Annotated in this window: 54 protein-coding genes and 1 tRNA gene (1 of these 55 running past the window's edge); 24 read left to right on the forward strand and 31 right to left on the reverse strand. The window is 69.3% G+C overall.

Annotated features, from left to right (window positions below):
• Window positions 1-2: 2 nt before the first annotated feature.
• The 4 genes from rplI to rpsF all read right to left on the reverse strand — a co-directional run bounded on the left by rplI (window position 3) and on the right by rpsF (window position 1,721).
• Complete coding sequence (gene rplI / locus AB0J39_RS00300) at window positions 3-449, reverse strand: 50S ribosomal protein L9 (protein WP_030508622.1); 447 nt, start codon at window positions 447-449, stop codon at window positions 3-5.
• 18 nt (window positions 450-467) lie between these two features.
• Window positions 468-704: a 30S ribosomal protein S18 gene (gene rpsR / locus AB0J39_RS00305; protein ID WP_030508621.1), complete on the reverse strand. Its 237-nt coding sequence runs from the start codon at window positions 702-704 to the stop codon at window positions 468-470.
• Between the two features lie 84 nt (window positions 705-788).
• Window positions 789-1,328, reverse strand: coding sequence for a single-stranded DNA-binding protein (locus tag AB0J39_RS00310; RefSeq protein ID WP_363460165.1), 540 nt, complete (start codon window positions 1,326-1,328; stop codon window positions 789-791).
• A gap of 102 nt (window positions 1,329-1,430) precedes the next feature.
• Window positions 1,431-1,721 (reverse strand): 30S ribosomal protein S6, encoded by a 291-nt coding sequence (gene rpsF / locus AB0J39_RS00315; RefSeq protein WP_142620127.1) that lies wholly within the window; start codon window positions 1,719-1,721, stop codon window positions 1,431-1,433.
• 268 nt (window positions 1,722-1,989) lie between these two features.
• Here rpsF and AB0J39_RS00320 point away from each other — a divergent pair, with 268 nt between their 5' ends.
• The gene (locus tag AB0J39_RS00320; RefSeq protein WP_363460168.1) at window positions 1,990-2,235 is read left to right on the forward strand and encodes a hypothetical protein; all 246 of its coding nucleotides are present in this window, start codon (window positions 1,990-1,992) and stop codon (window positions 2,233-2,235) included.
• 11 nt (window positions 2,236-2,246) lie between these two features.
• On the opposite strand, the gene AB0J39_RS00325 is transcribed toward AB0J39_RS00320, so the two are convergent.
• Entirely contained in the window at window positions 2,247-2,423 is a 177-nt protein-coding gene (locus AB0J39_RS00325; RefSeq protein WP_193203926.1) for a hypothetical protein, read from the reverse strand.
• Window positions 2,424-2,605: 182 nt separating this feature from the next.
• Between AB0J39_RS00325 and AB0J39_RS00330 the strand changes: the two genes are divergently transcribed.
• Entirely contained in the window at window positions 2,606-3,397 is a 792-nt protein-coding gene (locus tag AB0J39_RS00330; protein ID WP_363460170.1) for a deoxyribonuclease IV, read from the forward strand.
• A gap of 43 nt (window positions 3,398-3,440) precedes the next feature.
• Here AB0J39_RS00330 and AB0J39_RS00335 read toward each other — a convergent pair whose 3' ends face one another.
• The 4 genes from AB0J39_RS00335 to AB0J39_RS00350 all read right to left on the reverse strand — a co-directional run bounded on the left by AB0J39_RS00335 (window position 3,441) and on the right by AB0J39_RS00350 (window position 9,637).
• Window positions 3,441-4,691: a glycosyltransferase 87 family protein gene (locus AB0J39_RS00335; RefSeq protein ID WP_363460172.1), complete on the reverse strand. Its 1,251-nt coding sequence runs from the start codon at window positions 4,689-4,691 to the stop codon at window positions 3,441-3,443.
• 113 nt (window positions 4,692-4,804) lie between these two features.
• On the reverse strand, window positions 4,805-6,169 hold the full coding sequence (locus AB0J39_RS00340; protein ID WP_363460174.1) for a glycosyltransferase 87 family protein: 1,365 nt from the start codon (window positions 6,167-6,169) through the stop codon (window positions 4,805-4,807).
• A 102-nt stretch (window positions 6,170-6,271) separates the two neighbouring features.
• On the reverse strand, window positions 6,272-8,740 hold the full coding sequence (locus AB0J39_RS00345) for a transglycosylase domain-containing protein (RefSeq protein WP_363460176.1): 2,469 nt from the start codon (window positions 8,738-8,740) through the stop codon (window positions 6,272-6,274).
• Between the two features lie 513 nt (window positions 8,741-9,253).
• Entirely contained in the window at window positions 9,254-9,637 is a 384-nt protein-coding gene (locus tag AB0J39_RS00350) for a DUF5318 family protein (RefSeq protein ID WP_363460178.1), read from the reverse strand.
• A 125-nt stretch (window positions 9,638-9,762) separates the two neighbouring features.
• Between AB0J39_RS00350 and AB0J39_RS00355 the strand changes: the two genes are divergently transcribed.
• Together AB0J39_RS00355 and AB0J39_RS00360 are read left to right on the forward strand one after the other, a co-directional pair.
• Window positions 9,763-10,401 carry a PadR family transcriptional regulator gene (locus tag AB0J39_RS00355; protein WP_030508612.1) on the forward strand — a complete coding sequence of 213 codons (639 nt, stop codon included), beginning with the start codon at window positions 9,763-9,765 and terminating at the stop codon, window positions 10,399-10,401.
• 13 nt (window positions 10,402-10,414) lie between these two features.
• Window positions 10,415-11,494, forward strand: a complete 1,080-nt coding sequence (locus tag AB0J39_RS00360; protein ID WP_363460180.1) for an inositol-3-phosphate synthase — start codon at window positions 10,415-10,417, stop codon at window positions 11,492-11,494.
• 72 nt (window positions 11,495-11,566) lie between these two features.
• Here AB0J39_RS00360 and idi read toward each other — a convergent pair whose 3' ends face one another.
• A complete protein-coding gene (idi, locus tag AB0J39_RS00365) occupies window positions 11,567-12,166 on the reverse strand; it encodes an isopentenyl-diphosphate Delta-isomerase (protein WP_363460182.1) in 600 nt (199 codons plus the stop codon).
• Between the two features lie 101 nt (window positions 12,167-12,267).
• On the opposite strand from idi, the gene AB0J39_RS00370 reads away from it, so the two are divergent.
• Entirely contained in the window at window positions 12,268-13,566 is a 1,299-nt protein-coding gene (locus AB0J39_RS00370) for an MFS transporter (RefSeq protein ID WP_363460184.1), read from the forward strand.
• A gap of 4 nt (window positions 13,567-13,570) precedes the next feature.
• Here the strand turns inward: AB0J39_RS00370 and AB0J39_RS00375 are convergent, their stop codons facing one another.
• Window positions 13,571-15,007 carry a CCA tRNA nucleotidyltransferase gene (locus AB0J39_RS00375; RefSeq protein WP_363460186.1) on the reverse strand — a complete coding sequence of 479 codons (1,437 nt, stop codon included), beginning with the start codon at window positions 15,005-15,007 and terminating at the stop codon, window positions 13,571-13,573.
• Window positions 15,008-15,149: 142 nt separating this feature from the next.
• Here AB0J39_RS00375 and AB0J39_RS00380 point away from each other — a divergent pair, with 142 nt between their 5' ends.
• The 8 genes from AB0J39_RS00380 to trxA all read left to right on the forward strand — a co-directional run bounded on the left by AB0J39_RS00380 (window position 15,150) and on the right by trxA (window position 24,423).
• A complete protein-coding gene (locus AB0J39_RS00380) occupies window positions 15,150-15,686 on the forward strand; it encodes a YbaK/EbsC family protein (protein ID WP_363460188.1) in 537 nt (178 codons plus the stop codon).
• Between the two features lie 46 nt (window positions 15,687-15,732).
• The gene (locus tag AB0J39_RS00385; protein WP_363460190.1) at window positions 15,733-17,967 is read left to right on the forward strand and encodes a hypothetical protein; all 2,235 of its coding nucleotides are present in this window, start codon (window positions 15,733-15,735) and stop codon (window positions 17,965-17,967) included.
• Between the two features lie 35 nt (window positions 17,968-18,002).
• The gene (gene murJ / locus AB0J39_RS00390) at window positions 18,003-19,601 is read left to right on the forward strand and encodes a murein biosynthesis integral membrane protein MurJ (protein ID WP_363460192.1); all 1,599 of its coding nucleotides are present in this window, start codon (window positions 18,003-18,005) and stop codon (window positions 19,599-19,601) included.
• A 272-nt stretch (window positions 19,602-19,873) separates the two neighbouring features.
• Window positions 19,874-21,376, forward strand: coding sequence for a serine/threonine protein kinase (locus AB0J39_RS00395; RefSeq protein WP_363460194.1), 1,503 nt, complete (start codon window positions 19,874-19,876; stop codon window positions 21,374-21,376).
• A 60-nt stretch (window positions 21,377-21,436) separates the two neighbouring features.
• Window positions 21,437-22,027 (forward strand): RNA polymerase sigma factor SigM, encoded by a 591-nt coding sequence (sigM, locus tag AB0J39_RS00400; protein WP_346223722.1) that lies wholly within the window; start codon window positions 21,437-21,439, stop codon window positions 22,025-22,027.
• Window positions 22,017-22,940, forward strand: a complete 924-nt coding sequence (locus AB0J39_RS00405) for a zf-HC2 domain-containing protein (RefSeq protein WP_363460197.1) — start codon at window positions 22,017-22,019, stop codon at window positions 22,938-22,940. The genes sigM and AB0J39_RS00405 overlap by 11 nt, the downstream gene beginning before the upstream one ends.
• 151 nt (window positions 22,941-23,091) lie before the next feature.
• Window positions 23,092-24,021 (forward strand): thioredoxin-disulfide reductase, encoded by a 930-nt coding sequence (trxB, locus tag AB0J39_RS00410; RefSeq protein WP_363460199.1) that lies wholly within the window; start codon window positions 23,092-23,094, stop codon window positions 24,019-24,021.
• 78 nt (window positions 24,022-24,099) lie between these two features.
• Entirely contained in the window at window positions 24,100-24,423 is a 324-nt protein-coding gene (gene trxA / locus AB0J39_RS00415; protein ID WP_310741774.1) for a thioredoxin, read from the forward strand.
• 99 nt (window positions 24,424-24,522) lie between these two features.
• Here the strand turns inward: trxA and AB0J39_RS00420 are convergent, their stop codons facing one another.
• Window positions 24,523-25,143, reverse strand: a complete 621-nt coding sequence (locus AB0J39_RS00420; RefSeq protein WP_142573380.1) for a GNAT family N-acetyltransferase — start codon at window positions 25,141-25,143, stop codon at window positions 24,523-24,525.
• Window positions 25,144-25,496: 353 nt separating this feature from the next.
• Between AB0J39_RS00420 and AB0J39_RS00425 the strand changes: the two genes are divergently transcribed.
• Window positions 25,497-26,729 (forward strand): PLP-dependent aminotransferase family protein, encoded by a 1,233-nt coding sequence (locus tag AB0J39_RS00425; RefSeq protein WP_363460331.1) that lies wholly within the window; start codon window positions 25,497-25,499, stop codon window positions 26,727-26,729.
• 299 nt (window positions 26,730-27,028) lie between these two features.
• Entirely contained in the window at window positions 27,029-27,979 is a 951-nt protein-coding gene (locus tag AB0J39_RS00430; RefSeq protein WP_169983605.1) for a D-alanine--D-alanine ligase, read from the forward strand.
• 540 nt (window positions 27,980-28,519) lie between these two features.
• Here AB0J39_RS00430 and AB0J39_RS00435 read toward each other — a convergent pair.
• The 8 genes from AB0J39_RS00435 to rpmH form a co-directional block, all read right to left on the reverse strand.
• The gene (locus AB0J39_RS00435) at window positions 28,520-29,506 is read right to left on the reverse strand and encodes a ParB/RepB/Spo0J family partition protein (protein ID WP_363460202.1); all 987 of its coding nucleotides are present in this window, start codon (window positions 29,504-29,506) and stop codon (window positions 28,520-28,522) included.
• Window positions 29,507-29,973: 467 nt separating this feature from the next.
• On the reverse strand, window positions 29,974-30,747 hold the full coding sequence (locus AB0J39_RS00440) for a ParA family protein (RefSeq protein WP_363460204.1): 774 nt from the start codon (window positions 30,745-30,747) through the stop codon (window positions 29,974-29,976).
• A gap of 319 nt (window positions 30,748-31,066) precedes the next feature.
• Window positions 31,067-31,747 carry a 16S rRNA (guanine(527)-N(7))-methyltransferase RsmG gene (gene rsmG / locus AB0J39_RS00445; RefSeq protein ID WP_363460206.1) on the reverse strand — a complete coding sequence of 227 codons (681 nt, stop codon included), beginning with the start codon at window positions 31,745-31,747 and terminating at the stop codon, window positions 31,067-31,069.
• A gap of 199 nt (window positions 31,748-31,946) precedes the next feature.
• Window positions 31,947-32,441, reverse strand: a complete 495-nt coding sequence (locus AB0J39_RS00450) for a R3H domain-containing nucleic acid-binding protein (RefSeq protein WP_346223729.1) — start codon at window positions 32,439-32,441, stop codon at window positions 31,947-31,949.
• Window positions 32,442-32,459: 18 nt separating this feature from the next.
• Window positions 32,460-33,410 (reverse strand): membrane protein insertase YidC, encoded by a 951-nt coding sequence (yidC, locus tag AB0J39_RS00455; RefSeq protein ID WP_363460208.1) that lies wholly within the window; start codon window positions 33,408-33,410, stop codon window positions 32,460-32,462.
• A gap of 4 nt (window positions 33,411-33,414) precedes the next feature.
• Entirely contained in the window at window positions 33,415-33,729 is a 315-nt protein-coding gene (gene yidD / locus AB0J39_RS00460; protein WP_169983599.1) for a membrane protein insertion efficiency factor YidD, read from the reverse strand.
• Complete coding sequence (gene rnpA, locus AB0J39_RS00465) at window positions 33,726-34,103, reverse strand: ribonuclease P protein component (RefSeq protein WP_363460211.1); 378 nt, start codon at window positions 34,101-34,103, stop codon at window positions 33,726-33,728. The genes yidD and rnpA overlap by 4 nt, the downstream gene beginning before the upstream one ends.
• A 64-nt stretch (window positions 34,104-34,167) precedes the next feature.
• Entirely contained in the window at window positions 34,168-34,305 is a 138-nt protein-coding gene (gene rpmH / locus AB0J39_RS00470; RefSeq protein WP_015772801.1) for a 50S ribosomal protein L34, read from the reverse strand.
• Between the two features lie 434 nt (window positions 34,306-34,739).
• On the opposite strand from rpmH, the gene dnaA reads away from it, so the two are divergent.
• The 9 genes from dnaA to AB0J39_RS00515 all read left to right on the forward strand — a co-directional run bounded on the left by dnaA (window position 34,740) and on the right by AB0J39_RS00515 (window position 47,002).
• On the forward strand, window positions 34,740-36,395 hold the full coding sequence (gene dnaA, locus AB0J39_RS00475; RefSeq protein WP_363460213.1) for a chromosomal replication initiator protein DnaA: 1,656 nt from the start codon (window positions 34,740-34,742) through the stop codon (window positions 36,393-36,395).
• A 524-nt stretch (window positions 36,396-36,919) separates the two neighbouring features.
• Window positions 36,920-38,059 (forward strand): DNA polymerase III subunit beta, encoded by a 1,140-nt coding sequence (gene dnaN / locus AB0J39_RS00480; RefSeq protein ID WP_363460215.1) that lies wholly within the window; start codon window positions 36,920-36,922, stop codon window positions 38,057-38,059.
• A gap of 116 nt (window positions 38,060-38,175) precedes the next feature.
• Window positions 38,176-39,120, forward strand: a complete 945-nt coding sequence (gene gnd / locus AB0J39_RS00485; protein ID WP_363460333.1) for a phosphogluconate dehydrogenase (NAD(+)-dependent, decarboxylating) — start codon at window positions 38,176-38,178, stop codon at window positions 39,118-39,120.
• 112 nt (window positions 39,121-39,232) lie between these two features.
• On the forward strand, window positions 39,233-40,420 hold the full coding sequence (recF, locus tag AB0J39_RS00490) for a DNA replication/repair protein RecF (protein ID WP_363460217.1): 1,188 nt from the start codon (window positions 39,233-39,235) through the stop codon (window positions 40,418-40,420).
• Window positions 40,410-40,943: a DciA family protein gene (locus AB0J39_RS00495; RefSeq protein WP_363460219.1), complete on the forward strand. Its 534-nt coding sequence runs from the start codon at window positions 40,410-40,412 to the stop codon at window positions 40,941-40,943. Before recF ends, AB0J39_RS00495 begins: the two co-directional genes overlap by 11 nt.
• Window positions 40,944-41,363: 420 nt before the next feature.
• Window positions 41,364-43,310, forward strand: coding sequence for a DNA topoisomerase (ATP-hydrolyzing) subunit B (gyrB, locus tag AB0J39_RS00500; RefSeq protein WP_363460221.1), 1,947 nt, complete (start codon window positions 41,364-41,366; stop codon window positions 43,308-43,310).
• Between the two features lie 28 nt (window positions 43,311-43,338).
• Entirely contained in the window at window positions 43,339-45,840 is a 2,502-nt protein-coding gene (gyrA, locus tag AB0J39_RS00505) for a DNA gyrase subunit A (protein WP_363460223.1), read from the forward strand.
• 196 nt (window positions 45,841-46,036) lie between these two features.
• A complete protein-coding gene (locus AB0J39_RS00510) occupies window positions 46,037-46,759 on the forward strand; it encodes a DUF3566 domain-containing protein (protein WP_363460225.1) in 723 nt (240 codons plus the stop codon).
• A 169-nt stretch (window positions 46,760-46,928) separates the two neighbouring features.
• Window positions 46,929-47,002, forward strand: a tRNA-Ile gene (locus AB0J39_RS00515).
• Window positions 47,003-47,068: 66 nt separating this feature from the next.
• Here AB0J39_RS00515 and AB0J39_RS00520 read toward each other — a convergent pair.
• From AB0J39_RS00520 to AB0J39_RS00570, 11 genes are all read right to left on the reverse strand, one after another.
• Window positions 47,069-47,215, reverse strand: coding sequence for a hypothetical protein (locus AB0J39_RS00520; protein WP_363460227.1), 147 nt, complete (start codon window positions 47,213-47,215; stop codon window positions 47,069-47,071).
• Between the two features lie 314 nt (window positions 47,216-47,529).
• Window positions 47,530-47,688, reverse strand: coding sequence for a divalent cation tolerance protein CutA (gene cutA, locus AB0J39_RS00525; protein ID WP_363460229.1), 159 nt, complete (start codon window positions 47,686-47,688; stop codon window positions 47,530-47,532).
• A gap of 559 nt (window positions 47,689-48,247) precedes the next feature.
• Window positions 48,248-48,853, reverse strand: coding sequence for a superoxide dismutase (locus AB0J39_RS00530; protein ID WP_363460231.1), 606 nt, complete (start codon window positions 48,851-48,853; stop codon window positions 48,248-48,250).
• A gap of 718 nt (window positions 48,854-49,571) precedes the next feature.
• Window positions 49,572-50,930 (reverse strand): TrkH family potassium uptake protein, encoded by a 1,359-nt coding sequence (locus AB0J39_RS00535; protein WP_363460233.1) that lies wholly within the window; start codon window positions 50,928-50,930, stop codon window positions 49,572-49,574.
• A gap of 107 nt (window positions 50,931-51,037) precedes the next feature.
• Window positions 51,038-53,020, reverse strand: a complete 1,983-nt coding sequence (locus tag AB0J39_RS00540; protein ID WP_363460235.1) for an amino acid transporter — start codon at window positions 53,018-53,020, stop codon at window positions 51,038-51,040.
• Window positions 53,021-53,295: 275 nt separating this feature from the next.
• Window positions 53,296-54,504, reverse strand: coding sequence for a cytochrome P450 (locus tag AB0J39_RS00545; protein ID WP_363460237.1), 1,209 nt, complete (start codon window positions 54,502-54,504; stop codon window positions 53,296-53,298).
• Between the two features lie 295 nt (window positions 54,505-54,799).
• Window positions 54,800-55,561, reverse strand: a complete 762-nt coding sequence (locus AB0J39_RS00550) for an ABC transporter permease (RefSeq protein WP_363460239.1) — start codon at window positions 55,559-55,561, stop codon at window positions 54,800-54,802.
• A gap of 9 nt (window positions 55,562-55,570) precedes the next feature.
• Window positions 55,571-56,362, reverse strand: coding sequence for an ATP-binding cassette domain-containing protein (locus AB0J39_RS00555; protein ID WP_363460241.1), 792 nt, complete (start codon window positions 56,360-56,362; stop codon window positions 55,571-55,573).
• Window positions 56,362-56,775, reverse strand: coding sequence for a DUF1048 domain-containing protein (locus AB0J39_RS00560; protein ID WP_363460243.1), 414 nt, complete (start codon window positions 56,773-56,775; stop codon window positions 56,362-56,364). The genes AB0J39_RS00555 and AB0J39_RS00560 overlap by 1 nt, the downstream gene beginning before the upstream one ends.
• Before the next feature lie 2 nt (window positions 56,776-56,777).
• On the reverse strand, window positions 56,778-57,107 hold the full coding sequence (locus tag AB0J39_RS00565; RefSeq protein ID WP_363460245.1) for a PadR family transcriptional regulator: 330 nt from the start codon (window positions 57,105-57,107) through the stop codon (window positions 56,778-56,780).
• Window positions 57,108-57,607: 500 nt separating this feature from the next.
• Window positions 57,608-57,671 carry the 3' portion of a helix-turn-helix domain-containing protein gene (locus tag AB0J39_RS00570; RefSeq protein ID WP_363460247.1) on the reverse strand. Its footprint extends 146 nt past the window's final position, so only the last 64 of its 210 coding nucleotides appear in the window; its start codon lies off the right edge, out of view — the gene reads right to left on this strand; it ends in the stop codon at window positions 57,608-57,610.

The following is a 57,671-nucleotide window of genomic DNA, read 5'->3' on the forward strand; positions in this document are numbered from 1 at the left end:
TGTCAGCCCGCGACCACCTCGACATCGAGGGTGGCGGCGACCTCCGGGTGCAGCCGGACGCTCACCTTGTGGGTGCCGACGCTCTTGATCGCGTTACCGATCTCGATGCGACGGCGGTCGAGCTGCGGGCCACCGGCGGCCTTGACGGCATCGGCGATGTCGCCGGTCGTGATCGAGCCGAACAGCCGGCCCGACTCGCCCGCGCGGGTCTTGAGCCGCACCTTGAGGGCGCCGAGCTGGCCGGCGACCTCCTTGGCGGAGCCCAGGTCACGGATCTCGCGGGCGGCACGCGCCTTCTTCAGCGAGGCGACCTGCGACTCGGCGCCGCGGGTCCACCGGATGGCGAAGCCACGGGGAATGAGGTAGTTGCGGCCGTAGCCGTCCTTGACCTCGACGATGTCGCCGGGGGCACCGAGGCCGGAGACCTCAGTGGTGAGGATGAGCTTCATTGTCCTGAGTCTCCTTTCTCAGCGCGCGGTGCTCGTGTACGGCAGCAGGGCCATCTCACGGGCGTTCTTGATAGCGGTCGCCACGTCGCGCTGGTGCTGGGTGCAGTTGCCCGTCACCCGGCGGGCACGGATCTTGCCGCGGTCGGAGATGAACTTCCGCAGCAGCCCCGTGTCCTTGTAGTCGACGTAGGAGATCTTGTCGTGGCAGAAAAGGCAAACCTTCTTCTTGGGCTTGCGAATCGCCGGCTTCGCCATCGTGGTGCTCCTCTCAGAGCCCCGCATGAAGCGGGAATGGTCGCTCGGTTGTGTTTACAGTGGGTGGGACCGGAAGGGCCCGACCTAGAAGGGCGGCTCGTCGCTGAAGTCGCCGCCGAAGCCGCCACCGCCCTGCGGGCCGCCGCCGAAACCGCCGCCGCCACCGCCGCCGCCGAAGCCCCCCTGGGGAGCGGGCGCCGCGGTCGCCCACGGGTCGTTCGCCGGGCCGCCGAAGCCACCGCCGCCACCGCCCTGGCGCGTGGTCTTGTTGACCTTCGCCGTGGCGTTGCGCAGCGAGGGGCCGACCTCGTCGACCTCGACCTCGTAGACCGTGCGCTTCTCGCCTTCCTTGGTCTCGTACGACCGTTGGCGCAGCCGTCCCTGCACGATCACCCGCATGCCGCGCTGGAGGCTCTCGGCGACGTTCTCCGCCGCCTGCCGCCAGACGTTGCAGGTGAGGAACAGGCCCTCGCCGTCCTTCCACTCGTTGGTCTGCTTGTCGAGGAACCGCGGAGTGGACGCGATGCGGAACCGGGCCACGGCCTGCCCCGTAGGGGTGAAGCGCAGCTCCGGGTCGTCGACAAGGTTGCCGACGATGGTGATCTGTGTGTCGCCTGCTGCCATCGGTCGCTTTCGCCTTCCTATCCCGTCAGCTGAGCCGTCAAGGGCTCAGAGTACGGCCCGGGCCCGACAAACCGCCGGGCTTCGGGGTTGTGCCAGTTGAGCTCAGTGAAGCTCGGGGCGGATGACCTTGGTGCGGAGGATGCCCTCGTTCAGGTTGAGCTGGCGGTCCAGCTCCTTCACGGTGGCGGGCTCGGCGGTCAGGTCGACCACGGCGTAGATGCCCTCGGACTTCTTGGCGATGTCGTAGGACAGGCGGCGACGGCCCCAGACGTCGACCTTCTCCACGGTGCCGCCGTCGTTGCGGACGACACTGAGGAACTGGTCGAGCGACGGCTGCACGGTGCGCTCGTCGAGGGACGGGTCGAGAATGACCATCATCTCGTAGCGACGCATGAGTGATCCAACCTCCTCTGGACTCTTGCGGTCACGACGCCTTGCCGTGACAGGAGGACCCTGCGCTTCGGCCGGAGAGCGATGCCCCCGGCCCTTATCAGACGCAGTCGAATAAGGCTACCAGCCCCTTGGCCTTACCCGTTCCGAAGAGCGAAACTGGAGGTCGGAGAGGGGGTAGGCGATGCCAGACGCCGTCGGCCGGAAAAGAGGGCACCCCGTCCACCTCACGTTGAACACGGACGGCAGGCCGCACCCGGCGGAGAACGCGATGACGATCGCGACGCTGGTGTGCGGCCTGGTGGCGTTCGTCACGGGCTTCATCGTGACGGCCCACATGATCGCGTCATGGGTGGGCGCGATCGGGTTCTGGGGCGGCCTGTACGCCCAGTTCGTCTCGTCGACCACGAGACAGCGCGCGCTGATCATCGTGGGGGTCGTGGGATCGTTCGTCGGCGCCGCGCTGGGGATAGCGCACGGCGGCTTCTTCCCCCGCGGGTTCTCACTGCGCGGCTGAGAAGCGGTCGTTCAGCCGCCGATGTGCAGGTCGACGCCGAGCAGCACGAGGAACCACAGGAAGACCGCGATCAGGGCCTGGGCGACCTGCTTGAGGAGCGTGGGGGTGATGTAGTCGTGGAGCCAGGCCACGTAGAGCCCGACGAGGATGTAGATGAGAAGGATGAAGCTGCCTAAGCGATATCTCATGCTCGTCTCCTTGTGGACGAAGTAGTATCGCGCGCGAGTTCTGGGGGCGCGTGACACGCGACTGCCCTGATTCGCGCCTCTGAAACAGCGCGCCCTCTTGAAACGCTCTTGGAGAGCGCCTAGAGTTCGCCCTTCGCGTCGTCGGCCCCCTTCTTATCCAGGCAAGCAGTTGGAGGAACGGCATGGACAGCCACATCGGCGCCCGCCCGCGGATCGGAGCCCACGTCGACCAGGACGACCCGCTCGCGCACGCGGCCGCCCGCGACGCCGACGTGGTGCAGTTCTTCCTCGGCGACCCCCAGGGGTGGAAGAGCCCGGTGACGCCCGCCACCGCCGACGCCCTGCGCGCGTCGGACGTGGACGTCTACGTGCACGCGCCGTACGTCATCAATGTGGCCACCGCGAACAACCGCATCCGCATTCCGAGCCGCAAGCTGCTCGACGCGCACCTCAAGGCGGCGGCGGCCATCGGCGCCAAGGGCCTGATCGTCCACGGCGGGCACGTCAACGCCGGCGACGACCCCCAAACGGGCTACGACAACTGGCGCAAGGTCTTCGAGCGCACCGAGTGCCCGATCCCGGTGCTGATCGAGAACACGGCCGGCGGCGGCAACGCGATGGCGCGCAAGTTGGATCGCATCGCCCGGCTGTGGGACGCCGTGACGGCCGGCGCCCCCGATCCTTCGGTCGTCGGCTTCTGCCTGGACACCTGCCACTTCCACGCGGGCGGCGAGGAGCTGGCCGGGCTCGTGGAGCGGGTGAAGGCGATCACCGGCCGCATCGACCTCATCCACTGCAACGACTCGCGGGACGCCTTCGACTCCGGCGCCGACCGGCACGCCAATCTCGGCAGCGGGCAGATCGACCCCGAGTTGATCCTGGAGGTCTGCCGGACGGCCGGGGCGCCGATCGTGGTCGAGACGCCGTTCGACGGCCAGGCCGACGACATCGCGTACCTGCGCAAGCACCTGTAGACGACCGTCCACACCCTGTGGATAAATCTGCGGATTGAGAACCTCAGGCAGTGGGTACCGCTGCCTGAAGGCTCCACTCGCCCCGCACCCGGCCGGGCCCGCGCGTGGCGCGCCACAGCTGCACGTACGACGCGACCGCGGCGGCCAGGACGACGAGGTTGCGCACGACCAGCACGAGCGTCCCCGGCAGGGCGCCCGTCCAGCTGTAGTCCAGCTCCATCCAGGGGTACATGATCCCCGTCAGCAGGGCGGCGACCAGGACGAGCAGGGCGGCCGGCCGCTGCGTCGGGCCGGGCCGGTCGCGCCGCACCGACAGGATGACGGCGGCGACGCCGACCACCCACACGAGATACTGCGGCGACAGCACCCGGCTGGTGGCGACCAGGAAGAGCACGGTGGTGAGCGCGGCGTCGTGATACGACCGCGGGCTCGGGGCCGCCCGCAGCCACCACACACCGACCAGCGCCAGCGCCACCGGGGTGGCGGCCAGGCTCACCAATGCCGCGGCGTGCGCGCCGGGGCCCACGGCCTCCATCGCGCCGTGCTGGTAGGTGGTGTAGCCGTCCCACCAGCCGAGGGCCCGGGCGAGCGCGAACGGCGTGGCGGCCAGCGACTCGATCTGCAGGCCCCGCTTCTCCTGCGCGGTCAGGAAGTCCAGCGCGTGCGGCACGACCAGGGCGGTCACACCGCATCCCGCCACGGCGACGGCGAGCGTGAAGCCCGACGCGGTCAGCAGCTCGCGCCAGCGCCGCAGGCCGGCGAGCAGCGCGACCGGCCACGCCTTCACCAGGAGGCCGACGCCGATGAGCGACCCGCGCACCGCCGGGCCCGCCGACGTCGTCAGCGCCAGCACCGCCACGAGCGTGACCATGAGGTCGTACCGCGCGAGGAGCACCGGGCCGAGCAGGGCCGCGCCGACGGTCCACGCCCACGGGCCCGTGCGTCCGCCGCCGCGGCGCGGGCCCAAGGACCGCGAGACGGAGAACCGCCACAGCAGGAGCAGGATCGCGAGGTCGCACAGCAGCGCCAGCAGGGAGAAGGCGACGTGGTAGTCCAGCGGCAGCAGGCGGGGGGCGAGCAGCGGCAGCGCCGCGAACGGCGGGTACTGCCACTTCTCGTCACCCGCCGGGAACTCCCCCTCGGCCAGGATGTCGGACCAGTCGCGGTAGAGGGTGACGTCGTTGGTGAAGGCCTCGCCGTGCCCTGTCGGGATGGTCTGGGTCGCGACGAGGAGGAGCGCCCCCCGGGTCGCCGCCCAGACCAGCAGCAGGAGCCATGGCGGCCTCCGGCGCATCGCCGTCTCCCCCGTTCGTCGCACACACTCTCACGCGACGTTACGCGATGCCTCGGCTCGGACCGCTCCCGTCCGCCGCGACGGGCGCGAAATCCGATGTAAGTTTCAGGCCCTCACACCGTCTCCGGCTGCTGCCGCGTGCCCCGCGCGAGGAGCGAACGGCGCAGTACGAGGCGATCCTCGGCGCCGTCGAAGACCCCGCCCGACGGGTCGTCGGCGTCCGCCTGGCGTACGACGTCGTGCTCGGGCCGCAGGATGTCGCGAACGACGAGCGCCATGAGGATCACGATGGTCAACGCCCGGGCCCAGACCGAAAGGAAGTACGGGTCGTCGCCGATGCCGAGGGCGGGTTCGCCGGTCTGGGTGACCAGGTAGAGCCAGATCGAGAAGAAGTACCAGCACTCGGCGACCTGCCAGGCGGCCAGCGCGCCCCACCTGGGCCTGGCCAGCACCGCGAACGGCACCAGCCACAGGACGTACTGCGGCGACCACACCTTGTTGGTGATCATGAAGGCGGCCAGGGCGAGGAAGCACAGCTGCATCAGGCGCGGCCGCCGCGGCGCGGCGAGCGCGAGCACGGCGACACCCAGCAGCAGCACCGCCAGCGCGGCCATGGCCATGGTGTTCAGCTTCTCCGGGTCGCCGAGAAAGGCCAGGAAGCCGGGCCTTTCCATGCCGAACCACTGGGTCTTCTGGAAGAAGAACCACAGCCCGCCCCAGTCGGCGCCGCGCTCGCTGCTGAAGGCGTAGAACCGCTTCCAGCCCTCGAAGTTGACCAGCATGATCGGCACGTTCACCAGTAACCACGTGAACGCCGCCGCGGCCGCCGTCTTCAGGAACGGCACCCACTTGGCCGTACGCGCCGTGAGCAGGAACAACGCGCCGAAGAACATGAGCGGGTAGAACTTCGTGGCCACGGCCAGGGCCAGCAGCACGCCCGCGAGCCACGGCCGGTCCTTGGCCCAGGCCAGCAGGCCGCCGAGCGCCAGCGCCCCCGCGGCCAGGTCCCAGTTGATGTACGCGCAGAGGATCACGGCCGGGCCGATGGCGTACCAGAGGGCGTCCCAGCGGCGGGCCGGGCCGGCCAGCGCGGCCGTCAGCAGCACGCCCGCGACCAGCGAGATTCCCATGAGGATCACGGTGACGTCGTAGAACACGATCCCGTCGCCGCCCGCGAGCCGGCGGGCGAACTCCATGATCCCGCCGATGCCGACCGGGTATTCGACGGGATAGTCGACGTAGGGGACCTTGCCCTCGTTGAGCTTCTCCGCCCAGAACAGCGGATAGATGTCGGTGTAGCAGAAGTTGGTGAACTGCCCGACACCGCCGTTCCAGGCACCGTCGAACCGGCAGGCGTGCTTCCACAGGTATGCGAGAACGGCGCCGAGCCCCGCGAGAAGCCCGAGAGGCAGGTACGGCACCGCCCGCGCGGCGACCCCGGGCAGCGGGGCGGAGTCGTTCGTGGTCCGGGTCGTCATGCTCGGTATTGCACCATCCAACGCCTCGGCTTGGCGACTCCGCCAAGCGGAAGGGCCCGCGGCGGAGGTCGCCACGGGCCCTTCGGAGTGCCTGATCGAGGCTCAGGCGCCGCTGCCGTCCTTGCCGGTGCCGGATCCCGAGGACATCGCCGCGGGGATGTTCAACGGGACGTCGTTGCCGGCGCCGGGGCCGCCGTCCTGGCCGCCCTGGCCCGGGTCGTCGCCGAAGCCCCGGCCGCCGCCGTCGCCGTTGTCACATCCCGGGCCGCCGTTGTAACAACCGTCGTCGTCGAGGAAGTCGTCCGGGATGTCGTTGGGGAACCCGCCGTCTTCCGGTTCCGGGCTCGGCGACGGCGTCGGGCTCGGCACCAGGTTCTCGGGGGTGCCCACGCCGGCCTTGGGCGGGAACTGCTCGACCGGCTTGCCCGCGAGCGCCTCCATCATGAACGTCCGCCAGATCGTGGTCGGCGGGCCGGCGCCCTCGAAGCCCAGCGACACCTCTTTGACGTGGGTGTACGGGTTGTTGGGGCCGTACTTCTTGCTCGGCTTTCCACCCGGGGTGGTCGGGCAGTTGGAGTACAGCGGCTGCACGATCTTGCCGCTCTTGGTCTCGCACTGCTCGCGGTACATGCCCACTGCGACCGACAACTGCGGGGTGAAGCCGACGAACCAGGCTTCCTTCTCGTCGTTGTTGGTGCCGGTCTTGCCTGCGGCCGGACGGCCGATGCCCTTGCCCGCCGCCGTGCCCGACTTGAGGACCTCCTCCATGGCCACCACGGAGTCGGCCGCCGCCTCGGGCGTGATCACCTGCTTGACGTCCCGCCGCTCGGCGAAGACGACCTCCTTGTCCTTCCGGACCTCCTTGACCACGTGGTAGTCGACGTGCTTGCCCTCGTTGGCGAAGATCGAGTAGCCGGCGGCCTGCTCGACCGGGGTCACCCCGGCGCTGCCGATGGAGAACTGGTACTTGTGGTCCGCGATGTCCTTGTCCAGGCTCTCCTTGCTGAGCCCCGCCTCCTCGGCGATCTGCTTCACCGCGCTGAGCTGACCGACCGTGCCGTTCGCCTCGTCGAGCTTGTACGCCATGGAGGCGAAGGCCGTGTTGATCGAGTGGGAGGTCGCATAGATCGCGTTGATGGCGCTCGGCACCGAGTGGCCGTTGGTGATGCCCTTCTCGAAGCCCGGCAGCTTCTCCGGCACGGTCTGGTTTCCGGGCAGGAAGCTGTTCAGGCTGTATCCGGCGTCCAGCCAGGCGGCCAGCACGTACGGCTTGAACGCCGACGCGGCCTGCTTTCTGGACTGGAACGGCTCGTTCCAGGGGTCCTTGAGATAGTCGTTGCCGCCGTAGAAGGCGACCACCCGTCCCGTCTCGGGATCCACGGCGGCCAGACCGGCGTGGAACTCCTTCGACATCGAGGACATGGTGGCGGTCACCGCCTTCTTGGCGGCCTGCATGAGCTTCTTGTCGAAGGTCGAGACGATCTTGTAGCCGCCGCTCCTGACCTGGTCCGCGGACAGGTGCATGCGCGACTCCAGCTCGTTCATGACCTGGGTGACCATGTAGCCCTTGAGACCGCCCAGGTCGTTGCTGTTGCGCGCGGGGGCGGTCTTGGGGAACTTGGCCGTGCTCGGCAGCTTTCCGTACTTGGCCGGGTCGAGGGCCGCCATGGCGTTGACGACGTCCTTGAACCGGCCCTGCAACTGCGGGGAGTCGGCGTCCAGCGCCGGCGTCTGGATGCGCGCGGCGAGATAGGCGCCCTGCTCCTGAGTGAGCTGGTCGACGTGCTTCTTGAAGTACGCCATCGCGGCGGCCTCGATGCCGTAGGCGCGGCCGAAGTTCACCGTGTTGAGGTACTGCAGCAGGATCTGGTCCTTGGTCATCTCCTGGTCGAGCTTGACCGCGACGAAGATCTCCTTGAACTTCCGCTTGATCGACACTTCCTGGCTGAGGCCGTCGTAGTAGTTGCGGGCCATCTGCTGGGTGATCGTCGAGGCGCCCTGGAGCTGCTGCCCGGTGGCCGTCATGTAGACCGACCGAATCATGCCGGAGATGGAGATGCCGGAGTCGTCGCGGAACGTCTTGTTCTCGATCGCGATGACGGCGTCCTGGACGTGCCGCGGCACCTTCTTGATGTCGTTCACGATGACGCGCGGGGTGCCGACCTTGGCGATCAGCGTCTTGCCGTCGTTGTAGTAGATGGCGCTGCCTTCGGAGATCGCGTCCGCCTGGGTCGCGGTCGGCGTCGGGGTGTTGGCGTACGCCACCGCGATCATGCCGAAGGTGCCGACGGCCAGCACGGTGAAGGCCGCCACGAGGATCTTCCAGCTCGGCAGGAAGCGCTTCCAGCCCGTACGGCGCGGCTTCTCGTCGTCCTCGTCGAAGTCGTCGAAGTCTCGCGGATCCCGGGGGCCACGCCCGCCGGGCCCTTCGGGGCCTCCTGGGCCTCCCGGTCCAGCCGGGCCGCCGGGACCGCGGCCGCCCCGGCCCGAGGGCCTGCGGCGGCGGCCGCCGGTCTGGATCGCCTCGGTGCTCTGCCCGTCGGCATCCCCGCGGCGGCCACCGCCCGGCATGCCCATCGCCTGGGTGCGCTCATCGGCGCCGGAAACGCCGGGACGGCCGGGTCCACCAGGTCCACCGGGACCGGCGGCGTAACGCGGGTCACGGCCCACCGGTCCGCGGGGTCCCTGCTGCGGCCCCGGCTGCGGTCTCTGCGCCGGTCCCTGTGCGGGTCGCTGCGGCGGGCCCGGGGGCACCGCGTTCATGGCCGCCGTGTCCTCGAAGGCCGCCGCCTCCCGCCGGCGCTGCTCCGGTCCAGCGGGCCGGGCGTCGCGCGGCGGCTGCGGAGCCGGGCCCCTGCCGGGCTGTCGCGGCGGAGCGGGCTCGCCGTACTCGTCGGATTCCCGGGCCGAGCGACGACGGCGCCCAGGGCGGGATGATCCACCGGAGCCCGAGGCGTCCTCGGGACGGCCGGTCGGCTCCGGTCCATAGCTGCTGTTAGTCACGCGTCCTCGTCAGGTGTTTCGGGGAATGAATCGACGTCGGCCGGCAGGCCGGCGGGCGGTCCTCCTGGTGGTGGAGGTCGCCTACGAAGAAGGGCCCGGGGGATCGGCTGTTCCGAGGACGAACGACACCGCCAGGTGGTTCCAGGAACAACCTTGGCAGACCTCCACCACGTAGACCCGGAATTCGCGGTATTCCCGGGCCATCGCGGTGAGCTCGGCCGGGGCTTTCGCCTGGCCGGCCGCTCGTCCTAGTTCCTCCCCATATACGTATGTGACGTTGGTCACGTTCATTCGTTCACATATGGGGCAGATGCGGCTCGTGGGCTCTCCGTGGAACCGAGCCGCGCGCAGCAGATAAGGGTGGGCGTCGCACACGTCCCGCGCCCGCATGCGGCCGGCGCGGACGGACTGCACGGCCGCCCGCTTCGCGAGGCCGTAGTCCACGACCGACCGCTGTGACCACATACGGCCAGATTACGGCCCTTTGCCAAATCTTGCCCAACCGTTGACCCGTTGCCATCTATGACGCCCCGACGTATCCTGCGGATGTATCGAGTCGATACATCGGTCGGACACAGGAGGTGGTTCCAGTGACGGGCTCTCGTGGCGGTGTGCTGGAGCTCGCCGTCCTGGGATCGCTGCACGAGACACCGCTGCACGGCTACGAGCTGCGCAAACGGCTCAACACGCTGCTCGGCATGTTCCGTGCGTTCTCCTATGGCTCGCTGTATCCCTGCCTCAGGGGCTTGCTGAACGAGGGCCTCATCGCCGAAGAGGAGCCTCCTGAGGACACGGTCCTCGGCCGCAGGTCGAAGATCGTGTACAAGATCACAGCGGAGGGGAAGGAGCGGTTGCAGGAGCTGCTCAGCCAGTCGGGCCCGTCCTCCTGGGAGGACGAGAGCTTCGGCATCCACTTCGCCTTCTTCCGCCATACGGAGGCGGAGGTGCGCCTGCGCATCCTGGAGGGCCGCCGCAGCCGGCTGGAGGAACGACTCGACCGTGTCCGCGAGGCTCTCGCCCGTACGAGAGAGCGACTGGACAGCTACACGCTTGAGCTCCAGCGCCACGGGCTGGAGTCGGTCGAGCGCGAGGTCCGCTGGCTCAACGAGCTCATCGACTCGGAACGACGGAGCCGATCGGCTCCCGGCGAGGGGGATCACCCCCCGGATCCCGCGCAAGCCGTACAGGAAGAGACCCAGAGGGCGGACACGCCCGAGGCAGATAGGTAAAGGAGCGAGTGCTATGGGTTCGGTGCGCGTAGCCATCGTCGGTGTGGGCAACTGCGCCTCATCGCTGGTGCAGGGCGTCCACTACTACAAGGACGCGGATCCGGGCAGCCGTGTGCCGGGCCTCATGCACGTGCGGTTCGGCGACTACCACGTCGGCGACGTGGAGTTCGTCGCGGCCTTCGACGTGGACGCCAAGAAGGTCGGCCGCGACCTGTCGGAGGCCATCGTCGCCTCCGAGAACAACACGATCAAGATCTGCGACGTGCCGCCGCTCGGCGTGACCGTACAGCGTGGCCCGACGTTCGACGGGCTGGGCACGTACTACCGCGAGATCATCGAGGAGTCGGACGAGCAGCCGGTCGACGTCGTCCAGGCGCTCAAGGACGCCCGGGTCGACGTCCTGGTGTCCTACCTCCCGGTGGGCTCGGAGGAGGCCGACCGCTTCTACGCGCAGTGCGCGATCGACGCCAAGGTGGCCTTCGTCAACGCGCTGCCGGTCTTCATCGCCTCCGACCCCGAGTGGGCCGCCAAGTTCACCGAGGCCGGCGTCCCGATCGTGGGCGACGACATCAAGTCGCAGGTCGGCGCCACGATCACGCACCGCGTGCTGGCCAAGCTGTTCGAGGACCGCGGAGTCGAGCTGCTGCGCACCTACCAGCTCAACTTCGGCGGCAACATGGACTTCATGAACATGCTGGAGCGCACCCGCCTCCAGTCCAAGAAGATCTCCAAGACCCAGTCGGTCACGTCGCAGATCCCGCACGAGATGGCCAAGGCCGACGTCCACATCGGCCCGTCCGACCACGTGCCGTGGCTGGACGACCGCAAGTGGGCCTACGTCCGCCTCGAGGGCAGGTCGTTCGGCGACACCCCGCTCAACCTCGAGTACAAGCTCGAGGTCTGGGACTCGCCCAACTCGGCCGGCATCATCATCGACGCGGTCCGCGCGGCCAAGATCGCTCTCGACCGGGGCATCGGCGGCCCGCTGCTGTCGCCCTCGTCCTACTTCATGAAGTCGCCGCCGGAGCAGTACTCCGACGACGCCGCCCGCGATGCCGTGGAGGAGTTCATCCGCGGCACGATCGAGCGCTGACGTCCGTCGTCCACGGGTGTCCCGCCCCGGTTCCGTCACTAGGACCGGGGCGGTCCCATGTCCCGTCCGGTATCAGGGGTTCGTGCTGAGCGGGCGCGCGGCCGGCGGCAGGGCCGCGGGGTCGGCGACCGGCCAGTCCAGCGGGTCCGGCCCGAGCGCGACGAGCTGGGGCACCTGCTTGCGGGCCCAGGGCGAGATGTCCAGCTCTCCGCTCATCACCTCGGCGGCGAAGCGCGTCCAGGGCTCCCACCGGACCTCGCCCACCTCCTCGGCGTTGGGCGCGGCCTCCTCCGAGACCACGGCGCGGTAGACCGGGCACAGCTCGTTCTCCACCATGCCGTTGTCCATCACCGCCCGGTAGGAGAAGCCCGGCAGGATCAGGTCGACGGACTCGACGGCCAGGCCCAGCTCGAACCGGAGGCGGCGGATCACCGCCGACGACAGCGGCTCGCCCGGCAGCGGGTGCCCGCAGCAGCTGTTGGTCCACGCGTCGGGCCAGGTCAGCTTCGTGCCCGCCCGCCGGGACAACAGCACACGGCCGCGCCGGTCGAAGACGTAACTGGAGAACGCCAGATGCAGCGGAGTGTCAGCGGTGTGGACGGAGGACTTGGGAGCGGTGCCGATCGGGTTGCCCTCGCCGTCGACCAGCACGACATGTTCCTGTGAGGTCACTCTGCGAGAGTACGTGATCACCTCGATGCCGGTGTGACGTAGGGGCTTTATCAGGGTTGATCCTGATGCTCGACCCTGATCGCCCGCGTAGGCTGTGCGCCGTGTCCTACGTCTCCGATCTGCGGGTGGTCCTGCGGGGGTCGAACTTCCGGCGGCTTTTCGCCACTCGGCTCGTCTCGCAGTTCTCGGACGGGATCTTCCAGCTCGCCGTGGGCGGCTACGCGTTCTTCAGCCCGGACCGGCAGGCCAGCGCGACCGCGATCGCGGCGGGTCTCGCCGTGCTGCTCCTGCCGTACAGCGTCCTCGGGCCCTTCGTCGGGGTGTTCATCGACCGCTGGTCGAGGCGGCAGATCCTCGTCATCGCGCCGATCGTACGCGGGACCCTGCTGGTGCTGGCCGCGGTCCTCGTCGCGGCGGGGGCCTCCGACGGCGTCTTCTACGCGGCGGCGCTCGGCGTCCTCGCGGTCAACCGGTTCTTCCTGGCGGCCCTCGGCGCGTCGCTGCCGCACGTCGTGCCGAACGAGCACCTGATGATGGGCAACGCGGTGACGCCCACGTCGGGCACGGTGGCGACGTTCATCGGGATGGGCGCCGGCGTCCTGCTGCGCGCGGTCGCCGGATCCGGCGACGGGGGCGTGGCGGTGCTGCTGGTCTGCTCCGGCCTCGTCTTCGGACTGAGCGCGCTGATCGCGCGGACGATGGAGCGCTCCCTGCTCGGCCCCGCGTACGACCCGGACCTCCCGCAGGCCCGCGAGGCCGTGCGGAACGTGCTGACCGGCCTGGTGGACGGCGCCCGGCACCTCGCGCACCGGCGTTCGGCGGCGGCGGCCCTCACCGGCATGGCGAGTCACCGCCTCATGTTCGGCATCTCGACCGCGGCGGTGGTCATGCTCTACCGCTACAGCTTCACCACGAACCCCGACGACGCGTTGAAGGGCATCACGCTCGTGCTGGGCGCCGTCGGCGTGGGCAGCTTCGCCGCGGTGCTGGTCACGCCGTGGGCCACCGAGCGGTTCCGGATCGAGACCTGGGTCCCGATGATGCTGGTGACCTGCGGCGTCCTGGAGTTCGCGCTGTGCGCGACGTTCCACGAGTGGGCGTTCGTGGCCGCCGGACTCGTGATCGGCGTCGCCGGGCAGAGCGTGAAGATCTGCGCCGACACCGTCGTGCAGCGCGACGTCGAGGACGCCTATCTCGGCCGCGCGTTCTCCGTGTACGACATGCTGTTCAACGGCATGACGGTCCTCGGCGCGGTGCTGGCGGCGGCGCTGCTGCCGCCCGACGGCAGGTCCTATGTCGCGCTCGCCGTGATCGGCGTCGGCTACCTGCTCGGCGCGGTGCTGTACCGGATGGTGCTGCCCACCGCCACACGGAGGCCGCCGGTCCCCGCCGCCGACTGATCGCCTACGACAGGATCCCGGTGTCGCGTGCCCAGGCGAGCAGGGCGTCCTTCGCGGCCTCCTTGCCGATCATGCCCTGGTCCATGCGGATCTCCAGCATGTGCTTGTAGGCCCTGCCGACGACCGGGCCCGGCGGCACGCCGAGGATCTCCTGGATCTCGTTGCCGTCCAGCTCGGGCCGGATCTTGGCCAGCTCCTCCTCCTCGGCCAGCCGGGAGATGCGCTCCTCCAGCTGGTCGTAGGTCCGCGACAGGGCCTGGGCCTTGCGCTTGTTGCGGGTGGTGCAGTCGGCCCTGGTCAGCTTGTGCAGGCGTTCGAGGAGGTGTCCCGCGTCGCGGACGTAGCGGCGCACGGCGCTGTCGGTCCACTCCCCCGTCCCGTAGCCGTGGAATCGCAGGTGCAGCTCCACGAGCTTGGACACGTCGGACACCACGTCCTTGGGGAACTTCAGCTCGGTGAGCCGCTTCTTGGCCATCTGCGCGCCGACCACCTCGTGGTGGTGGAACGACACCCGGCCGCCGGGCTCGTTGCGCCGGGTCTTCGGCTTGCCGATGTCGTGCAGCAGGGCGGCCCACCGCAGCACCCGGTCGGGGCCGGCCGCCTCCAGCCCGATCGCCTGCTCCAGCACGATCAGCGTGTGCTCGTAGACGTCCTTGTGCCGGTGGTGCTCGTCGATCTCCAGCCGCAGCTTGGGCAGCTCCGGCAGGACGTGGGCGGCGAGCCCGGTCTCCACCAGCAGCGCCAGCCCGGCCCTCGGGTACGCGCCGAGGATCAGCTTGTCGAGCTCGTCGCGGATGCGCTCGGCCGAGACGATCTCGATGCGGCCGGACATCGCGGTCATGGCCTCGACGACCTCGGGCGCGACCGTGAACCCGAGCTGACCGGCGAACCTCGCCGCGCGCAGCATCCGCAGCGGGTCGTCGTCGAACGACTGCTCGGGCCTGCCCGGTGTCCGCAGCGTCTTCGCGGCGAGGTCGGGCAGCCCGCCGTAGGGGTCGGCGAACTCGTGCTGCGGCAGGCGTACGGCCATCGCGTTGACCGCGAAGTCGCGGCGGGCGAGGTCGCCGTCGAGCGAGTCGCCGTACATCACCTCGGGCTTGCGCGAGGCGGGGTCGTACGACTCGCTGCGGTAGGTCGTGATCTCCAGCAGCCACCCGCCCTTGCGCACGCCGACGGTGCCGAAGTCGATCCCGATCGTCCAGACGGCGTCCGCCCAGTCCTTGACGATCTCCAGCACCCGCTCGGGACGGGCGTCCGTGGTCAGGTCGAGATCCTTGCTCGCGCGGCCGAGGAGGACGTCGCGGACGGAGCCGCCGACCAGAGCCAGCTCGTGCCCCCGGGCCGAGAACAGTTCACCGAGCTCGTCGGCGACAGGGGCGATCCGGCGGAACAGTTCGTTCACGGCGCGCTGCTGGCTGTCGCTCAGATTTGAAACGGACAAGGCTGGGTAGGTCCTTCGGTCACGGAACAGAAACTCTCCCCCGATGGCCCAGGTGTTCGGGTGTCACCCAGGGGAGACACACTTAGCGATCACCAGGCCACGGACGGTTCGGGGGCGCTGGACGACGCAAGGAGCACACGAGATGAAAGACGCTCTCGCGATTCACCGCTGGCTCCTCGCCCACCAGATCCACCATGAGATCGTACGTCTTCCGCGCCCGTTGACATGCTCGGACGAGCTTCCCGAGGTGCTGGGGGTCACTCCCGAGACCTGCCTGTGCGTGTCGCTGTTCGAGGTGTCGGCGCGCGGACGGGCACACGCGGTGGCCGTGGTGAGCGCGGTGAACTCCTGTCCCGGGCCGGCGGAGGTGGGCGCCGTCCTGCGCGCCCACAGGGTAACCCCCGCGTCCGCCTTCACCGTGAACTCCGCGACCGACTACGCGCACGGCCTGGTCTGCCCGCTGTTGCTGCCCGACGATCTGACCGTTCTCGTGGACCAGCGGCTGATGGAGCGCATCGATCCCGACGAGGTCGTCCACACCGCGACCGGCGAGCGCCGGACCGCGTTGCGGTTGCGTGCCATCCATCTGTTCGACCTGGTGGCGGCCAAGCCCGTCGACCTGAGCACGGCCCAAAGGAGGGGTCTCGCGAGCCTGGTGAGTCCTATGCGGACGGCATAGGCCATAGCATTCTGGGCGTGCGCCGTACCTCACCGCCGGCCGGCACATGATCCGTAAGGCCGCGCTGCTGACATTGCTGACCGCCCTGCTCGCATCCCCCGCGGGCATGGCCGGTACGGCTGTCGCGGCGCCTCCGGGTCGTGCCGCGGCGGCTCCGGCCGATCCGCTCCTCGTGAGCGAGATCACGCCGGAGGTCGTACGCACCGCCGCCGCACCCGTGACGGTCGCGGGAACCGTGTCCGGCACGCCGGGGTCCTCCGTGCGGGTCGCCGTCCGCTACTCCCGGGGCCGGCCGTTCGCCTCCCGGACGGAGATGGCGGCCTACCTGGCCGAGCAGGGGTACGGGACCACCAACTGGAGCACCAGGATCCAGGCCACGCCGCTCGACCAGTCGGGGAAGCTCCCCTTCCGGTTCACCGTGACCCCGCAGGAGCTGGGCCTGCCCCGGCCGGGGGTCTACCCCTTCGAGGTCGAGGTCACCGACGCGGCGACCGGACAGCGGCTCGGGATCGAGCGCACCTTCCTGACGTACGCCCCCAAGGGCGAGCAGATCCCCACGGTCAAGCTGGCCGTCGCCCTGCCGCTCGTGGACCGGCCCCACCGCGCCGACGACGCGACGTTCATGGACGACGACCTGTCCGGTTCGCTCGCGTCCGGCCGCCTGGCGTCGCTGCTCCAGACCGCGCAGGACACCGGCGACGGGGTGACCTGGTTCGTGGACCCCGCCCTGCTCGACGACGTCCGCGTCCTGTCCTCCGGCCCCCGGAGCGTCAAGGGCACGCGCAAGGACGCCGACCCCGCCGCCGGCCAGTGGCTGAACGGGCTGCGCAGCGCGCTGACGGACAAGACCGTCGTCGCCACGCCGTACGCCGATCCGGACGTGGCCGCGCTCGTGCACCACGGTCTCGACAAGCAGGCCGCGGCGTCCGTGCAGCGCGGGGCCGCGCTCGCGACCGAACTGCTCGGCCGGGAGATCCGCGGCACCACCGCGTGGCCGGCCGGCGGCAAGATCGACCGTGACGCGGTGGACGAGCTGGCGATGTCGGGCGTCACGTCCGTGCTGCTGTCGGGGGACGCGCTGCCGCCGCGGGCCGTCACGCAGGACGGGCAGCCCGCCCTCCCCCCGGAGCCGACCACTCCCGACGCCGCGGCGAGGCTCGACACCGTCGCGGAGAACCCGGTCACCGCGCTGCTCGCCGACCCCACGCTCGGCAAGCTCCTCGGCGGGGACGTGTCCGCTCCCGGGGCCGCGATGCTCGCGCGGCAGCGGTTCCTCGCCGAGACCGCGATGATCGCCTTCGAGCAGCAGAGCCAGCGGACCGGTCCGTTCGGCCAGCTCGGCCAGGCCGGGCAGGCCGGGCAGGACGCGACGGCGAAGACGGCCTCCCGCACGGTGATCGCGGCGCCCGAAACACACCTGTGGACCCCCGACCCGGCGTTCGTCTCCGGCCTCCTGCAGGCGGTCTCCGGCGCGCCCTGGCTGCGCATGACCTCGCTCGACTCGGTGAAGCCCGGCCGGGCCGGGACGCCGCGCGGCGACCTGACCTACACCGACCGCGACCGCCAGGCCGAGCTGAGCCGCTCCTATCTGGCCACCGTACGCAAGCTGGAGCGCAAGGCCGACGCCGTGGCCACCGTCACGGAGGAGCACACGGACGTCTTCCACACGGCCATCCTCCGGCTGGCCTCCGCCTCCTGGCGAGGCGACGGCAAGCGGGCGGTCTCCTTCGCCGGCCAGGTGCAGAAGGCGATCGACGACCGCATCGGCCACGTGTCCGTGCTCGACACCCCGCGCGCGGTCGCGGGCAGCAACGGCCAGGTCCCCGTCAGCGTGGCCAACAACCTGGACAAGGACATCCAGATCAAGATCCGGGTCACCTCGGGCAACAAGTCACGGCTCGCGATCGACGAACGCGAGGCCCCCGGAGGGGTCTACGTGACCCCCACCACGAGGATCCTCGCGGGGCGCAGCCAGCTCGTGAACGTGCCGGTGATCGTCCGCAACGGCGGCGGCGACGCGAGCATCTCCGTGCAGCTGCTGACCGACGAGGGCGAGAGGTACGGCAGCGCGGTGCGCGTCGTCGTGCGCGCGACCGGCTACACCGGCATCGCCCTCGTCATCGTGGGTGCGGCCGTGGTCATCATGCTGGCCGCCGTGGTGATGCGCGTCCTGCGCCGCAGGTCGCGCAAGGCGTTCCCGTTCGACGGGCCGCCGGACGAGGAGGGCCCGCCCGGGGACCGGCCGGGAGCCGTCCCGGCCGAGCGCACCCAGTCACCGTAGTCGGGACCATCCGGAGGAAGGCGGCCAGGAACACCATGAGCAGGATGCTGCGGGCCAGCGCGATCATGGCGGCCGGGACGATGGCCTCGCGGCTCACCGGCTTCGTCCGTACGGCGATGCTCGCCGCCGCCATCGGGACCTTCGCCCTGGGCGACGCGTACAACGCGGCCTACATGATCCCGTACATCCTGCTGGACCTGCTGCTGCAGGGCGTGCTGAGCAGCGTGATCGTGCCGGTGATCGTCCGGGCGCAGAAGCGGGACCCCGACGGGGGCCAGGCGTTCGAACAGCGGCTGATGACGCTGGCGGTGATCGTGCTGACGGCCGTCGCACTGGTCGGCGTGCTGCTGGCCCGTCCGATCATGGATCTCTACACCGCCTCGAACTGGTCCGAGGACAAGGTCGAGGTGGCCGCCACGCTGGCCAGGTACATGCTCCCCCAGATCGCGTTCTTCGGGATCGGCTCGCTGGCCGGCGCGATCCTCAACACCCGGGACAGGTTCGCCGCCCCGATGTGGGCGCCGGTGCTCAACAACATCGTGGTCATGGGCGTCCTGGCCGCCTATTACGCCGTCGGGACGTCCGACATCGAGAAGGTGAGCGAGCGCGACCTCACGCTGCTCGGTCTCGGCACGACCGGCGGCATCGTGGCCCAGGCCCTCGTGCTGATCATCGCGCTGCACCGGGCGGGCTTCCGGTTCCGTCCCCGTCTCGGGCTGCGCGGCTCCGGCCTGGGAGAGGCGGCCAGGGCCGCCGTGTGGACCTTCGCCTACACCGGCATCACCCAGGTCGGTTTCTGGGTCACCACCAAGCTCGCGACCGGTGCGGGCGCACGGGCCCCCGGCGCCGGCAACAGCGCGTGGGCGTACGCCTTCCAGCTCTTCCAGCTCCCGTACGGGATCATCGCGGTGTCGGTGATCACGGCGATGCTGCCGAGGATGAGCAGGCATGTCGCCGACGGCGAGCTGGACTCGGTGCGCACGGACTTCGCCTCGGCGGTGCGGCTGGTCTCGTCCGTCATCGTCCCGGCGGGGCTGCTGCTGATGGTGCTCGGGCCGTCGGTCACCACGCTGATCTTCTCGTGGGGCCGCATGACCACGACCGACGCGATCTACATCGGCCACGTGCTGCAGGTGTTCGGCGTCGCGCTCGTGCCGTTCTCGATCTTCCAGCTCCTGCTGCGGGTCTTCTACAGCTTCGGCGACACCCGCACCCCGGCGATCATGGCCGGGGTGAACGTGGCGATCAACGCGACGCTCAGCCTGGTCGCCTACTTCACGCTTCCCGACCGGTACGTCATCATCGGGCTGGCGTTCTCCTACCTGATCACGTACATCGTGCTCTGCGTCGTCGCGTGGGTGCTGGCGAGCCGGAAGGTCGGCGGGCTCGGCGGCCGTGAGGTCACCGCCGGACTCGGCCGGATGTACGCGGCGGCGATCCCGGCCGCCGCGCTGGCGCTGGCGGTCCTGTGGCTGGCCAGGGAGCTCACCTCGATCACCGCGGTGAGCTCGGCCGTGGTGCTCGCGGTGGGCGGCGGCGCGGGGCTGCTGCTGTACATGGTGGCCGCGCACCGGCTGCGGGTGCCCGAGGTCCGCTCCATCATTGGACTTGTCGCAAGCCGGGTAGGACGGTAAGAGTCCTCAAGAGCGACCGGCAACTGGAAGGTAACCCAGAAGTCCGATTCGGACGTTTTCCATCGGGAAGGCGGGCACAAGCGGCACGGCACTAGCATGGTGCGCCAGGGAGTGCGTCCCGCAGATCTTGTCCGACCGGTGGAGGCGGCAGGCAGGAGGTCTCAGGGACGCGATCTGGAGTATCGGACCGGCGAGCGGAAGCGGGAAGGCGTGGGCGGAACCACCCGGCATCGGCTGAGGCATGCCGACGGGCCGCGGAGCGGAGCGGCCGTATGAGCATGTCCACGGTCGAACCGGGGACCCGATTGGCGGATCGGTTCCGCCTCGAGGACCGGGTGCACGAGTCCGCCGGTGCGACCCTGTGGAAGGCCCTGGACGAGATCCTCGCCCGGCCGGTCGCGGTCCACACGTTCGCGCCCGACTTCCCCCGGGTCCAGGAGGTGGTCACCGCCGCCCGCGTGGCGAGCCGCCTGACCGACCCCCGTCTCACCCAGGTCTTCGACGCGGCCGACGAGGACGGCACCGCGTACGTCGTGAGCGAGTGGGTGAGCGGAGACTCGCTGCTCGACCTGCTGGAAAGCGGGCCGATCGAGCCCGAGCGCGGCGCGGCCCTGGTCGCCGAGGCGGCCGAGGCCCTGGCGCACGCGCACGCGGCCGGCCTCATCCACCTGCACCTCACCCCCGGGCGCCTGGTCTGGACGAGCGGCGGCACGGTCAAGCTCCTCGGGCTCGCCGTCGACGCCGCGATCCTCGACCTGAGCAGCGACGAGCCCGCCCGGGAGGACGCCGAGGGGCTGGGCCGTCTGCTCTACGCGGCGCTGACCGGCCACTGGCCCGGCGACTCCGACTGCGGGCTGCCCACCGCACCGCTGGACGACGGCAAGGTCTGCACTCCGCGGCAGGTCACCGCGGGAGTCCCCGGCTATCTGGACGCCATCACCTGCCGCGCGCTGCTGCAGGAGTCCCGGCGAGGGCAGCCGCCGCTGGCCACCCCGGCCGACGTGGCCGAGGCCCTCGCCCAGGTGCCCCGTCCCGCGCCGGCCCCCGTCACCACCGCGCCGCCCGCGCTGAACCTGCGCAGCGAGGCGCCGGACGGGCCGGGCATGTCGACCATGCCGCCGCGCATGCCGTCCCAGATGACGATGGTCCCTCCGCCGCGCCCGCAGACGGGCACCGCGAGCAAGATCCTGCTGACCGTCATCGTCCTGCTCGTCATGGCCGCCGTCGGCGTGGGCGCCTGGACCGTGGGCAAGAACCTCGGCAACACCCCGAGAGGGGTGGCCCAGTCGGACGCCGCGCGGTCCCCGTCCCCCTCGCTCAAGCCGGTCACGGTCAAGGCGGTGAGCGCGGCGGGGTTCGACCCCCTCGGTTCCGACCGCGCCGAGAAGCCGGAGATCGCCCCGCTCGCCGTCGACGGCAAGCCGTCCACCGACTGGCACACCGACAGCTACAGCAGTGCCGACCTGGGACGGCTCAAGGACGGCGTCGGGCTCATCCTCGACATGGGCAAGCCGGTCCCCATCGCCGACGTGGTCGTCTCCCTGGGCACCGGAGGCGGCGCGACGGTGCAGCTCAAGGTGGGCGACGCGGCGGAGCTGTCCTCCTTGAAGACCGTGGCGGAGAAGAAGGGCGCGTCGGGTTCGGTGACGCTCACTCCGGAAAAGGCCACCACCGGCCAGTACGTTTTGATCTGGTTCACCCGACTTCCCCCCTACAACGGGCAGTATCGTGGCACTATCTACGACGTAACGGTGCATTCCCCCGGATCGGCATAGCAGGGACTTGTGAACTCCCCACCAGACAATCCCCCGACGGCTGAGCACGCGCGCCGCGCGATGTCCGATGCCGATCTGCTGACCCGCCACCTCGGCGGTGACCCTCACGCGTTCAGCGAGATCGTCAGGCGGCACCGCGACCGCATGTGGGCGGTCGCCCTGCGTACGCTCGGCGATCCCGACGAGGCGGCCGACGCGGTCCAGGACGCTTTCGTCTCGGCGTACCGCAAGGCGGACAGCTTCCGCGGCGAGGCGGCGGTCACGACGTGGCTCCACCGCATCGTGGTCAACGCCTGTCTCGACCGCATGCGCCGCAAGTCGGTGCGCCCGGTCGCCGACGACGAGCTCATCGAGGCCGCGGAGCGCGACGCCCCGGCCACCGACCACGCGGGCGAGCGCGAGGTCTCCCTGGAGGTCACGGCGGCGCTCAAGCTGCTGCCGCCCGACCAGAGGGCGGCTCTCGTGCTGGTCGACATGATGGGGTACGCGGTGGACGACGCGGCGGCGGTGCTGGGGGTCCCCCCGGGCACCGTGAAGAGCCGCTGTGCGCGGGGCCGCGCGAAACTCGCCCCGATTCTTTCGCATCTGCGGAACCGATCTGACCTCACTCGCGTCTCATCCGGGAAGGGAGCAGAACTTCGTGACGGGTGACACGCACTACGACCTGGAGGTTCTCGCCGAGCTGGCGGAGGGTCTCCTCGACGACACGACGGCCCGGCGGGTCCGCGAGCATCTCGCGGTCTGCGACCCCTGCGGGGAGAGCCTTGCCGACCTGGCCGCGGTCCGAGAGGTCCTGGCGGCGGTGCCGGTGCCGGCGATGCCTTTGGGCGTCGCCAAGCGCATAGACCGGGCACTGGCCGCCGAGGCTCCGGACTGGGACCGCATCATGCGGGACGCCCCCTGGGACAGCGCTCCATTGGAGAGCGTCCCGTGGGAGACGGTCGAGCCTCTGGTCGAAACCACGGTGGCCGATTCCGCGGAGCCGGAGCGCGAGCTCGCGCCGGTCGCTCCACTGGGAGTCGTCGCCGACGACGGCACGATCCGGCCGGCCAGGCGCCGCTCCGGGACGCGTACGGCGGGCGGGAAGGCGTCCAGACGGCGCGCGTGGGCCATGCCCGCCGCGGTCGCCGCGGCCGCGGCCGTGGTGATCGGGAGCGGCGGTCTCGCCACCGGGCTGCTCTCGTTCGGCGACTCGCCGTCGCAGCAGATGGTGAGCCAGGGCGAGCCCGGCCAGAGCCCGGCCAAGGTCCAGGCGCTGACCTACTCGACCTACGCCAGCGGCCACAACTACACCAGCCGGGAGCTGCGCGGGCCGCTGCTGGGGTACTTCGGCGTGGCGCCCGGCTCCGGCACCAACGACGACGAGGACCTCGACACCTGCGTCAAGCGGTTCTCGAACGAGCTCGACCGCACGCCGATCGGCGTCGACAAGGCTCTCTACAACGGCAACGAGGCCACCATCATGGCGTTCTGGGAGGACAAGAGCATGAACGCCGTCAGGGTGGTCGTGGTGGACTCCGGGTGCCGCAAGCTGCGCCCCGAGGGTCTGGCCTCCTGGAAGTGACCGCGCGGCGATAGCCGTACCATCAGCAGTGACGAAGCCCCCCGCGACCTCCGGGGGGCTTCGTCATGACAGGGGTCGGCCCGGGAATGACCGGGGCCTAGGATCTGTTGACGGCACTGCACATCCACCGGGATCGAAGAAGGCGGGTCCGTTGAGCGACGTTCGAAACGTGATCATCATCGGGTCGGGGCCGGCCGGCTACACGGCGGCCGTCTACACCGCGCGCGCGGACCTCAAGCCGCTCGTCTTCGAGGGTTCGGTCACCGCGGGTGGCGCCCTGATGAACACCACCGACGTGGAGAACTTCCCCGGGTTCCCGGACGGCATCATGGGCCCGGACCTGATGGACAACTTCCGCAAGCAGGCCGAGCGGTTCGGCGCCGAGCTGGTCGCCGACGACGTCGTCGAGGTGGACCTGCGGGCCGACCCCAAGGTCGTCAAGACCTACACCGACACCTACTACGCCAAGGCGGTCATCCTGGCCACCGGTTCGAGCTACCGCGAGCTGGGGCTGGACAACGAGAAGCGGCTGTCCGGCCGGGGCGTCTCCTGGTGTGCCACGTGCGACGGGTTCTTCTTCCGCGACCAGGACATCGTGGTGGTCGGCGGCGGTGACACGGCGATGGAGGAGGCGATCTTCCTGACCCGGTTCGCGAAGTCGGTGACGGTGATCCACCGCCGCGACTCGCTGCGCGCCAGCAAGATCATGCAGGATCGGGCGTTCGCGAACGAGAAGATCCGCTTCGTCTGGGACAGCGAGATCGCCGACGTGCTCGGCGAGGAGCGGGTGTCCGGGGTGCGGGTGCGCAACGTCAAGACCGGCGAGGAGACCGACCTCCCCGTGGGGGGCGTGTTCATAGCGATCGGGCACGAGCCCCGCACCGACGTCGTCAAGGGTCAGGTCGATCTCGACGCTGAGGGGTACATCGAGGTCGATTCCCCGTCGACGCGCACGAACATCGACGGAGTGTTCGCGGCCGGGGACGTCGTCGACCACACCTATCGTCAGGCGATCACGGCGGCCGGGACCGGATGCGCGGCGGCGCTCGACGCCGAGCGCTGGCTGACGCTGAACGCCTGAGTCCCGGCATCGGGAATGCGGGGACGGTCCCCGCGGTTGTCTGCACCGCCACACCACTCACGCAAGGGGAGAAATACCGTGGGCGCGATCAAGAGCGTGACGGACGCGAGCTTCGAGGCCGAGGTCCTCAAGAGCGACAAGCCGGTTCTGGTCGACTTCTGGGCCGAGTGGTGCGGTCCGTGCCGTCAGGTCGGGCCGATCCTCGAGGAGATCGCCACCGAGCACGCCGACAAGCTGACGATCGTCAAGCTGAACATCGACGAGAACCCCGTCACGCCGCGGGACTACGGCGTGCTCCAGATCCCGACGATGAACGTCTACAAGGGTGGCGAGGTCGTCAAGCAGATCATCGGCGCCAAGCCGAAGGCCATGCTGCTGCGCGAACTCGACGGCGTCATCTGACGCCGGAAGCAGAGCCCTCCGTTACAAAGCAGAGCCCTCCGCGCACTCGCGCGGGGGGCTCCTGTGTCGTCAGCGGCCACACGTACCGCTGAGATCCCCTCAGACGGGCCGCAGGGCCCTCTCCGGGGACATCGAGCCCAGCAGCCGCTCCAGCGCCACCTCGACGTCCTCGCGCCACGACACGGCCGTCTTGAGCTCCAGCCGGAGCCGGGGGAAGCGCAGATGCGGGCGGACGGTCTTGAACCCGACCGACAGCAGGTAGTCCGCGGGCAGCACGCAGCCGCCCGGCTGCTCCCACTTCAGGTCGCCGAACGCCTCGATCGCCCGGACGCCGCGGCGGGTCAGGTCCTTGGCGACGCCCTGCACGAGCATCCGGCCCAGGCCTCCGCCGGTGAACTCCGGCACGATGTGCGCGGTCATCAGCAGCACCGCGTCGGAGCTGACCGGAGACGTGGGGAACGCCACCGAGCGTGGGACGTAAAGCGGCGGAGCGTAGAGCACGAACCCGGCCGCGACCCCGTCGACATAGGCGATCTTGCCGCAGCTGCCCCATTCGAGCAGGGTCGCGGAGATCCACGCCTCTTTCTCCAGCCCCGGGTCCCCCGCCTCCACCGCGCGCTCGCCGCTGACGGGATCGAGCTCCCAGAACACACACCGCCGGCACCGGCGCGGCAGGTCATCGAGATTGTCGAGGGTGACGTTGACCAGCCGACGCGACACGTGATGCCCCAATCCCCGTCAGGAGTCCTGCCAGAAAAGCGCGCGAAAACGGCGTCTCCAGGTCGCATCGTAACTCAGCGGAAGGGCAGGAGCGGGTGCGCCACGAACAGCCGCCGACGAGCATTAAAGGGGTTGGCCGGGCCGAAACCAGTGGGACAGGAATGCAAGAAAAGGGGCCATTGATGGTCAATACCCAGTTGTGATGGGCGTGGCGCGTTACCGTACTCTGGATTTCCTGGCTACGTGATCGGAGGTGGACCGTGGCACAAGAGCTTGATCACGGTCGGACTAACGCGGCCCACGGGTCGCGCATTGACGCCTACGTCGACCGGTACGCCGCCCGCGCCACCGGCATGGTCGCCTCCGAGATCCGAGCTCTCTTCGCCGTCGCGTCGAGGCCCGAGGTGGTCTCGCTCGCCGGCGGCATGCCGTACGTCAACGCGCTCCCCCTCGACCTGGTCAGCGAGCTCGTCGCCGACCTGGTCAGCACGCGCGGCTCGGTGGCCCTGCAGTACGGCTCCGGGCAGGGCGACCCCGCCCTGCGCGAGCAGATCTGCGAGGTCATGCGCATGGAGGGCATCGAGGCGAACGCCGACGACGTGGTCGTCACGGTGGGCTCGCAGCAGGCGCTCGACCTGATCACCCGGATCTTCATCGACCCCGGCGACGTCGTGCTCGCCGAAGGGCCCTCGTACGTCGGAGCGCTCGGGACGTTCAGCGCCTACCAGGCCAAGGTCGTGCACATCGCCATGGACGACCAGGGCCTCATCCCCGAAGCCCTCGCCCAGACCATCTACGCACTCCATGCGGCCGGCAACCGGGTCAAGTTCCTCTACACGATCCCCAACTTCCAGAACCCGGCCGGTGTGACGCTGAACGAGGTGCGCCGCCGCCAGGTGCTGGAGATCTGCAACAGGGCCGGGGTTCTGGTGGTGGAGGACAACCCGTACGGCCTGCTCGGCTTCGACGGGGAACCGATGCGGGCGCTGCGCGCCGACGACCCCGAGGGCGTGGTCTACCTCGGCTCGTTCTCCAAGACCCTCGCCCCCGGCTTCCGCGTCGGCTGGGCCCTCGCCCCGCACGCCGTACGCGACAAGCTGGTCCTGGCCATGGAGTCGGCGGTGCTGTCGCACTCGTCCTTCACCCAGCTCGCCGTCGGCCAGTATCTCGCCACCCAGCCGTGGCGCGAGCAGATCAAGTCGTTCCGTGAGCTGTACCGCGAGCGGCGTGACGCGCTCCTGGGCGCGCTCGACGTGCTCATGCCGCCCGGTTGCACATGGACCCGCCCCGCCGGCGGGTTCTTCGTCTGGATGACGCTGCCCGAGGGACTTAACTCGAAGGCGATCCTCCCCCGTGCGGTCGCCGAGCGGGTCGCGTTCGTGCCCGGCACCGGCTTCTACTCCGACGGCGGCGGCGCGCGGAACATGCGCCTGTCGTTCTGCTATCCCGAGCCGGACCGCATCAAGGAGGGCGTGCGCCGCCTGGCGGGCGTGATCGAGCAGGAGCTCAGGCTGCGGGACACGTTCGGCACCGGCTCCGCTCCGGGACACGCGGGCGTCGACACCCCCAGCCCGGATCTCGCCTAAAGCGCGTACGGCCGCCGCCCCCTGCGACCTAGGAGCCGCCCATGGGACCTCATGGGCGGCTCCTACGCTATGGATGGAAGTGCGCCACGCCCGCCTGGGATGGCTTGGCGAACCGGGGGACACACCGGCGCGGGCGGGGCACTAGCCTGTTCAGGCTGGCCGTACTGACTTCTCGAGGCGAGAAAGGCCCTCTTCGTGAGCGAGCGAACGATGACCCAAGGATCGCCCCCCGTGCGTCCGTGGAAGGGGGCGCGGACCGGAACCGGCGCCGCCGCCGTCCGCATGGGCGGTGAGGCGTCATGAGCGATCTGGGCCACGTGCTCGTCCTCGCGGGAGGGCTCTCCTACGAGCGTGAGGTCTCCATCCGCTCCGGACGCCGCGTCGCGGAGGTGCTGCGGGCGGTCGGTGTGGACGTGGAGACGCGCGACGCGGACGCCACCTTCGTGCCCGCCGTGCTGGCGGACCCGCCGGACGCGGTGTTCGTCACCCTGCACGGCGGCGCCGGCGAGGACGGCGCCATCCGGTCGGTGCTGGAACTGCTCGACGTGCCGTACGTGGGGGCGACGCCGGACGCCTGCCGGGTCTCCTTCGACAAGCCCACGGCGAAGGCCGTCGTCCGCTCCTGGGGGCTCAACACGCCCGACTCCGTGGCGCTGCCCAAGGAGACGTTCCATGATCTCGGCGCCACGGCCGTGCTGGCCCGCATCATCGATCGGCTCGGCCTGCCGCTCTTCGTCAAGCCTTCCCGCGGTGGCTCCGCGCTGGGCGCGTCCATCGTCCGCACGGCGGAGGAACTGCCCGCCGCGATGGTCGGCTGCTTCGCCTACGGCGACACCGCGCTCATCGAGCGGTACGTCCAGGGCGTGGAAGTCGCGGTCTCCGTGGTGGATCTCGGCGACGGGCCGGTCGCTCTGACGCCGGTGGAAATCGTGCCCGATCGGGGTGTGTACGATTACGCGGCCCGTTACACGGCCGGCCAGACGGAGTTCTTCGCACCGGCCCGGCTCTCCCCCGAGGTCGCCGAGGCGTGCGCCGGAATGGCGGTCGCCGCGCACACCGCCCTCGGCCTGCGCGACCTTTCCCGCACCGACCTCATCGTCGACGGCTCCGGCAAGCCGTACTTCCTCGAGGTCAACGTGGCACCCGGCATGACGGAGACATCCCTGCTGCCGATGGCCGCGGAGGCTGCGGGCCGAGACCTCGGCACCCTGTGCAAGGGGCTCCTCGAGTTGGCCGCCACCCGAGCCTGATCTCACCCCCGTTTCACGTGAAACGCCCCTCCAGGCTGCGATCACGCCTGGAGGGGCGTGAAGGCAAACCACCGTCGGCCGGGCCGTCCGTCACTCTGACGGTGCGGGCCTGTGGACGTTCACGATTTGCGCAGCGCGGATAACTACCACCAACCTTGGCCGAGGGCGCCGAGAGCTGGGTCCACCGTGTGTTTCACGTGAAACCCATGCTGCCGGGGTGTCGGCGAGCTCTGGGCGGGGTTGGTCACTGCGCTGGAAGGAACCTCCGGTCCTCGCTCCCTTCCGCTCCGCTCCCCGCCTCATGGACGTCTGGTGAGCACAGGGGTGGGACGGTGCCGACAACCGAGCTCAACCACGCCCTCAGGCCCGTGTTTCACGTGAAACCCTGCGGCTCTGGGTGTCGATGACCTCCCGGCGGGGTTGGTCACTGCGCTGGAAGGAACCTCCGGTCCTCGCGAAGTCCGCTTCGCTGGACCTTCGCTGCGGTCCTCGCTCCCTTCGGCTCCGCTCCCCCATCACGGCAGGAGGGTGGACAGCGCACTAGTCGGTCGTGATGCCCCTACTGCGCATCGCGTTGGCGGCCTCCGGCGCCATCGTGTCGATGATCCGCTCCAGGTCGTCGATCGTGGAGAACTCGACGACGATGCGGCCCTTCCGGCTGCCGAGGTCGACCTTCACCCTTGTCTCGAAGTGGTCAGAGAGCCGGTCCGCCAGGTCGCGGAGCGCCGGGGCGGTCGGCTTCTTCGCCCGAGGCTTGCGCGGAGCCGGTCCCGCCGTCGCCTCGCCCAGGGCCACGATCTCCTCGACGGTCCGTACGGACAGCCCTTCCGCCACGATCCGGCTCGCCAGCCGCTCCTGGGCGGCGGGATCGTTGAGCGCGAGCAGCGCCCGCGCGTGCCCGGCGCTGATGACTCCGGCCGCCAGCCGGCGCTGCACCTCGGGCGGGAGATTCAGCAGGCGCAGGGTGTTGCTGATGTGCGAGCGGGACCGCCCCACCTTTCTGGCCAGCACCTCGTGGGTGGCGCCGAAGTCGTCCAGAAGCTGCTGGTAGGCCGCCGCCTCCTCCAGCGCGTTGAGCTGCTCCCGCTGGAGGTTCTCGATGAGCGCCTCACGGAGCATCTCGTCGTCCTGGGTGCTCCGGACGATCGCGGGAATGCGGTCCAACCCCGCGATCTGCGAGGCGCGCCACCTCCGCTCCCCCATAATCAGCTCGAAGCGACCGCCCTCCACCGCACGGACGACGACCGGCTGCAGCAGGCCGACCTCCTTGATGGATGCCGCGAGTTCGTCGAGACGGTCCTCGTCGAACACCTCGCGCGGCTGCCGCGGGTTCGGGGAGATGGAGTCGACCTCGATCTCCTGGAAGTAGGCGCCCTCCACCGGACGCAGGCCACCCACGTCCACTCCCGGCACAGCCGTCGGTGGGCCGGCAGGCGAAACGCTCGCCATGGACGCCGGTTCGACGATCGGTCCTGTGGGGATCAGAGCCCCAAGACCCTTGCCCAGTCCCCGACGCTGCTGGCTCACCGCTGCTCCCTCATACCCGCACAGAAGGCGGTGCCCAGCGACTCGGGGTCACTGGGCACCGGCACGCACACACCAGGAGAGAGTACCGCTGTGACGGCGTCCCCATGAGTCTCGCGCATCGAGCTGTGTACAAACCCGCCCAACGCCCAGCATCACCGGGGGAGGAGCGGAGCGGGCGGGAGGGAGGACCGCAGCGAAGGCCCAGCGGAGCGGGCTTCGCGAGGACCGGAGCTTCCGGCCGGCGCAGTGACGTCTCAACCATGCGCCGCCCAGCCCACGGCACCGCGGAGCGCCGGGTGGACTGGGCGAGGGCCGAACCTTCCGGACCTTCCGGCCGGCGCGGTGACGACTGAGCTCAGCGCATTCAATCACCCAGTGCGCTGCATGCTTCGGAGGACCCAAAAGGGTGCTGTCCCGTCCGGGCGAGCCCCGTCGCCAACGCGCCGTTCGCGCTGCGCGCGGCTCTGTCAGGCGCCGGCGAGGGCCGCCGCGCGGTAGGCGATCTCGCGCGCGGCGCCCATGTACGCCAGCGCTCCGCTCGAGCCCGGGTCGTACGTCATGACCGACTGCCCGTAGCTGGGCGCCTCGGAGACACGGACACTCCTGGGGATGACGGCGTCGAGCACGGTGTCGCCGAAGTGGGATCGCACCTCCTCGGCCACCTGAGAAGCGAGGCGGGTCCGGCCGTCGTACATCGTGAGCAGGATGGTCGTGACCGCCAACGTCTGGTTGAGGTGCGCGCGCACCAGCTCGACGTTCTGCAGGAGCTGGGTGAGCCCCTCAAGGGCGTAATACTCGCACTGGATGGGGATCAGCACTTCCTGTGCCGCCGCCATGGCGTTCACGGTCAGCAGTCCCAGCGACGGCGGACAGTCGATGAGGATGTAGTCGAACTCCATCGCGTCGAACGAGGCCAGCGCCCGGCGCAGACGGGTCTCCCGGCCGACCATCGGAACCAGCTCGATCTCCGCGCCCGCGAGGTCGAGGGTGGCGGGAGCGCAGAACAGGTTCGGCATTTCGGGGACCGGCTTCACGATCTGCGACAGCGGCATGTCGTCCACGAGGACCTGATACACCGACGGCATCCCCGACCGGTGTTCCGTCGCCAACGCGGTGGACGCGTTGCCCTGTGGGTCGAGATCGACCACGAGGACGCGCTGATCGTGCATGGACAGCGCGGCCGCCAGGTTGACGGCTGTGGTGGTCTTGCCTACGCCGCCCTTCTGGTTGGCCACGGTCATCACGCGGCACCGGGAAGGCCGGGGCCAGGCCCCCTCGTCGCGCGTCGAGTAACCGACGGAAGGCGCAGCCGCCTGCGGGGGTGCGGCTGTTTCACGTGAAACCACAGAACTCAGTGCCTCTCGTACCAGCGGCGAATCGCCAGGGCTAAGGGGGGTCTGGGACACGGTCGTCGTCCTTTCGACCGGCGAAGCAGAGGGACGAGGCCAGCCCACCCCGGAGGACCGGCCTGCTGTCGCGATCTCCCAGCGTAGGGGGAGCCGGGTCTCCGGCCAACCCAGGCCCGCTGTCACACCGCCTGATCCGGCGTCCGCCACCGGCTCACCTCTTTCGTCGCCTCCGCGTGTCCGTTCGCGGTGACCGTCCGGCGACGACGCGAACGAGGGTCGCGGGCGGCTCGACCCTACCGTGCCCCACTGTGATCAACTCGACGTGCCTCACCCCGAACGCCTCCAACTGGGGACGGGCGGCGTCCAGTTCCTCCTGCGCCCGCTCGCCCTTCATCGCGAGCAGTTCCCCACCCTCGTGCAGCAGCGGCATCGACCACGCCAGCAGACGGTCGAGCGGCGCGACCGCACGGGCAGTCGCCACGTCGAAGACGCGCTTTCGGGCCAGTTCCTCCGCCCGCCCGCGCAGCACCTCCACGTTGTCGAGTTTGAGCGCCTCCACGCACTCGGACAGGAACACGGTCCGGCGCAGCAGCGGCTCCAGCAGGGTCACCGTCACATCGGGGCGGACGATCGCGAGCACGAGCCCGGGCAGGCCCGCGCCCGAGCCGATGTCGACGAGGGTCGAGTCCGGCGGGACCGCCTCCTCCACGACCGCGCAGTTCAGCAGGTGCCGGTCCCAGATGCGGGACACCTCACGCGGCCCCAGGAGTCCCCGCACCACGCCCGGCCCGGCGAGCAACTCGGCGAACAGCCGGGCCCGCTCCAACGCCTCGCCGGTGAAGATCTCTCGCGCCACCGGGGGCGCCTCGGGCAGCTCGTTGCTCTCCGTCATCACTCACTCATTCATGAACGCTCTGGGCCAAGGGTAACCGTCCTTCCCCCCTCGGCGACGGCCAGCCGTACATCCGGCGTCCGCCGGCCGCCCTGGTCCGGCTGGGAGGGGAAGAGACAGAGGCACGTACAGGACGGAAAAGCCGCCGGTCCCGGATGTGGGACCGGCGGCTTCCCCGCGTCGGAACTGTGAAAAGCGGTCAGGCGGGCAGGACCACCACGAAGCGGCGGGGCTCTTCGCCCTCGGACTCGCTGCGCAGGCCCGCCGCCGCGACGGCGTCGTGCACGATCTTGCGCTCGAAGGGCGTCATCGGCTTGAGCGCCTTCGGCTCGCCGGTGCGCTTGACGTCGTCGGCCGCCGCGGCGCCCACCTTGGTGAGCTCGGCCCGGCGCCGCTCCCGATAGCCGCCCACATCGAGCATGAGCCGCGAACGCTCCCCCGTCTGGCGGTGCACGGCCAGGCGCGTCAGCTCCTGCAGCGCCTCCAGCACCTCTCCGCCGGGACCCACGAGCTCGTCACCCTTGATGCCCACGATCGAGACGACGGCACGGTCTCCCTCGACGTCCATGTCGATATCGCCGTCCAGGTCGGCGATGTCGAGCAGGCCCTCAAGGTAGTCCGCCGCGATCTCGCCCTCCTGTTCGAGGGCATCGATGTCGGGAGCAGGCTTGAGGGTCTCCTCAGCTTCGGTCACGTCCGGACTCTCCTTCTCCTACGACTTCTTGCTGCCGGTGCGCTTGCTGCGAGGCTGGCGCGCCGGCTGCTGACGGACGATCTTGGGGGCGGGTGCCGGCTCAGGCTGCTCCGCCGCCTTGGGCTTCCCCACCAGCCTGGTGAAGATCCCGTTCGTCGGCTCGGGAGTGGTGACGTTGCCCTTCTCGTCCACCACCGGCATCGGGTGGCGGCTGTAGAACCAGTGCTGCTGGCCGAGGGTCCACAGGTTGGTGGTCACCCAGTAGAGGATCAAACCGAGCTGGAAGTTCAGGCTGAAGACGGCGAACAGCGGCGAGATGTACATGAGGATCTTCTGCTGCTGCGCCATGGGGTTGTCCGGCATCTGCGCCATCGAGCGCGTCACGCTCTGCCGGACGGTGAGGAACGTGGTGAGCGAGCTGACGGCGACGAAGAGCGCCAGCACGATCTTCGTGACCACCGGATCGGCGCTGAACTTCTCGATGTCCGCCGCGCTCGTGAAGAAGGTCGCCGGCAGCGGAGCACCGAAGACGTGCGCGTGCCGGGCGCTCTCCACGAGCTCCTTGGACATCCCGAAGACGGCCCGGTCCTCGGCGATGGCCCGCAGCACGGTGAACATCGAGATGAAGATCGGGAACTGCGCGACGATCGGAAGGCAGCCCCCCAGCGGGTTGGCGCCGCCCTCCTGGTACAGCCGCATGACCTCCTGGTTCATGCGCTGCTTGTCGTTCTTGTACTTCTTGCGCAGCTCTTGGACCTTGGGCGCGAGCTCCTGCATCTTGCGCGACGAGCGCATCTGCTTCATGAAGAGCGGGAAGATCAACAGACGCATCAGCACGGTCAGCGTGATGATGGTCAGCGCCCAGTTGAGACCGCTGCTGGCGGGGATGAATGTGCTGTAGCCGGCGTGGATGTGGGTGATCACCCAGGCCACAGCCGTATACAGCCAGTTCAGGAATGGCAGCTCCACCGAGCTAGCTCCCTTGCGTTTCGTCGTGAGACCGGACTCGGCGTGGGGGCACCGGGTCGAAACCTCCGGGGTGGAACGGGTGACACCGTCCGATGCGCCTGACGGTCAGCCATACCCCGCGCGCCGCTCCGTGAACGGCGACGGCTTCCAACCCGTAGGCGCTGCAGGACGGTTCGAACCGGCACCTCGGCCCCAGCATCGGGCTGATGAAGGCGCGGTAGAACTTGATGAGCGCGAGCAGCACGCGAGCGACCGGCCCGGTCGCGGGCCGGTCGGCCTCCCCGGGCACCACTGCCGGGGTCGGTTGCTGCGCTGTCATGACCGTCCATCCGTCGGAGCCCGGGAATCGGACCCGCGCCGCCGGAGTAAACGACTCAGCGCGACGTCGAGTTCGGCGGCCAGGTGCTCGCTGTGCGCGGACGCAGCCGGTGGATTGGCGCGTACCACCAGAAGGCTACCTCTCGGCAGCATCGGCAGGCGGTTCCGCACGAGGTGTCTCAACCTGCGCCTGACCTGGTTCCGCACCACGGCGCCACCGACCGCCTTGCTCACGACGAAGCCGACCAGCGGTGGCTCGTCGGCGTCGCGCAGGTTCAGGTGTGCGACCAGGGTGGGACGCCCGGCGCGCCGCCCACGGCGAATCGCGTCGGCGAACTCGTCACCCCGCCGCATGCGGGACGCGGACGGCAGCACCGGGCTTCCTCGATCGACGTACGGCCGCCCGCTCCGCTCGACACGGGCGGGCGGCGTCTGATTGTCAGACCGTCAGCTCGGCGCGGCCCTTGCGGCGGCGCGCGGCCAGGATGGCGCGGCCGGCCCGGGTGCGCATGCGCAGCCGGAAGCCGTGGGTCTTCGCGCGGCGACGGTTGTTCGGCTGGTAAGTACGCTTGCTCACGGGTGGGCTCCAGGCGTCAAGTACGTCCGCGGCGTTCCGCGGGCGCGGTACATTCCAAGGTCACGGCTCGTCAGATGCGCGGGCATGCGAAATAGCCGTCGCGTGATTAGCCGACCGGGACACGTTACGGGTCCACCGTACGTCAGGTCAAACCGGCACCCGTGCCGCCAAGCGAGTACGGCGAGCGACCATGGCCCATTAGGCTGTGGACAACGCCTTGAACGCAGGTTGCGCACACCGCTACTGTCGGCCGTCCGGCCCTTCCCCCCATCAGCGTGAATTGTGCCCGGGGAGGACGCGCGGGCTGTGCACATCATGTGGATCATATGTGGATGGCATCCGGACGAGGGCCGGTGCCGCGGGGCGTACGAAACTGACACGACACGGATCGCGGCGGGCGAGCGGGGCCGCGCAACGGGAGGAGGGGCCGAGCCATGGAAGGCGTCGATCTCAACGCTGTATGGGCTCGGGCGCTCAGGACCCTGCTCGACGAGGGCGTCTCAGGGCAGCAGCGGGCGTTCCTGCAGATGACGCAGCCCTCCGGCCTCATCAACGACACGATTCTCCTGGCGGCCCCCAACGACTTCGCCAAGGAGGTCATCGAGGTACGCCTGCGCCCTCTGATCGTGCACGCGTTGTCGCAGGAGCTCGGCCGGCCCGTGCGGATCGCCGTGATGGTGGATCCCGGCGCCGGCATGACCGCCCCGTCCGACCCCGCCTCCGCCCCGGCGGCGGACCATCGTCCACAGTCGCCGTCCACAGGTTATCCACAGGCCGGTTCCCAGGCCCCCCGCTTCCCCTTAGGCGAGGACGGCCCGATCCGGCGCGACGCCGAGCCGCACGGGCAGCACTATCCACAGGCCCAGCAGTATCCACAGCCTCCACAGCACATGTCCCCGGCCGACCTCCCGCAGCGGCCAGGCGGCTACTCCCCCGAACCGCCCGCGGCCCCCAAGCCGGAGCCGGTTCCCGGGCCGGGCCCCGTGTCCGGGCCGGTGCCCGGCGCCGGGCAGAACCGCTGGGACACCCGGGGCGGCCGCACCTCCGGCGAGCCGGCCCGGCTGAACGCCAAGTACACCTTCGAGACCTTCGTCATCGGCGCCAGCAACCGCTTCGCGCACGCCGCCGCCGTCGCGGTCGCCGAGGCCCCCGCCAAGGCGTACAACCCGCTGTTCATCTACGGCGACTCCGGGCTGGGCAAGACCCACCTGCTGCACGCGATCGGCCACTACGCGCAGAGCCTGTACGACGGCGCCCGGGTGCGGTACGTGAGCTCCGAGGAGTTCACCAACGACTTCATCAACTCCATCCGCGACCACAAGGCCGACGGATTCCGCTCCCGTTTCCGCGCTGTGGACATCCTCCTCGTCGACGACATCCAGTTCCTCGAGGGCAAGGAGCAGACGCAGGAGGAGTTCTTCCACACCTTCAACACCCTGCACAACGCCAGCAAGCAGATCGTCATCTCCAGCGACCGGGCGCCCAAGCAGCTCGTGACGCTGGAGGACCGGCTGCGCAACCGGTTCGAGTGGGGTCTGATCACCGACGTCCAGCCGCCCGAGCTGGAGACCCGCATCGCGATCCTGCGCAAGAAGGCGATCCAGGAGGGCCTGGCCGCGCCGCCCGACGTGCTGGAGTACATCGCCAGCCGCATCGCGACGAACATCCGCGAGCTGGAGGGCGCGCTGATCCGGGTCACCGCGTTCGCCAGCCTCAACCGGCAGTCTGTGGACATCCAGCTCGCCGAGATCGTCCTCAAGGACCTCATCAGCGAGGACGCGAGCCCGGAGATCACCATCTCCCTCATCATGTCCACAACCGCCGAGTACTTCGGCGTCTCGCTCGACGACCTGTGTGGAAGCTCACGCTCCCGCGCCCTCGTCACGGCCCGGCAGATCGCCATGTACCTGGCCCGTGAGCTCACCGACCTGTCCCTGCCGAAGATCGGCCAGCAGTTCGGCGGGCGCGACCACACCACCGTGATGCACGCGGAGCGTAAGATCCGGTCGCTCATGGCCGAGCGGCGCTCGATGTACAACCAGGTCAACGAGTTGACGACACGGATCAAGCAGCGCGCACGCAACGCTTAGTGCACAGCTGTGGATAACTCTGTGGATCAAAAATTTCGGCCCTCGGTGGCCGCCGCGTCGATACCCACACCCTCTCCGGCTCTCCAACACGCCGTCCCCACTTGGGGACAAGTTTGGGGAAAAGCTGGGGACTACTTGGGGAACACCCGTGGACGAGCTGGGGACGCCCTGTGCGTACTCGTCACAGCCACCTCGGCTGTCCCTTTTACCCCGTGGACAACCGGTGGAAACATGGTGGATTACTCGTGGACAGAGGGGTCTCCGCCTGGGGAACGGGTGTGGGGACAGCGCGGCCGCCCACAATCCACAGGGGGCCCGTCCACCTCTCCCCCACACCGGCAGTGGATGAATCAGCTCCCGTGAGCTGCGAAAATGCTCGACATCCACATATCCACACTGCCTAATAAGGCGACTTGTATCTCTCCCTCTAAAGAACTCAAGAACCATAGAAGGGGTTCTGGAGGCACACAGGTGCGGGAGAGTGAAGACTTGACGAAGCAGCGACACCCAGGAGGCTGATCCACGTGATGTTCCGGATCGATCGCGACGTGCTCGCCGAGGCCGTGGCGTGGACGGCACGGAGCCTTCCGGCCCGTCCCTCGGTGCCGGTGCTCGCCGGCATGCGGCTTGAGGTGACCGACGACCAGAGGCTGAAGCTGTCCGGCTTCGACTACGAGGTCTCCGCCGAGGTGACCCTCGACGTGCAGACCGGGGAGCCGGGAGTGGTCCTCGTCTCCGGCAAGCTCCTCGCCGAGATCACCCGCGCGCTTCCCGCACAGCCGGTCGAGCTGGTTGTGGACGGAGCCAAGGCCGTGGTCACCTGTGGCAGCGCCCGGTTCACACTTCTCACCATGCCTGTGGAGGACTACCCCTCCCTGCCGGCCATGCCCCCGGCCGCCGGACGGGTCGGCAGCGACGTGTTCGCCTCCGCCGTCGGTCAGGTCGCCGTCGCCGCCGGCAAGGACGACACGCTCCCGATGCTCACCGGCGTGCGGATGGAGATCGAGGGCGACACCGTGACCCTCGCCGCCACCGACCGCTACCGCCTCGCCGTACGCGAGCTGAAGTGGCAGCCCGAGCAGCCCGGCTTCCAGGCCGTGGCGATGATCCCCGGCCGTACGCTGGCGGACACCGCCAAGGCGCTGGGCGGCAGCGGCGCCGAGGTCGAGATCGCGCTCAGCTCGGCCGGCGGCACCGGCGAGGGCATGATCGGGTTCTCCAGCTCCGGACGGCGGACGACGACCCGGCTGCTCGACCCCGAATTCCCCAAGTACCGCTCGCTGCTGCCCACCGAGTTCTCCGCGCGCGCGGATCTGTCCACAGCCTCGTTCGTCGAGGCCGTCAAGCGCGTCGCTCTGGTCGCCGAGCGCAACACCCCCGTACGGCTGGCCTTCCGCGGCGGAGAGGTCGTCCTGGAGGCCGGCAGCGGCGACGAGGCGCAGGCCGTGGAGGCGCTGCCGGTCGAGTTCGACGGCGACGAGATCAACATCGCGTTCAACCACCAGTTCCTGCTGGAGGGCCTGGGGGCGATCGACTCCGACGTCGCGCGGCTCCAGTTCACCACGCCGACCAAGCCCGCCATCCTCACCGGGGGCAAGCCTGTGGACGACGGCGGAAGCGAGGACTACCGCTACCTCATCATGCCCATCCGGTTGTCCAGCTGACCCGGCCCTGACACCCCGGGCGTACGATCTCCTGCGGGCATGGACCCCCGATGCATGGGTACGCGTGCCTCGGTGGACGACGCTGTGGACGACGCAGAGGTTGAGGGGTGGCTCAGATGCAGATCGGCATGATCGGGCTCGGCAAAATGGGCGGCAACATGGCCGAGCGGCTGCGGCGCGGCGGCCACGAGGTCGTGGGCTACGACCGCGATCCCTCGGTCAGCGACGTCGGCAGCCTGAAGGACCTCGTGGAGAGGCTTCAGGCGCCGCGCGCGGTCTGGGTCATGGTCCCCGCCGGGGCGCCCACGCGGAGCACGATCGAGCAGCTGCGCGACCTGCTGTCGGAGGGTGACGTCGTCATCGACGGCGGCAACTCGCACTATCTGGACGACCAGCGGCACGCGGCCGACCTCGGCGCCCACGGCATCGGCTTCGTCGACGTGGGCGTCAGCGGCGGCGTCTGGGGCCTGGAGTACGGCTACGCGCTGATGACCGGTGGCGACGAGGAGCACGTCCGCCGGCTCATGCCGATCTTCGACACGCTCAAGCCCGAGGGTGCGGACGGCTTCGTTCACGCCGGGGGCGTGGGCGCCGGCCACTTCGCGAAGATGGTCCACAACGGCATCGAGTACGGCATGATGCAGGCCTTCGCCGAGGGCTGGGAGCTGCTCGAGGCGAGCGACGCCGTGACCAACGTCCCCGAGACGTTCAAGAGCTGGCGGCACGGCACCGTCATCCGGTCGTGGCTGCTCGACCTGATGGTGCGGGCACTGGAGGAGGACCCCGACCTCACCGAGCTCAAGGGCTACGCGGAGGACTCCGGAGAGGGCCGCTGGACGGTCCAGGCCGCCGTGGACCACGCCGTGCCCCTGCCGGCCATCACGGCCGCGCTGTACGCCCGCTTCGCCTCACGTCAGGCCGACTCCCCCGCGATGAAGATGGTCGCGGCGCTGCGCAACCAGTTCGGCGGGCACGCGGTCGCCTCCACCGAGGGTCAGACCGGCAAGGGCGCCGACGCCCCCGGCGCCGACGTCACCCCGCCGGTGGAAACCGAGCGCTGACGCTCGCGCCGATTCTCCACAGGCTGTGGATCACCGGCTCATACCCGCCCGATCGTCCACAGCGCTCCGCGGCCGGGACACGAAGGCCGGGCACCGGCACTAGCCTGGCGGGGTGCACGTGGCGAGCCTGTCCCTCACCGACTTCCGGTCTTACTCGGAGGTCGAACTCGTGCTGGAACCGGGGGCGACGGCGTTCGTCGGCCCGAACGGGCAGGGCAAGACCAACCTGGTCGAGGCGCTGGGCTACCTCGCGACCCATTCGAGCCACCGCGTGGCCACCGACGCGCCGCTCGTACGCCACGGCGCGCAGCGGGCGATCGTGCGCGGGGCGGTGGTCAGGGACGACCGGCGCGCGCTGATCGAGGTGGAGATCAACCCGGGCCGGGCCAACCGTGCCAGGGTGAACCGCTCGCCCGTCCCCCGGCCGCGCGACGCCCTCGGACTGCTGCGGACCGTGCTGTTCGCCCCGGAGGACCTCGCGCTGGTGAAGGGCGACCCGTCGGAGCGCCGCCGTTTCATGGACGACCTGCTCGTGGCCCGCGTCCCCAGGTTCGCCGGCGTGCGGGCCGACTACGAGCGCGTGCTCAAGCAGCGCAACGCCCTCCTCCGTACGGCCGCGGCGACGCGGGCCGGACGGCGGCGCGGCGGCCGCAGGCAGGAGGACGACGTGGCCTTCGCCGCGGCGGGCGCGGGAGACGTCATGAGCACGCTCGAGGTCTGGGACTCCCACCTCGTGCGCCACGGCGCGGAACTGCTGGCGGCGCGGCTACGCCTGGTGGACGCGCTGCGCCCCCTCGTGGCGAAGGCGTACGCCACCCTCGCCCCGTCGTCGGGACTCGCCGATCTCGAATACCGGCCATCGGGGTTATCCACAGATATCCCCACCTTGGGGACAAACCGGGAACTGCTGGCCGAGCACCTGCGGGCGGGCCTCGCGGAGGCTCGCCAGTCGGAGCTGGAACGCGGCGTGACCCTCGTCGGCCCGCACCGCGACGACCTGCTGCTGCGACTGGGCGAGCTGCCGGCCCGCGGCTACGCGAGTCACGGCGAGTCGTGGTCGTTCGCGCTCGCGCTGCGGCTGGCCGCCTACGACCTGCTGAGAGCCGACGGCGGCGACCCCGTGCTGATCCTGGACGACGTCTTCGCCGAGCTGGACGGCCAGCGGCGCAGACGGCTCACCGAGATCGTCGCCCCGGCCGAGCAGGTGCTCATCACGGCGGCGGTGCCGGACGACGTGCCCCCCGAGCTGACCGGCGCCCGGTTCGACGTGATGGAAGGGAGCGTGTCCCGTGTCCGATGAGATATCCACAGCCGGTGGACAGTCGCCGCAGGGCTCGGTCGCGCGGGGTGCCGCGCTCGCGCGGGAGAAGCTGGCCCAGGCGAAGGCGGACGCGCTGAAGCGGGGACAGCTTCCGCGGACCGAGCCGCGCCGCCGGTCCGGGGCGGGCGCCCCGCGGCGGGACTCCGGGGACCCGCTGCCGTTCGGGCGGGCGATCCGCGACCTGCTCGCCGCCCGGGGATGGGAACAGCCGGTCGCGGTCGGCGGCGTGTTCGGCCGCTGGGCGGAGATCGTCGGCCCGGAACTGGCCGCCCACACCAGGCCGGAGACCTTCGAGGACGGCGAGGTGCTGGTCGCCGCCGACTCCACCGCCTGGGCGACGCAGGTGCGGTTGCTCGCGTCCACCCTGGTCAGGCGGCTGAACGAGGAGCTCGGCGACGGCACCGTGACCCGGGTCAAGGTGCACGGCCCGGGCTCCGGGCACCGCCCGGAGGGCGGCCTGCGCGTACGCGGAAGCCGCGGGCCCGGCGACACCTACGGCTGAGCGCGGGTGGCGGCGCGCGCCTCGCGAGCCCCGCGTCGAGCGCCGAACCGCCCGTGACAAGCGTCGAACCGGCCGTGACGAGCGCCGAACCGCCCGTGACGAGCGTCGAACCGACCCGTGGAGAGCCCGAACCGGCCCAAAATCGCGTGTGAGGCTCCGACCCCCGTTCCGTGTGGGGGGTGCTCGGAAACATGATCGTCAAGCGACAGGGCATCACAGCCCCCGTGAATGCCACCTGTTGTCGGTCGGACCGGTAGAATGTAAACGGACTCAAGGACACGTCCGGTTTGCGTCACCCCGGCCCCATGGGCCGATTTCCCTGGGTGCCGCATCGGGGCACTCACGACGGTGACGGGCACGGCAGGGGCAGCCAATCCACGGTGCCGCCCGCCGCGTGTCCGCGGCAGGAGGATTTCGCACTTGTCCTACGACGCTAGCTCTATCACCGTTCTCGAAGGACTGGAAGCGGTCCGCAAGCGCCCCGGCATGTACATCGGCTCCACCGGTGAGCGCGGACTGCACCACCTGGTCTACGAGATCGTCGACAACGCGGTCGACGAGGCGCTGGCCGGTTACAACGACCTGATCGAGGTCACCCTGCTCGCCGACGGCGGCGTGCGCGTGATGGACCACGGACGCGGCATTCCCGTGGGCATCGTCGCCGCCGAGGGCAGGCCGGCCGTCGAGGTCGTCTTCACCGTGCTGCACGCCGGCGGCAAGTTCGACAGCAAGTCGTACGCCGTCTCGGGCGGTCTGCACGGCGTGGGCGCCTCGGTCGTCAACGCGCTGTCGACGCGCCTGGAGGTCGAGGTCCGCACCGACGGCCACGTGTGGCGGCAGAAGTACCTGACGGCCAAGCCCACGGCGCCGCTCGAGAAGGGCGAGCCGACTGACGAGCACGGCACGACCATCAGCTTCTGGCCCGACCCGGACATCTTCGAGACGACCGCCTGGAACTTCGAGACGCTCGCGCGCCGGTTCCAGGAGATGGCCTTCCTGAACAAGGGTCTCAAGATCACGCTGACCGACGAGCGGCCCGATCACATCATCGACGACGAGCCCAAGGTGCTCACGTACCACTACGAGGGCGGCCTGTCCGACTTCGTGAAGCACCTCAACTCGAAGAAGGACGCGATCCACAATTCGGTGATCGACTTCGAGGAGCACGGCGACGGCATCTCGGTCGAGATCGCGATGCAATGGAACGCCACCTACAGCGAGTCGGTCTACACGTTCGCCAACACGATCAACACGGCCGAGGGCGGCACCCACGAGGAGGGCTTCCGCGCCGCGCTGACCACCATCGTCAACCGGTACGCGCGCGAGCAGAAGTTCCTCAAGGAAGGCAAGGACGACAACCTCAGCGGTGACGACGTCCGCGAAGGCCTGGCCGCGATCATCTCGGTGAAGCTGGCCGACCCGCAGTTCGAGGGCCAGACCAAGACCAAGCTGGGCAACACCGAGGCGAAGTCCTTCGTCCAGAAGGCCTGCAACGACCACTTGCGCGACTGGTTCGAGCGCAACCCGGGCGAGGCCAAGGAGATCATCAACAAGTCGCTCCAGGCGGCCCGCGCCCGCATCGCGGCACGGCAGGCCCGCGACCTCACCCGGCGCAAGTCCCTGCTGGAGAGCGGCAGCGGCCTGCCGGGCAAGCTGGCCGACTGCCAGTGGTCGGAGCCGGAGAAGTGCGAGCTGTTCATCGTCGAGGGCGACTCGGCCGGCGGCTCGGCCAAGGGCGGGCGCGACCCGAAGTTCCAGGCGATCCTCCCGCTCCGCGGCAAGATTCTGAACGTCGAGAAGGCCCGGATCGACAAGGTCCTCAAGAACAACGAGGTCCAGGCGCTCATCACGGCCCTCGGCACCGGCGTGCACGACGAGTTCGACATCTCGAAGCTGCGCTACCACAAGCTGATCCTGATGGCGGACGCCGACGTGGACGGCCAGCACATCACCACGCTGCTGCTGACGCTGCTGTTCCGGTTCATGCGCCCGCTGATCGAGGCCGGGCACGTCTACCTGTCCCAGCCGCCGCTGTACAAGATCAAGTGGGACCGCAAGGGTGAGGACGCCTCGTACGCGTACTCCGACCGGGAGCGGGACGCGATCATCGAGGACGGCGTCGCCCGCGGCCGGCGCGACCCCCGGCTCCACGACGGTGTGCAGCGGTTCAAGGGTCTGGGCGAGATGAACGCCTCCCAGCTGTGGGACACCACGATGAACCCCGACACCCGCGTGCTGCGCCAGGTCACCCTCGACGACGCCGCCCAGGCCGACGACCTGTTCAGTGTGCTGATGGGCGAGGACGTCGAGGCCCGCAGGAACTTCATCATCACCAACGCACGCGACGTCCGCTTCCTCGACGTCTGAGCAGCGTGGCCGACCAGAAGGACTTTTCGTGACGGAAGTGAACACGCCGCCTGGGCCTCCCGCCGATCGCATCGAGCCGGTCGACATCCAGGCCGAGATGCAGCGCAGCTACATGGACTACGCGATGTCCGTCATCGTGTCCCGCGCGCTGCCCGACGTCCGCGACGGCCTCAAGCCCGTGCACCGTCGCGTGCTGTACGCGATGTTCGACGGCGGCTACCGGCCCGACCGCGGCTACTTCAAGTGCTCCCGCGTCGTCGGTGACGTCATGGGCTCCTACCACCCCCACGGCGACACGTCGATCTACGACACCGTCGTACGGCTCGCGCAGCCGTGGTCGCTGCGCTACCCGCTGGTCGACGGCCAGGGCAACTTCGGCTCGCCGGGCAACGACCCGGCCGCCGCGATGCGGTACACCGAGTGCCGCCTGGCGCCGATCGCCATGGAGATGCTCCGGGACATCGACAAGGAGACCGTCGACTTCCAGCCCAACTACGACGGGCGGTCGCAGGAGCCGATCGTCCTCCCGTCGCGGTTCCCGAACCTGCTGGTGAACGGCTCGGCCGGCATCGCGGTCGGCATGGCGACGAACATCCCGCCGCACAACCTCCGCGAGGTCGGCGAGGGCGTCAAGTGGGCGCTCGACAACCCCGAGGCCAGTGACGAGGAGCTGCTCGACGGGCTGCTCGCGCGGGTCAAGGGCCCCGACTTCCCGACCGGCGCGTTGATCGTCGGCCGCCGCGGCATCGAGGACGCCTACCGCACGGGCCGCGGCTCGATCATCATGCGAGCCATCGTCGAGGTCGAGGAGGACCCCAAGGGACGGCAGTGCCTGGTCGTCACGGCCCTGCCGTACCAGGTGAACCCGGACAACCTCGCACTCACGATCGCCGAGCTGGTCAGGGACGGCAAGGTCACCGGGATCGCGGACGTCCGCGACGAGACGTCGTCGCGGACCGGTCAGCGACTGGTGATCGTGCTCAAGCGCGACGCGGTCGCCAAGGTCGTGCTGAACAACCTCTACAAGCACACCCAGCTCCAGACCACGTTCGGCGCGAACATGATCGCGCTGGTGGACGGTGTGCCGCGGACGCTGCGGCTCGACCAGTTCGTCCGTCACTACATCACGCACCAGATCGAGGTCGTGGTCCGGCGGACCCGGTTCCTGCTGCGCAAGGCGGAGGAGCGGGCGCACATCCTGCGCGGTCTGCTCAAGGCGCTCGACCGGCTCGACGACGTCATCGCCCTGATCCGGCGGTCGCCGTCGGCGGCCGAGGCGCAGGGCGGCCTGATGACGCTGCTGGACATCGACCAGGTCCAGGCGCAGGCCATCCTCGACATGCAGCTGCGCAAGCTGGCCGCGCTGGAGCGGCAGCAGATCCAGGACGAGTACGACGGCCTGATGACGCAGATCGCCGACTACCAGGACATCCTGGCCTCCGAGCCGCGGCAGCGCCGGCTCGTGTCGGACGAACTCGGGGAGATCGTCGCCAGGTACGGCGACGAGCGGAAGACCGAGATCACCGCGTACGAGGGCGACATGTCCATCGAGGACCTGATCGCCGAGGAGGACGTGGTCGTCACGATCACGCGCGGTGGCTACGCCAAGCGGACGAGCACCGACCTCTACCGCGCGCAGCGGCGCGGCGGCAAGGGAGTCAGGGGAGCGCAGCTCCGCCAGGACGACATCGTGGAGCACTTCTTCGTCACCACGACGCACCACTGGCTGCTGGCATTCACCAACAAGGGCCGGGTCTACCGCTTCAAGGCGTACGAGCTGCCGGACTCGGGCCGGGACGCCCGCGGCCAGCACCTGGCCAACCTGCTCGCCATGCAGCCCGACGAGCACGTGATGGAGATCCTCGACCTGCGGGACTACAACGTCGCGCCGTACCTGGTGCTGGCGACCCGCAGCGGTCTGGTGAAGAAGACACGGCTGTCCGAATACGATTCGCCGCGATCCGGTGGCCTGATCGCGATCAACCTGCGCGAAGATGACGAGGTGATCGCCGCCCGTCTCGTCTCCGAGGGTGATGACCTGCTGCTCGTGTCGAAGAACGCGCAGTCGATCAGGTTCACCGCCTCCGACGACGCGCTGCGCCCGATGGGCCGGGCCACCAGCGGTGTGATCGGCATGCGGTTCGTGGACGGTGACGAACTGCTCGCGATGAACGTCATGAGCGACGGCGACGACGTGTTGATCGCGACCGAGGGTGGGTATGCGAAGCGGACACCCGCCGACCAGTACCCGGTGCAGGGCCGGGGCGGCAAGGGCGTCCTGACGGCGAAAATCGTCAGTGCTCGTGGCAAGCTGGTCGGAGCCGTCATGGTGCGTCCCGAGGACGAGGTCTTCGCGATCACCTCTGCCGGCGGGGTGATCCGTACCAGCGCCGGCGAGATCAAGCAGTCGGGCCGCCAGACCATGGGCGTCCGCCTGATGAACCTGGCCGAGGGTGACAGCGTTGTGGCCCTCGCTCGCAACGCCGAGTCGTTGGAGACCGAGGAGAACGGGGCAGGAGGCGAGGCATGAGCGAGCGTAGCGAGCGACTCGACCAGCACAATGCGGCGTCTGACGAGGGTGTGGCATGAGTGACACCGGCGGGCCGCGGACACCCGGCGGCAAACAGAGACCGACGGGCGCCCGCCCGGCGTCTTCCCCGAACGGGGTTACCGCGCGGGCGCACGATGGCGGTAGCGTCGCCAAGGTGGCTTCCGAAGGAGATGACGTGACCGCCGCCGACAAGGCGAAGGCCGACGACACCATGCGCATCCGGACCTCGGCCGCCGACCAGCCCTGGAAGCGGCAGGCGGCCACGGACGGAGCGTCCGAGAACGGCAGGTCCGACGTCGGTGGGGCGACCGCGCAGTATCCCCGCCCCGCGGGCCTCGGTGCGTCCACACCCTCTGTGGACAACGGGCGCCCGTCTGTGGACAACGCCCGGCCCTCGGTGGACGGCGGTTCCGTACGCGGGCTGAGCTTCGGCCCCGCCGGGGACCGCACCGAGTCCTCCAAGGATTCCAAGGAATCGAAGGGTTCCAAGGACAAGAAGTCCGGGCTGCGCCCGCCGCGCAAGGCCCACCTGGTCCTGCGCAGGATCGAGCCGTGGTCGGCGATGAAGTTCAGCTTCGTCGTGTCGCTGGTGTGCTTCGTCGTGCTGTTCGTGGCCGTCGCCGTGCTGTACGGCGTGCTGTCGGCGCTCGGCGTCTTCTCCTCGATCACCGAGACTGTGACGCAGCTCACCACGAGCGGCGGCGCCGCCGGCAACGGGGCCGGGACCATCGACATCGGCAGCTGGTTCGAGCCGGTCCGCATCCTCGGGTACGCGGCACTGCTGGGCGCGTTGAACGTCGTGCTCATCACCGCGCTCTCCACCCTCGGCGCGGTGATCTACAACATCTCCGCGGACCTCGTGGGCGGTGTCGAGGTCACCTTCAGCGAAGCCGAGTGACCCCGGCCGCAGCAGGCACGGTACGGCTGGCCGCCCCACCCGAGCGGCCCGCCGTACGAAGGTGCACTCGGTGGCACGACCAGGGGCCCGGACACGGTAAGCTTTTCCTCGTTCGAAGCGACGGATTCGCCACCGGAAACGGGATGCGGTAACGTTCGTTGCGCAGTGCGGGGCTATAGCTCAGTCGGTTAGAGCGCTTCCCTGATAAGGAAGAGGTCCCAGGTTCAAGTCCTGGTAGCCCCACATCGATAAACGCCCCGAAGCGATCAAGCTCCGGGGCATTTTGCTGCAACGGGTACTGCAACAGACTCACTCGAACAGTCCCGTCACCCTCTTGAGGGCATTCTCGCGGCTCTCGCCGTCCCCGTGCGTGTAGATCTCCATCGTCACCGAGATCCGGCTGTGCCCGAGGATCTCCATCGCGTCACGCGGTGCGACGCCGAGCTTCCTGAGCAAGGACGCGGCGGGTGTGCCGGAGGTCGTGAACGCGGATCGGCCGGAGCATGTGCGTCTCCACGATCCGGGCGAAGGACCGGGCGAGGTTGCGCGGCTCGATCGGCTTTCCCGATCTGGTCGTGAAGACGAGCCCGGTGTCCGTTCAGTCCTTCCCCGCCTCCTCGCGGAGGATCTTCTGGCCGTCCCGCTGGATCTCCAACGCCTCCCGCACGACGCCGAGGAGAGGCAGCGACCGGTTGCCGGCCCTCGTCTTCACCGGCCCGTGGTGCAGCTCCTTGCCGAAGCCGCCCGCGAACTACTCGGCGACATCCGCGCTACTCGCCGCGCTCTGGGGCCGTCTCCCGCCTGATCCACTCCAGATAATCCGGTGTCCCCTGCACGATCGGCACCGCGACGATCTCAGGCACCTCGTACGAGTGCAGCTCACGCACGCACGCCGCAAGCTCCTCGAAACGGTCCGCGGTCTTCTTCATAAGCAACAAACCTGAGCACAAGCTGCAGAACGCCGAGCCACGACCGCCGAAGCAATCCGGTCTGCCTCGTCCGGCCATAGGGCGAGAAACTTCGTACGCTAAAGCGTCCACCTCACCCCGCGCACCGGAGCTTAGAAACCGGGCTCACCCAGTGCGCCATGACTCCGGTGCGTCCACCGGAGTTGCTGAAGATGGACGCGGGGCCAATCTGTCCGATGCGGTAGGCGTGGAGCGTCACGACGTCCCCTGCCTTGAAGGTGTGCGTGAAGGTCTGCCGATGGTGGCCTGGATTCCCTGACTCCCGTTGTAGACGCCGCCGCACACCAGCCCGCCGTACCCAAGCATCCTCCGGACGAGCGCCGCACCGCCGCCTCAGGTGCTGAACGGGTACGGCGACATCGGCCACGTGACGAACATCGGGGGCGGCCATGGTGCGACGCGCGATCGAGGTGAGGCATAAGGTTCATGAGCGACGGCCTGTGTCGGAACAGTGCTCGGAAGGATTTCCGGGTACCCACAGGCCGTCGCGGTCATCAGTGGCCCCGCTCGGGGCCGATCGTCAGGCCGCGGCGTGTGCGGCCTCGAACCGGGCGATGACGTCGTTCCAGTTGATCAGGCTCCACAACTTCTCGACGTAGTCCGGCCGGACGTTGCGGTACTGCAGGTAGTACGCGTGCTCCCAGGCGTCGAACACCAGCAGAGGCGTGGTGTTCATCCCGACGTTTCCGTGGTGGTCGTACACCTGCTCGACCACCAGCCGCCGGCCGAGCGGCTCCCAGGCCAGTACACCCCAGCCTGAGCCCTGAACTGTGCTTGTCGCCGTGGTGAGCTGCTTCTGGAACGCCTCGAAGGAGCCGAAGTGCTCGTCGATCGCGTCGCCTAGGGCGCCGTCGGGCCGGTCTCCGCCGTCCGGCGACAGGTTCTGCCAGAAGATCGAGTGCAGGACGTGGCCGGACAGGTTGAAGGCGTACGTCTTCTCCAGTCCGACCAGGCCGCCGAACTCGCCCTTGTCTCTGGCCTCGGCGAGCCGGTCGAGGGTGTCGTTGGCCCCCTTCACGTACGCCGCGTGGTGCTTGGCATGGTGAAGCTCCAGGATCTCGCCCGTGATCGCGGGCTCCAGCGCCGCGTAGTCGTAGGGCATTTCAGGCAGAGTGTACCGAGTCATCAGTCCCCTTATTGCAAGTAATTCGCAACTACGAGTGTGATGCAAGAGTGTGGAACTGCACAAGGGACGGCAGAAGCAAGATCAGACGGCCGCGCTCCTGCTGGAGGTGCTGACGCTGCACCGACCCAAGGCCGCAGTACTGCAACGCGTACTGCAACAGAGGCACACAACCCCTCACGCTCATACCGCTCAGCACCAGTCAGGAGGATGGCGCGAACCTCTGATCGCGGCGTGGACAGTCCTGATAAGGAAGAGGTCCCAGGTTCAAGTCCTGGTAGCCCCACCATGAAGTACCAGCTCAGAGGCCAATTCCCAAGGACCCGGGACCTGGCCTTTTGATCGTTTGACCGTCACCTGCTCCACCGCTACCTCACGCAAGGCCGTGCCGAGGGCGATCGGCCCGTCATCACACCACGCCGTCCGGCTAGGCTTCTACTCACCCACCCCGGCAGGCTGCGCGAAGCCGACACCGTGTTGCTGCAGAAACTCGTGAGTACGCGCCTCGAGCATGCCGACCTCGGCCGCCTGATCCGTTGCTTCGCTGAACTCCTGCTCCCGACCGCGGGCAACGACGCCAACTCACCGCCTGGCTCACCGAGGCTCGGGGACCGCTACCCTGCCCCACCTGCACGGCTTCGCCAACGGCCTCGATCTCCACGGCGAGGCTGTGAAACGCCGACCTCACCGTTGTCGCACCACAACGGCCGCACTGAAGGCGTCAGCCGACGATGACACGCTCCTCTGGGAGTTCGTAGCGGTGGGACCGTTGTTTCAGCGCGAGCGCGGAGCCCAGGGTCAGGGGGCCGATCCGGCCGATGAACATGAGCAGGGCGAGCAGCAGATCCCCGGCGGGTGTGACGTCGGCGGTGATGCCGGTCGATAAGCCCACTGTGGCGAAGGCGGAGATCACCTCGAACAGCACCCGGTCCAGGCTGTGCGGGGTAAGTGCCAGCAGCACAAAGGTGGAGACCACGATCAGGCCCATGCTGATCGCGGTGATGGACAGGGCTTGCCGTTGCGCGCTTTCGGCGAGGCGGCGATGGCCGATGTTCACCCGGGGTTCGCCGCGCATCTCGGCCCAGATGATGAAAATCAGCAGCCCGAATGTGGTGACCTTGATGCCCCCCGCGGTACCCGCGGAGCCACCGCCGATGAACATCAGCACGTCGGTGGTCAGCAGGCTGGTGGGATACATCTGGGTGATGTCGAGGCTGTTGAAGCCGGCTGTGCGCGGCATGACCGCCGTGAAGAAGGCGGCCAGCAGCTTGCCGGGGTCATCCAGCCTGCCCAGGGTCGCGGGGTTGCGCCACTCGGTGGCCAGGAAGACCACCGTGCCGATGGCCAGTAGGACGAGCGACACGACGACCGTGACACGGGTGAGGATCGTCCAGCGGCTCGGGTGGCGCCAGGATCGGGCGAGCTCGAACACCACCGGGAAGCCGAGCCCGCCGACGATCACTGCGGCGGCGACCGGCAGGCAGATCCACGGGTCGGTGACGAACCGCATCAAGTTGTCGCTCCACAGCCCGAACCCGGCGTTGTTGAACGCCGACACCGCGTGGAAGACACCCAGGTATACGGCGCGGCCGACCGGTTCGTGGTACCCGATCAGAAAGCGGGCGGTGAGCACCAGCGCCACAACGGCCTCGCAGGCCAGGCTGAACAGCACCACATTGCGCACGACCCGGCGCACGTCGGACACGCTCAGCGTCTTGGTCTCGGCCTGGGCGAACAGGCGGGCCCGCAGGCCCAGCCGCCCGGCCACCAGCATCGTGAACAGCGTGGCCAGCGTCATGATGCCCAGCCCGCCGACCTGAACCAGGACGGCGATCACCACCTCGCCGAACGCCGACCAGTGCGTGGCGGTGTCCACCACGACCAGGCCGGTCACGCACACCGCCGAGGTCGCGGTGAACAGGGCTGTGATCCAGTCGGCAGGTCTGCCCGAGGCGGTGGACAGCGGCAAGGCCAGCAGGACGGTGCCCAGCAGGATGGCCGCCCCGAAACTGATCGCGATCACCTGCGCCGGATGCCGGAAGCGGTCAAAAACGGCCCCAGCCCACCCGCCGCGCCTCATGGAACGAGCACCGAGCGTCTTCGATTACTGAACCAGTCACCGGACCAGCAGCGGGACGGGGCCGGACGAACATGAGAAGGGGGAGATGCGCTGTTCATGGAGGTCGCTCAGCCACCGACATGGATGCCCGGGCGGCGGGCCGGCTCGGGTTCGCTCTTGCGGATGATCTCCCGGACGACCGGAGGTGTGTCTCCCCGGCCGAGCAGGAGATAGCGGAACAGATGCGTGAGCGGGCTGCCCTCCGACCACTCGAAGTAGCAGTGTGGCCGCACGCCGGTGACGTCGCGCAGGGCGAGCAGGATCGCGGCGATGGCGTTGGGGGCGGCGGGACTGGCCGCGCGCAGCACCCGGTAGCCGTCGACCTGGACACCGTGGACCTGCAGCACGTTGCTGAACTCCGACGGGTCGATGACGTCGATCTCCAGGAACAGCACGTCGGCCGCTCCCGGGACGGGGTTCATACCGCGCTGCTCGCTCTCCTTGGCGGCGTACTCGGCCGCGTTCCCGCTCTGGCGGCGGTTGGCGATGAGGTTCAGCGCGCCGTCGTGGGCGAGCGAATCGGTGACGAATCGGCGGGCGGCCTCGTCGAACTCGATGCGGTCGGCGCGCAACTCGGTGGTGCGCGAGATCCGCGACACCAGAGAGATGGCGATGATGGCCAGGATGAACAGGGCGGAGATGGCGAGGCCGTCCGGCTTCTCCCGGATGTTCTCCACCAGCGCGTACAGCAGCACCAAGGTCAGCACGGTGAAACCGAAGGCGGCCGGGCGCTGCCGCCTGCCGATGGCGGAGATGGTGACCGCGACCGCACCGGAGACCATCATCGCCAAGATCCCGGTCGCGTACGCGCCGGCCTGGGCGTCGATGTCGGCGCCGAAGGCGATGGTGAGCACGATGCAGATCAGCGTGTAGACGAGGACGACCGGGCGTACGGCCCGGCCCCATTCGGGGGCCATGCCGTAGCCGGGCAGGTAACGGGGCACGATATTGATCAGCCCAGCCATCGCCGAGGCGCCGGCGAACCACAGGATGAGGATCGTGCTGATGTCGTAGGCGGTGCCGAACGCCTCCCCCAGATGTTGGTGGGCGAGGTAGGCCATCGCGCGGCCGCTGGCCTGCCCGCCGGGGCGGAACTGCTCGGCCGGGATGAGGACCGTGGTCACGAAGCTGGTGGCGATCAAGTAGACGCTCATGATGAGCGCGGCCGCGGTGAGCAGCTTGCGGGTGTTGCGGACGCGCGAGGCCAGCCGCTGCTCGGCATCTTTGCCCTCGGCAGCCACCAGCGGCATCATGCTGACCCCCGTCTCGAACCCGGACAGGCCGAGCACCAGCAGCGGGAAGGCCAGCACGGCCGGGCCGAGGAGCCCGGTGAAGCGGCCGCCCCCGCTCAGCAGCGCGTCCGTCCACCGCGACAGCGCCTCGGGCTCGGTCGCCACGTCGGCGATCCCGACGGCGACGACGACGGCGTTCAGCAGCAGGAACAGCGTCACCAGCGGGATGGCCACGCCGACCGCCTCGCTGAAGCCGAGCAGGAACACCCCGCCGAGCACCGCCAGCAGCACCACGGTAAGCACGACCTCGTGGCCGTGCAGGAAGCTCGGGAAGAACGGGTTCTCCACCACGTGCACGGACGCGTCGGCCGCCGACAGCGTGATCGTGATGATCCACGACGTGGCCACGAATCCCAGCAGGACCAGCACGAACAGCTTGCCCCGCCAGAACGGCAGCAACCGCTCCAGCATCGCCACCGAGCCCTGGCCGTTGGGGCTCTCCCTGGCCACCCGCCGGTACATCGGCAGCATGCCCAGCAGCGTCAGCGCCACGATGAGCAGCGTGGCCAGCGGGGACAGCGCCCCGGCCGCCAGCGCGGCGATGCCGGGCAGGTAGGCCAGGGTGGAGAAGTAGTCCACCCCCGTCAGGCACATCACCTTCCACCAGGGCTGGGGCTTGGCGTGCCCTTCGGCCGTCTCCGGCCCGACCGGCTGGACCCGGTGCTCCAGCAGCCACCGCCCCACCCGCCCGCTCGGCTCGGGCGCACGCACCGGACTTTCCACCACCGCCGGAACGACGAACTCACCTGCGCCGCTCATCCGCCCACTCCCACCGCGTCCGGCCACGACGCTCGACAGGTCTTCGACGCGCCCAGGGTAGAGCCTGCAATCATCAGCCCCAAGAACACCCCACAGATGCTTTCGTATAGGGCACACCACGCATCACTCACCCCCCGCGTGGGCGTAGCCGCAGGGCTATTAGGGCGAGGAACCGGACGCCGGAATACGCAGCCATCATGGGGGACTGCTTACCGGCACAGCAGGTCGTACTAGAGGCGCCGACTCGCGAAACGGGTGCGGTCACCAGCTCCCGGTCAGGCGTCCCAGGTGACCGGAAGGCTCTTCACCCCGTAGATGTCCGCAATCTCCGGGCGCAGGGCGACCTCCTCTGCCGGTACGGCCAGGCGCAGCGTGGGGAAGCGGTCGAAGAGCGCGGGGATCGCGACGCGCAGCTCGACGCGGGCCAACTGCGCGCCCAGGCACTGGTGGATCCCGTGGCCGAAGGCCAGGTGCCCGCCGTCCTGCCTGCGGATGTCGAGCACGTGGGGATTGGGGAAGCGCTCGGGGTCGCGGTTGGCGGTGTTGTAGGACAGGATGACGCTCGTCCCGGCCTTGACGGTATGGCCGCCCAGCTCGACGTCCTCCAGCGCCGTCCTCATGAACGTCTTGGCAACGCTCAGATAGCGCAGCAGCTCCTCCACGGCCCGGTCGGTGAGCGCGGGATCGGCGCGCCATGCGGCCAGTTGCTTGGGGTGGCGCAGGAGCGCGAAGGTGCCCAGCGCCAGCATGTTCGCGGTCGTGTCGAACCCGGCCGACAGCAGGATCAGGGCGACCCCCTTCAGCTCCTCATCGGTCAGATCACTGCCGGCGACTTCGCTGAGCACGTCGTCGGTGGGGTCGGCGCGCTTGGCGGTCACCAGGTCGGCGAGGTACTGCTGGGTCGCGGTGTAAGCCGTGAACAGTTCCTCGTCGCCGGCCTCCCCGCCGAGGAACGTGTCGATGTGCTCCTGGAATGAGCCCCGGTCCTCGTACGGCACGCCCAGCAGCTCACAGATGATGACGGAGGGGATGGGCTTGGCGAACGCGGTCACCAGGTCCGCCGGCGGACCGGCCTTCTCCATCGCGTCCAGGTGCTCGGCGGTGACCTGCTCGACGCGCTCGGTGAGCAGCCGCATCCGCCGTACGGTGAACCTGCCCGCCAGTGGCTTGCGGTAGCGGCTGTGCTGCGGCTCGTCCATGAGGAGGAACTCGCCGGGCGGCGCCGGGGGGACCTCGATGTCACCGTAGTCGACCATCGGATGGTGACGCATGAGCTCCCTGCGCGAGCTGAACCGCGAGTCGGCGAGAACCGACCGGACCAGGTCGTAGCCGGTGACCAGCCAGCCCTGGTGCCCGTCAGGGAAGGGGAAGCGACTGATCGGGCCGTGCTCACGGGCCTCGATCAGCTCCTTGGGCGGGTCGAAGGGACAGCCGGGCCGACGCGCTGTTGGCATCGTCGTGACGGTGTGAAGGGATTCAGCCATGGCCTTTCTCCTTGGTTCGTCGATCATGGGCGTTCGTGCAACGCGAATGTTGTGCTGCAATGAATGGCGGCGAGGTCAATGCGGGCGGCACTCATCGGCAAGAATCAGCGGCGGGGCATGTGCTCCGGGTAGTCCGCTCACAGCCCGGTGCTCATCTCGCGTAGATCTCTCTTGGGTCCCTGCGACCGGCGACGCGAGCGAGCCGAGGACGTGCTGTTCTTGTCCATGGACATCGTGCCGCGAGCCGTCTGCCCGCCACACTGTTCTGGATCAAGACAAGCCTGACCGATACGGCCTAGGAGATCTTGCGGCGGTAGGTGCGCATGGCCAAGGCGAAGGCGACGATGAGGATGCCGACGCACCAGGCCAGGGCGGTCCAGATGTCGGTTCCGACCGGCTGCTGGGTGAACAGGTTGCGGATGGCGTTGACGATGGAGGTCACCGGCTGGTGCTCGGCGAAGGCGCGCACCGGGCCGGGCATGGTGTCGGTGGGAACGAAGGCCGAGCTGAGGAACGGCAGGAAGATGAGCGGGTAGGAGAACGCGCTCGCGCCTTCCATGGTCTTGGCGGACAGGCCGGGGATCACGGCGACCCACGTCAGCGCCAGGGTGAACAGGATCAGGATGCCGGCGACCGCGAGCCATGCCGCCGCCCCCGCCGCCGAGCGGAAGCCCATGAGCAGGGCGACGAGCACGACGACTACGAGCGAGATCAGGTTGGCGACCAGCGAGGTCAGCACGTGTGCCCACAGCACCGACGACCGCGCGGTCGGCATGGACTGGAACCGCTCGAAGATGCCGCCCTTCATGTCCATGAACAGCCGGTACGCGGTGTAGGCGATGCCCGAGGCGACCGTGATGAGCAGGATGCCGGGCAGCATGTAGTTCACGTACGAATCCGACTCTGTCCTGATCGCGCCCCCGAACACGTAGACGAACATCAGCATCATGGCGATCGGCATGATCGCGGTCGTGATGACGGTGTCCGGGCTGCGCGTGATGTGGCGCAGGGATCGTCCCGTCAGGACGACGGTGTCGCCGAAGAAGTGCTTGGCCATCGTGGTTCCTTACGTGTCCGTGCCGACGTTGCGGTCATGGCCGTTGTCGCCGACGAGGGTGAGGAAGACCTCCTCGAGAGTCGGCTGCTTTTCGACGTATTCGACCTTGGCGGGCGGGAGCAGTCGCTTGAGCTCGGTGAGGGTGCCGTTGACGATGATCCGGCCCTCGTGGAGGATCGCGATCCGGTCGGCGAGGTGCTCGGCCTCGTCCAGGTACTGCGTGGTGAGCAGCACCGTCGTCCCCTGGGCGGCGAGTTCCTTGACGGCCTGCCACACCTCGATGCGTGCCTGGGGGTCGAGCCCGGTCGTGGGCTCGTCGAGGAAGATGACCGGCGGGTTGCCGATGAGGCTCATGGCGATGTCCAGGCGGCGGCGCATGCCACCGGAGTACGTCGCCACCTTCCGCGCGGCCGCGTCGGTCAGCGAGAAACGGGCGAGCAGGTCATCGGCGATCCCGCCCGGGTTCTTGAGGTGCCGCAGCCGGGCGACCAGCACGAGGTTCTCCCGCCCGCTGAGGATCTCGTCGACGGCGGCGAACTGTCCGGTGAGGCTGATGGACTCCCGCACGTCCGCGGCCTGCCTGACGACGTCGAAGCCGTTGACGCGGACCGTGCCCGCGTCGGCCTTGAGCAGCGTGGACAGGATTTTCACGGCCGTGGTCTTGCCCGCCCCGTTGGAGCCGAGCAGGGCGAAGATGCTGCCTTGCACCACGTCGAAGTCCACGCCGCGCAGCACCCGCAGTTCCTTGTACGACTTCTCCAGGCCCTGCACCTGGATCGCCGGGGCTTGCTGTGTCGTCATCACTCGGTCCTGTCTTGTCTTCCGGGCTCTTCCCCGGCAGCGCGCTCGACGGCGCTGATGAGGCGGTTCCGCACCCGGCTTCTCCACTGTCCGAGCGGGTAGTTGGCCGCGAACGCCTCCACGAACTCCACGGGGTCGTCCCCGAAGAGGTCGCGGATCGGGGTTCCGTCCGCCGCGCTCTGTTCGAACAGATCGGCCAGGTCCTCGTACATCGCCATCGCCCCGGCGCCGTCGGCCGGTCCGAGGAGCATCAGGTAGCGCTCCATCGCCTCGGCCGCCGTGCGGTAGTTCTCGGGAAGCTGCTTGATGCGCGCCTTGTACTGCCGGTAGCGCCGCTTGTCCTCCAGCGGCCCGGTGACCCTCTCCAGATACTGCAGATAGCGGCTCTTCGACTCGTCCGGCTCTGTGGCCATGTCTACCTACCTCCTTCGCGGAGCTGTTCGAGCCTCTCGACGAGGAAGCTCCAGGTTCTCCAGAACTCTTCGAGGTACTCCCGCCCCTGGGCGTTGAGGGAGTACACCTTGCGCGGCGGCCCCTTCTCGGACGGAACCTTCTCCACGTCGACCAGGCCGCGCTGTTCGACCCGGACCAGCAGCGCGTAGACGGTGCCCTCGGCGATGTCCGAGAAGCCCTGATCGCGCAGCCACGCCGTGATCTCGTAGCCGTACGCGGGCCGGCCGGAGAGGATCGCCAGGACGATGCCCTCCAGCGTTCCCTTGAGCATCTCGGTCGCCTGCTTGCCCATGGAGACGCCCCCCTTCAGCTACTTGGTGTTGCTGAGTACCGGTACACAGTAACGCTGACTACCGGTACATAGCAACGCCAGGTAGTGCGCGCGTGTGGGTAGAGGCAACCTGATCACTGCGTGAGTGAGCCCGCCGCCCCCTTCGGCAGGAGACGGGCTGCGTCAACCTCCGCGAAGATGTCGACCGTCGGCTTCGCTGCCGCGGAGGCGGCGGGAGCACTGGCACCCACGAGCGCAACCGCGAGTGCCGGAATCGCTGACGTCACATGGCGTCCACCATGGCCGAACACGCTGATACCGCGCCTTCGCCGTCCTGACACGGCTGCTGATACGACATCGCAGACGACTTGATCGCCGTCGAAACCTCCGCTGGCCTGCCGCGCCGCCCAGCGCGGCTTCCGTCGCCAGTCCCACGATGGCGCCGCTGACGGCAAGTCGTGAAGGAGGCCGAACGGCTACAGGTACGACGCGACAGGCGCAACTGCTGTATGCGGCCCGACCTATTCGACTGTGGCGTCAGGAACCAACCCGAGGACCCGGAGAATGTCAGACGTAGGAACGCGG

Source organism: Microbispora sp. NPDC049633 (genome assembly GCF_040675265.1).
In the GTDB taxonomy this organism is placed as follows: Bacteria; Actinomycetota; Actinomycetes; order Streptosporangiales; family Streptosporangiaceae; genus Microbispora; species Microbispora maris.

Coding starts and splice junctions, on each gene's coding strand:
- rplI (WP_030508622.1), bottom strand. CDS start 449: ATGAAGCTCATCCTCACCACTGAGGTCTCCGGCCTCGGTGCCCCCGGC.
- rpsR (WP_030508621.1), bottom strand. CDS start 704: ATGGCGAAGCCGGCGATTCGCAAGCCCAAGAAGAAGGTTTGCCTTTTC.
- AB0J39_RS00310 (WP_363460165.1), bottom strand. CDS start 1,328: ATGGCAGCAGGCGACACACAGATCACCATCGTCGGCAACCTTGTCGAC.
- rpsF (WP_142620127.1), bottom strand. CDS start 1,721: ATGCGTCGCTACGAGATGATGGTCATTCTCGACCCGTCCCTCGACGAG.
- AB0J39_RS00320 (WP_363460168.1), top strand. CDS start 1,990: ATGACGATCGCGACGCTGGTGTGCGGCCTGGTGGCGTTCGTCACGGGC.
- AB0J39_RS00325 (WP_193203926.1), bottom strand. CDS start 2,423: ATGAGATATCGCTTAGGCAGCTTCATCCTTCTCATCTACATCCTCGTC.
- AB0J39_RS00330 (WP_363460170.1), top strand. CDS start 2,606: ATGGACAGCCACATCGGCGCCCGCCCGCGGATCGGAGCCCACGTCGAC.
- AB0J39_RS00335 (WP_363460172.1), bottom strand. CDS start 4,691: ATGCGCCGGAGGCCGCCATGGCTCCTGCTGCTGGTCTGGGCGGCGACC.
- AB0J39_RS00340 (WP_363460174.1), bottom strand. CDS start 6,169: ATGACGACCCGGACCACGAACGACTCCGCCCCGCTGCCCGGGGTCGCC.
- AB0J39_RS00345 (WP_363460176.1), bottom strand. CDS start 8,740: ATGCCGGGCGGTGGCCGCCGCGGGGATGCCGACGGGCAGAGCACCGAG.
- AB0J39_RS00350 (WP_363460178.1), bottom strand. CDS start 9,637: ATGTGGTCACAGCGGTCGGTCGTGGACTACGGCCTCGCGAAGCGGGCG.
- AB0J39_RS00360 (WP_363460180.1), top strand. CDS start 10,415: ATGGGTTCGGTGCGCGTAGCCATCGTCGGTGTGGGCAACTGCGCCTCA.
- AB0J39_RS00380 (WP_363460188.1), top strand. CDS start 15,150: ATGAAAGACGCTCTCGCGATTCACCGCTGGCTCCTCGCCCACCAGATC.
- AB0J39_RS00385 (WP_363460190.1), top strand. CDS start 15,733: ATGATCCGTAAGGCCGCGCTGCTGACATTGCTGACCGCCCTGCTCGCA.
- murJ (WP_363460192.1), top strand. CDS start 18,003: ATGAGCAGGATGCTGCGGGCCAGCGCGATCATGGCGGCCGGGACGATG.
- AB0J39_RS00395 (WP_363460194.1), top strand. CDS start 19,874: ATGAGCATGTCCACGGTCGAACCGGGGACCCGATTGGCGGATCGGTTC.
- sigM (WP_346223722.1), top strand. CDS start 21,437: ATGTCCGATGCCGATCTGCTGACCCGCCACCTCGGCGGTGACCCTCAC.
- AB0J39_RS00425 (WP_363460331.1), top strand. CDS start 25,497: ATGGTCGCCTCCGAGATCCGAGCTCTCTTCGCCGTCGCGTCGAGGCCC.
- AB0J39_RS00430 (WP_169983605.1), top strand. CDS start 27,029: ATGAGCGATCTGGGCCACGTGCTCGTCCTCGCGGGAGGGCTCTCCTAC.
- AB0J39_RS00440 (WP_363460204.1), bottom strand. CDS start 30,747: ATGACCGTGGCCAACCAGAAGGGCGGCGTAGGCAAGACCACCACAGCC.
- rsmG (WP_363460206.1), bottom strand. CDS start 31,747: ATGACGGAGAGCAACGAGCTGCCCGAGGCGCCCCCGGTGGCGCGAGAG.
- yidD (WP_169983599.1), bottom strand. CDS start 33,729: ATGACAGCGCAGCAACCGACCCCGGCAGTGGTGCCCGGGGAGGCCGAC.
- dnaA (WP_363460213.1), top strand. CDS start 34,740: ATGGAAGGCGTCGATCTCAACGCTGTATGGGCTCGGGCGCTCAGGACC.
- gnd (WP_363460333.1), top strand. CDS start 38,176: ATGCAGATCGGCATGATCGGGCTCGGCAAAATGGGCGGCAACATGGCC.
- cutA (WP_363460229.1), bottom strand. CDS start 47,688: ATGAAGAAGACCGCGGACCGTTTCGAGGAGCTTGCGGCGTGCGTGCGT.
- AB0J39_RS00530 (WP_363460231.1), bottom strand. CDS start 48,853: ATGACTCGGTACACTCTGCCTGAAATGCCCTACGACTACGCGGCGCTG.
- AB0J39_RS00535 (WP_363460233.1), bottom strand. CDS start 50,930: ATGAGGCGCGGCGGGTGGGCTGGGGCCGTTTTTGACCGCTTCCGGCAT.
- AB0J39_RS00540 (WP_363460235.1), bottom strand. CDS start 53,020: ATGAGCGGCGCAGGTGAGTTCGTCGTTCCGGCGGTGGTGGAAAGTCCG.
- AB0J39_RS00545 (WP_363460237.1), bottom strand. CDS start 54,504: ATGGCTGAATCCCTTCACACCGTCACGACGATGCCAACAGCGCGTCGG.
- AB0J39_RS00550 (WP_363460239.1), bottom strand. CDS start 55,561: ATGGCCAAGCACTTCTTCGGCGACACCGTCGTCCTGACGGGACGATCC.
- AB0J39_RS00555 (WP_363460241.1), bottom strand. CDS start 56,362: ATGACGACACAGCAAGCCCCGGCGATCCAGGTGCAGGGCCTGGAGAAG.
- AB0J39_RS00560 (WP_363460243.1), bottom strand. CDS start 56,775: ATGGCCACAGAGCCGGACGAGTCGAAGAGCCGCTATCTGCAGTATCTG.
- AB0J39_RS00565 (WP_363460245.1), bottom strand. CDS start 57,107: ATGGGCAAGCAGGCGACCGAGATGCTCAAGGGAACGCTGGAGGGCATC.